44 protein-coding genes and 1 pseudogene are annotated in these 48,698 nt (G+C 61.0%); 28 read left to right on the forward strand and 17 right to left on the reverse strand.

Annotated features, from left to right (window positions below):
• Window positions 1-251 precede the first annotated feature (251 nt).
• On the reverse strand, window positions 252-1,160 hold the full coding sequence (locus ABEH28_RS26300; protein WP_346631494.1) for a LysR family transcriptional regulator: 909 nt from the start codon (window positions 1,158-1,160) through the stop codon (window positions 252-254).
• Window positions 1,161-1,265: 105 nt separating this feature from the next.
• Here ABEH28_RS26300 and ABEH28_RS26305 point away from each other — a divergent pair, with 105 nt between their 5' ends.
• From ABEH28_RS26305 to nhaA, 4 genes are all read left to right on the forward strand, one after another.
• A complete protein-coding gene (locus ABEH28_RS26305; RefSeq protein ID WP_192171557.1) occupies window positions 1,266-1,865 on the forward strand; it encodes a short chain dehydrogenase in 600 nt (199 codons plus the stop codon).
• Between the two features lie 62 nt (window positions 1,866-1,927).
• Window positions 1,928-2,608, forward strand: coding sequence for a hypothetical protein (locus tag ABEH28_RS26310; RefSeq protein WP_346631495.1), 681 nt, complete (start codon window positions 1,928-1,930; stop codon window positions 2,606-2,608).
• A 319-nt stretch (window positions 2,609-2,927) separates the two neighbouring features.
• Entirely contained in the window at window positions 2,928-4,541 is a 1,614-nt protein-coding gene (locus tag ABEH28_RS26315) for an NAD(P)/FAD-dependent oxidoreductase (protein ID WP_346631496.1), read from the forward strand.
• Between the two features lie 170 nt (window positions 4,542-4,711).
• Window positions 4,712-5,902, forward strand: a complete 1,191-nt coding sequence (gene nhaA, locus ABEH28_RS26320; RefSeq protein ID WP_346631497.1) for a Na+/H+ antiporter NhaA — start codon at window positions 4,712-4,714, stop codon at window positions 5,900-5,902.
• Between the two features lie 86 nt (window positions 5,903-5,988).
• Here nhaA and ABEH28_RS26325 read toward each other — a convergent pair whose 3' ends face one another.
• The 6 genes from ABEH28_RS26325 to dinG form a co-directional block, all read right to left on the reverse strand.
• Window positions 5,989-6,453, reverse strand: coding sequence for a glycine zipper 2TM domain-containing protein (locus ABEH28_RS26325; protein WP_037012225.1), 465 nt, complete (start codon window positions 6,451-6,453; stop codon window positions 5,989-5,991).
• A 208-nt stretch (window positions 6,454-6,661) separates the two neighbouring features.
• On the reverse strand, window positions 6,662-7,309 hold the full coding sequence (pdxH, locus tag ABEH28_RS26330; RefSeq protein ID WP_346627513.1) for a pyridoxamine 5'-phosphate oxidase: 648 nt from the start codon (window positions 7,307-7,309) through the stop codon (window positions 6,662-6,664).
• Between the two features lie 48 nt (window positions 7,310-7,357).
• Window positions 7,358-8,464, reverse strand: coding sequence for an OmpA family protein (locus ABEH28_RS26335; RefSeq protein ID WP_346631498.1), 1,107 nt, complete (start codon window positions 8,462-8,464; stop codon window positions 7,358-7,360).
• A 150-nt stretch (window positions 8,465-8,614) separates the two neighbouring features.
• Window positions 8,615-9,763 carry a serine hydrolase domain-containing protein gene (locus ABEH28_RS26340; RefSeq protein ID WP_346627599.1) on the reverse strand — a complete coding sequence of 383 codons (1,149 nt, stop codon included), beginning with the start codon at window positions 9,761-9,763 and terminating at the stop codon, window positions 8,615-8,617.
• 74 nt (window positions 9,764-9,837) lie between these two features.
• A complete protein-coding gene (locus ABEH28_RS26345) occupies window positions 9,838-12,204 on the reverse strand; it encodes a beta-galactosidase (RefSeq protein WP_346631499.1) in 2,367 nt (788 codons plus the stop codon).
• 111 nt (window positions 12,205-12,315) lie between these two features.
• On the reverse strand, window positions 12,316-14,460 hold the full coding sequence (gene dinG / locus ABEH28_RS26350; RefSeq protein ID WP_065992603.1) for an ATP-dependent DNA helicase DinG: 2,145 nt from the start codon (window positions 14,458-14,460) through the stop codon (window positions 12,316-12,318).
• 129 nt (window positions 14,461-14,589) lie between these two features.
• Here dinG and ABEH28_RS26355 point away from each other — a divergent pair, with 129 nt between their 5' ends.
• Window positions 14,590-15,054 (forward strand): CopD family protein, encoded by a 465-nt coding sequence (locus ABEH28_RS26355; RefSeq protein WP_192171564.1) that lies wholly within the window; start codon window positions 14,590-14,592, stop codon window positions 15,052-15,054.
• Window positions 15,055-15,212: 158 nt separating this feature from the next.
• On the opposite strand, the gene ABEH28_RS26360 is transcribed toward ABEH28_RS26355, so the two are convergent.
• The 3 genes from ABEH28_RS26360 to ABEH28_RS26370 all read right to left on the reverse strand — a co-directional run bounded on the left by ABEH28_RS26360 (window position 15,213) and on the right by ABEH28_RS26370 (window position 17,299).
• Entirely contained in the window at window positions 15,213-15,986 is a 774-nt protein-coding gene (locus ABEH28_RS26360) for a collagen-like protein (protein ID WP_346631500.1), read from the reverse strand.
• Window positions 15,979-16,254 (reverse strand): DUF1145 domain-containing protein, encoded by a 276-nt coding sequence (locus ABEH28_RS26365; protein WP_346631501.1) that lies wholly within the window; start codon window positions 16,252-16,254, stop codon window positions 15,979-15,981. The genes ABEH28_RS26360 and ABEH28_RS26365 overlap by 8 nt, the downstream gene beginning before the upstream one ends.
• 343 nt (window positions 16,255-16,597) lie before the next feature.
• The gene (locus tag ABEH28_RS26370; protein WP_133777092.1) at window positions 16,598-17,299 is read right to left on the reverse strand and encodes an OmpA family protein; all 702 of its coding nucleotides are present in this window, start codon (window positions 17,297-17,299) and stop codon (window positions 16,598-16,600) included.
• Between the two features lie 243 nt (window positions 17,300-17,542).
• Between ABEH28_RS26370 and ABEH28_RS26375 the strand changes: the two genes are divergently transcribed.
• Together ABEH28_RS26375 and ABEH28_RS26380 are read left to right on the forward strand one after the other, a co-directional pair.
• Window positions 17,543-18,040: a DUF6231 family protein gene (locus ABEH28_RS26375; RefSeq protein WP_346627509.1), complete on the forward strand. Its 498-nt coding sequence runs from the start codon at window positions 17,543-17,545 to the stop codon at window positions 18,038-18,040.
• A 10-nt stretch (window positions 18,041-18,050) separates the two neighbouring features.
• Window positions 18,051-18,524 (forward strand): YchJ family protein, encoded by a 474-nt coding sequence (locus ABEH28_RS26380; RefSeq protein WP_346631502.1) that lies wholly within the window; start codon window positions 18,051-18,053, stop codon window positions 18,522-18,524.
• Between the two features lie 42 nt (window positions 18,525-18,566).
• On the opposite strand, the gene ABEH28_RS26385 is transcribed toward ABEH28_RS26380, so the two are convergent.
• Complete coding sequence (locus ABEH28_RS26385; protein WP_346631503.1) at window positions 18,567-19,172, reverse strand: hypothetical protein; 606 nt, start codon at window positions 19,170-19,172, stop codon at window positions 18,567-18,569.
• 115 nt (window positions 19,173-19,287) lie between these two features.
• On the opposite strand from ABEH28_RS26385, the gene ABEH28_RS26390 reads away from it, so the two are divergent.
• The 13 genes from ABEH28_RS26390 (at window position 19,288) to pdeM (ending at window position 34,773) form a co-directional block, all read left to right on the forward strand.
• Entirely contained in the window at window positions 19,288-19,773 is a 486-nt protein-coding gene (locus tag ABEH28_RS26390) for an LEA type 2 family protein (protein WP_346631504.1), read from the forward strand.
• A gap of 4 nt (window positions 19,774-19,777) precedes the next feature.
• Entirely contained in the window at window positions 19,778-19,984 is a 207-nt protein-coding gene (locus tag ABEH28_RS26395; protein ID WP_065992586.1) for an SEC-C metal-binding domain-containing protein, read from the forward strand.
• Window positions 19,985-20,105: 121 nt separating this feature from the next.
• Window positions 20,106-20,750 (forward strand): glutathione binding-like protein, encoded by a 645-nt coding sequence (locus ABEH28_RS26400; protein ID WP_346631505.1) that lies wholly within the window; start codon window positions 20,106-20,108, stop codon window positions 20,748-20,750.
• A 142-nt stretch (window positions 20,751-20,892) separates the two neighbouring features.
• On the forward strand, window positions 20,893-23,376 hold the full coding sequence (locus tag ABEH28_RS26405) for a penicillin acylase family protein (protein ID WP_346631506.1): 2,484 nt from the start codon (window positions 20,893-20,895) through the stop codon (window positions 23,374-23,376).
• 633 nt (window positions 23,377-24,009) lie between these two features.
• Window positions 24,010-25,062, forward strand: coding sequence for a ligase-associated DNA damage response exonuclease (locus ABEH28_RS26410; protein WP_192171573.1), 1,053 nt, complete (start codon window positions 24,010-24,012; stop codon window positions 25,060-25,062).
• Window positions 25,059-26,774, forward strand: a complete 1,716-nt coding sequence (locus ABEH28_RS26415) for an ATP-dependent DNA ligase (RefSeq protein WP_346631507.1) — start codon at window positions 25,059-25,061, stop codon at window positions 26,772-26,774. Before ABEH28_RS26410 ends, ABEH28_RS26415 begins: the two co-directional genes overlap by 4 nt.
• Window positions 26,775-27,154: 380 nt before the next feature.
• On the forward strand, window positions 27,155-27,937 hold the full coding sequence (locus tag ABEH28_RS26420) for a transporter substrate-binding domain-containing protein (RefSeq protein WP_346627501.1): 783 nt from the start codon (window positions 27,155-27,157) through the stop codon (window positions 27,935-27,937).
• A 79-nt stretch (window positions 27,938-28,016) separates the two neighbouring features.
• Complete coding sequence (locus ABEH28_RS26425) at window positions 28,017-28,745, forward strand: ABC transporter permease (RefSeq protein WP_172609418.1); 729 nt, start codon at window positions 28,017-28,019, stop codon at window positions 28,743-28,745.
• A complete protein-coding gene (locus ABEH28_RS26430) occupies window positions 28,742-29,452 on the forward strand; it encodes an ABC transporter permease (protein WP_108122169.1) in 711 nt (236 codons plus the stop codon). Before ABEH28_RS26425 ends, ABEH28_RS26430 begins: the two co-directional genes overlap by 4 nt.
• A 9-nt stretch (window positions 29,453-29,461) precedes the next feature.
• On the forward strand, window positions 29,462-30,580 hold the full coding sequence (locus tag ABEH28_RS26435; RefSeq protein ID WP_346631508.1) for a succinylglutamate desuccinylase/aspartoacylase family protein: 1,119 nt from the start codon (window positions 29,462-29,464) through the stop codon (window positions 30,578-30,580).
• A gap of 12 nt (window positions 30,581-30,592) precedes the next feature.
• The gene (locus ABEH28_RS26440) at window positions 30,593-31,357 is read left to right on the forward strand and encodes an ATP-binding cassette domain-containing protein (protein ID WP_346631509.1); all 765 of its coding nucleotides are present in this window, start codon (window positions 30,593-30,595) and stop codon (window positions 31,355-31,357) included.
• Between the two features lie 270 nt (window positions 31,358-31,627).
• A complete protein-coding gene (locus tag ABEH28_RS26445) occupies window positions 31,628-34,120 on the forward strand; it encodes a ligase-associated DNA damage response DEXH box helicase (protein WP_346631510.1) in 2,493 nt (830 codons plus the stop codon).
• Window positions 34,117-34,773: a ligase-associated DNA damage response endonuclease PdeM gene (gene pdeM, locus ABEH28_RS26450; protein ID WP_346627499.1), complete on the forward strand. Its 657-nt coding sequence runs from the start codon at window positions 34,117-34,119 to the stop codon at window positions 34,771-34,773. Before ABEH28_RS26445 ends, pdeM begins: the two co-directional genes overlap by 4 nt.
• A 120-nt stretch (window positions 34,774-34,893) precedes the next feature.
• Here the strand turns inward: pdeM and ABEH28_RS26455 are convergent, their stop codons facing one another.
• On the reverse strand, window positions 34,894-35,115 hold the full coding sequence (locus tag ABEH28_RS26455) for a hypothetical protein (RefSeq protein WP_074889014.1): 222 nt from the start codon (window positions 35,113-35,115) through the stop codon (window positions 34,894-34,896).
• Window positions 35,116-35,224: 109 nt separating this feature from the next.
• Complete coding sequence (dcd, locus tag ABEH28_RS26460; protein WP_002554836.1) at window positions 35,225-35,791, reverse strand: dCTP deaminase; 567 nt, start codon at window positions 35,789-35,791, stop codon at window positions 35,225-35,227.
• A gap of 310 nt (window positions 35,792-36,101) precedes the next feature.
• Here dcd and ABEH28_RS26465 point away from each other — a divergent pair, with 310 nt between their 5' ends.
• Window positions 36,102-36,311 carry a cold-shock protein gene (locus ABEH28_RS26465; protein ID WP_002554837.1) on the forward strand — a complete coding sequence of 70 codons (210 nt, stop codon included), beginning with the start codon at window positions 36,102-36,104 and terminating at the stop codon, window positions 36,309-36,311.
• A gap of 165 nt (window positions 36,312-36,476) precedes the next feature.
• Here the strand turns inward: ABEH28_RS26465 and apbC are convergent, their stop codons facing one another.
• Complete coding sequence (apbC, locus tag ABEH28_RS26470) at window positions 36,477-37,571, reverse strand: iron-sulfur cluster carrier protein ApbC (RefSeq protein WP_346631511.1); 1,095 nt, start codon at window positions 37,569-37,571, stop codon at window positions 36,477-36,479.
• Between the two features lie 182 nt (window positions 37,572-37,753).
• On the opposite strand from apbC, the gene metG reads away from it, so the two are divergent.
• The 4 genes and pseudogenes from metG to ABEH28_RS26490 all read left to right on the forward strand — a co-directional run bounded on the left by metG (window position 37,754) and on the right by ABEH28_RS26490 (window position 41,653).
• Window positions 37,754-39,802 (forward strand): methionine--tRNA ligase, encoded by a 2,049-nt coding sequence (gene metG / locus ABEH28_RS26475; RefSeq protein ID WP_282366885.1) that lies wholly within the window; start codon window positions 37,754-37,756, stop codon window positions 39,800-39,802.
• Window positions 39,765-40,697: pseudogene (gene rsxB / locus ABEH28_RS26480) on the forward strand (electron transport complex subunit RsxB); the annotation flags it as partial. The gene metG and the pseudogene rsxB, both read left to right, overlap by 38 nt.
• 23 nt (window positions 40,698-40,720) lie before the next feature.
• The gene (gene nth, locus ABEH28_RS26485; RefSeq protein WP_346631512.1) at window positions 40,721-41,359 is read left to right on the forward strand and encodes an endonuclease III; all 639 of its coding nucleotides are present in this window, start codon (window positions 40,721-40,723) and stop codon (window positions 41,357-41,359) included.
• A 105-nt stretch (window positions 41,360-41,464) separates the two neighbouring features.
• Window positions 41,465-41,653 (forward strand): hypothetical protein, encoded by a 189-nt coding sequence (locus tag ABEH28_RS26490; protein ID WP_192171584.1) that lies wholly within the window; start codon window positions 41,465-41,467, stop codon window positions 41,651-41,653.
• A 100-nt stretch (window positions 41,654-41,753) separates the two neighbouring features.
• Here ABEH28_RS26490 and ABEH28_RS26495 read toward each other — a convergent pair whose 3' ends face one another.
• On the reverse strand, window positions 41,754-42,380 hold the full coding sequence (locus ABEH28_RS26495; RefSeq protein ID WP_037012286.1) for a response regulator transcription factor: 627 nt from the start codon (window positions 42,378-42,380) through the stop codon (window positions 41,754-41,756).
• 1,150 nt (window positions 42,381-43,530) lie between these two features.
• On the opposite strand from ABEH28_RS26495, the gene ABEH28_RS26500 reads away from it, so the two are divergent.
• Window positions 43,531-44,085, forward strand: coding sequence for a hypothetical protein (locus ABEH28_RS26500; RefSeq protein WP_244655866.1), 555 nt, complete (start codon window positions 43,531-43,533; stop codon window positions 44,083-44,085).
• 170 nt (window positions 44,086-44,255) lie between these two features.
• Here ABEH28_RS26500 and ABEH28_RS26505 read toward each other — a convergent pair whose 3' ends face one another.
• Together ABEH28_RS26505 and ABEH28_RS26510 are read right to left on the reverse strand one after the other, a co-directional pair.
• Window positions 44,256-45,473, reverse strand: coding sequence for an argininosuccinate synthase (locus ABEH28_RS26505; RefSeq protein ID WP_007938916.1), 1,218 nt, complete (start codon window positions 45,471-45,473; stop codon window positions 44,256-44,258).
• Window positions 45,474-45,603: 130 nt separating this feature from the next.
• Window positions 45,604-46,590, reverse strand: coding sequence for an OmpA family protein (locus ABEH28_RS26510; protein ID WP_192171585.1), 987 nt, complete (start codon window positions 46,588-46,590; stop codon window positions 45,604-45,606).
• A gap of 144 nt (window positions 46,591-46,734) precedes the next feature.
• Between ABEH28_RS26510 and pyrC the strand changes: the two genes are divergently transcribed.
• Window positions 46,735-47,781, forward strand: coding sequence for a dihydroorotase (gene pyrC, locus ABEH28_RS26515; protein WP_346631513.1), 1,047 nt, complete (start codon window positions 46,735-46,737; stop codon window positions 47,779-47,781).
• Window positions 47,778-48,455, forward strand: coding sequence for a ribonuclease T (gene rnt, locus ABEH28_RS26520; RefSeq protein ID WP_122536107.1), 678 nt, complete (start codon window positions 47,778-47,780; stop codon window positions 48,453-48,455). The genes pyrC and rnt overlap by 4 nt, the downstream gene beginning before the upstream one ends.
• The last annotated feature ends 243 nt before the right edge of the window (window positions 48,456-48,698 follow it).

Consider the following 48,698-nt stretch of genomic DNA (forward strand, 5'->3'; position numbering starts at 1 on the left):
ATTGGCGGTGTTTGGGCTTTTTGCGTTTGAAGATCAAAAGCAGGTCAAAGGCTTCCCGGCTGAAGCCGGTCCTACAGGAGTCGCCGTCGGTGCCACTGGCTGCACGCGTTGCTTTTTGTAGGACCGGCTTTAGCCGGGAATAGGCCAGTGGCTGCGACATCAATTTTGATTTCTGTTTACAAGGGACTGATTTATTTACAGCGCTTCACCGTAAATTAATCTGTCCCCGCTCGATTTGATAACCCCAGAAGTCAGAGCTGTTCCAGCGCCGCAGTGCTGCGCTCGAACCATTCACTCAAATAATCCGCCATGACTTGCACCCGCCTCGGCAGCCGTCCTTCAAAGGGGTGGACCAGGTAAAGGGACGAAACCGGCGTCTGGTAATCACGCAGCAACCAGTGCAACCGTCCTTCTTTCAGTTCCTCATGGACCATGTACGACGGCAGGCGGGCGATGCCGGCGTCGACGAGGGCGGCTTTTTTCAGGAGGCCGTAGTGGTTGCTGGCGAAGGTGCCGCGGACGTTGACGCGGGTCAGTTCGTGTTTCTGGTGGTAGCCCCAGGATTCGCGGCCGGCGTGATGGCTGTTGAGCAGGCATCGATGAACCCGCAGTTCTTCCGGGGTTTGCGGGGTGCCGTGTCTGGCGAGGTAATCCGGACTGGCGCAGGTCAGTTCCTGTAGCGACAGCAAGGGCTTGGCCACCAGGCGTTCGTCGATCCCCACGCTGGAACGTATGCCCAGGTCGAAGCCATCACGGCGCATGTCGCGGAAGTGGTTGTTAAGGTCCAGTTCCACCTGCACGTCGGGGTAGGTGTGGGCGAATTCGGTGAGCAGGCCTTCGAAGAAGGTTTCGCCCAATGACACCGGCACGGTCAGGCGAACGGTGCCAATCAGGCTTTCGCTCAGGTAGGCCATGGCGTCGCGAACGCGGTCGCGTTGGGCCAGTAGCGCGCGGGCTTCGGGCAGGAGAATGGCGCCCGCCGAGGTCAGCGTCAGGCTGCGGGTGGTGCGATGGAGCAGCGTAACGCCGAAATTCTTTTCCAGTTTGCTGATGCGCTTGGACAGTTGGCTGGTACTGGTGTCCAGCCATTGCGCGGCCAGGGTGAAGCTATTGGCCTCCACCAGCATCGCGAACGCGGCCAGGTCGTCCATTTCGCTCATGATTGTTTCCTTTCTGACAAACCGGGATTGCCGTTTAGCCCCTGTTTCGGTGGGAAAAGGCGACTCACACTGAGCGCCTGATCCATACCAGGGGAAAATCGCATCATGAAAATTCTATTGATTGGCGCCAGTGGCACCATTGGCTCGGCGATCGAGAAAGAGTTGGCGCCACGCCACGAGATCGTTCGCATCGGCAGAACCGGCGCAGACGAGCACGTCGATATTAGTGACAGCGACTCGATCCGCAAACTATTCGAACGGACAGGCCCTTTCGACGCATTGATTTGCGCGGCCGGCAATGTCACCTTCGCGCCGCTGGGCGAGATGACCGCCGACTCTTTCGCCCTGGGCCTTCGGGACAAGCTGATGGGTCAGGTCAATCTGCTGCTGATCGGTCGGGAATTCGCCAACGACGGTGCGTCCTTCACCTTCACCACCGGCATTACCAGCGTCGATCCGATTCGCACCGGAGCGTCAGCCAGTTTGGTCAACGGCGCCATCGACGCCTTCGTGCGCGCCGCCGCCATCGAGATGCCGCGGGGCATGCGGGTCAATTCGGTCAGCCCCAACGTGCTGGTCGAAGCCATGGGCAGCTACGCGCCGTACTTTCGTGGCTTCAAGCCGGTTCCCGCAGCGGATGTAGCCTTGGCGTACGCAAAAAGTGTCGAAGGGCTACAAACCGGACAGACGTATCGCGTCGGCTAATCGCCCCTTGTGATGAGCGAGCAGGCTGAGTAACGTGGCGGCACTTGTCTGGAGACCGCCCCATGTCCGCTGCTCGTTCCGCTCTGATGTTCGCCTTGTTGCCCCTGTTTGCCGGCTGCCAGTTGCTGCCCATGTCGTCCAGTGACAGCAAGGTGTCGACCGCTGGCATGATCCGCATGCAGGGCACCCTCAGCGGTGACGGCGGCAAGCTGTTCTTCGCCCCGTGCAACGAACAGCGCCGCTATGCAGTGACCGACAAGGGCAACACCGGCGTCCTGCAGGAAGCCGCTTCGGTGGTGGACAAGAACGGCAAGGCGTTCGCCGATGTACGTGGCAACTTCGTCGCGAGCAAGGCCCAGGGCAGTGACGGTCAGGCTGACATTTACCAGCTCTACCGCGTCGAGCGCCCAAGCGGTGCCTGCGAGGACCCCAATTTCAAGCGCCTGACGATTCATGCCAGCGGCAACGGCCCGAAATGGAACCTCAACGCCAGCGGCAAGGGTCTGGTGCTTGAGCGCGAAGGCCAGGAGCCGTTCGCCGTGCCGTACATGGAAGAGCAGATGCCCGAGGGCCGCTTCAACCTGATCACCGACGCCAACAATCAACACGTCGAGCTCTACGTCGCGCCGTTGCGCTGTGTGGACCCGTCGAACGGCTCGGTGCAGCACCTGACCGCCGAACTCCGGGTCAACGGCCAGGTTCAGCGCGGTTGCGCGTACTTCGGGGCGATGCGTAACGATTGATAGCCTTTCGCTGAACCTGAAACCTCAAACCTGAATCTGTACAGGCGCAACACTGGTGGGAGTGAGCTTGCTCGCGAATGCCGTAGGTCAGGCGCTCACAGCGCTGACTGACAAGACGCTTTCGCGAGCAAGCTCGCTCCCACATATTCCCCATTAGCCTTGAGATCAAGTTTTCCCAGCTGACTCGGTGCAAAGCTAAACGGCGGCTGCGTGGCGGATGTCGTCGCTCGGGCCACCGCTCCCTGCTCAATGTGGCTTATAATCGCGCGCTCTTGTAGTGCTGCCGGGCCGATCCTGCGGCCCGAAACCGGATCTTTCAATGTTACGAATCACCGAATTCAAACTGCCGCTGGACCACGCGGACGACGAACTGCGCCCTGCACTTCTGCAACGCCTGGCCATCGGCAGCGACGAGCTTCTGGATTTCACCCTGTTCAAGCGCAGCTATGATGCGCGCAAGAAATCCACCGAGCTGCAGTTCATTTACACCATCGACTTCCAGGTGCGCGACGAAGCCGCCCTGCTCCAGCGCCTGAGCCACGACAAACACATCGGCCCGGCGCCAGACGTCAGTTACAAAGTGGTCGGCCACGCCCCTGCCGATCTGAGCCAGCGTCCGTTGGTAGTCGGCTTCGGTCCGTGCGGGATTTTCGCCGGCCTGTTGCTGGCGCAGATGGGCTTCAAGCCAATCATCCTCGAACGCGGCACCGAAGTCCGTCAGCGCACCAAGGACACCTGGGGGCTGTGGCGCAAGAACGTGCTCAACCCGGAGTCCAACGTGCAGTTCGGCGAGGGCGGCGCGGGGACGTTCTCCGACGGCAAGCTCTACAGTCAGATCAAAGACCCGAAATTCATCGGTCGCAAGGTCTTGCACGAGTTCGTCAAAGCCGGCGCGCCGGAAGAGATTCTCTACGTCAGCAAGCCACACATCGGCACCTTCCGGTTGACCGGCGTGGTCGAGAACATGCGTCATCAGATCGAAGCGCTGGGCGGCGAAGTGCGTTTCCAGCAGCGGGTCACCGATGTACTGATCGAAGACGGCCAGATGCAAGGCGTTGTGCTCGACAGCGGCGAGCGCATCAACTCGCGGCACGTCATTCTGGCGCTGGGCCACAGCGCCCGGGACACCTTCCGCATGCTCCACGGGCGCGGCGTGTTCATGGAGGCCAAGCCGTTTTCGGTCGGCTTCCGCATCGAACACCCGCAAGGTCTGATCGACCGCGCGCGCCTGGGCAAGTACGCCGGTCACCCGAAGCTTGGCGCTGCCGATTACAAGCTGGTACACCACGCCAAGAACGGCCGTTCGGTGTATAGCTTCTGCATGTGCCCCGGCGGCACCGTGGTGGCGGCAACCTCTGAGCCCAACCGCGTGGTCACCAACGGCATGAGCCAGTACTCGCGCAACGAGCGCAACGCCAACTCCGGCATCGTCGTCGGCATCACCCCCGAGCAGGATTATCCGGGCAGCCCGCTGGCCGGCATCGAACTGCAGGAGCGACTGGAGTCCCACGCCTACATCATGGGCGGCGAAACCTACGAGGCACCGGCGCAACTGGTAGGCGATTTCATCGCGGGCAAAGCGTCAACGGCGTTGGGCGGCGTAGAACCTTCCTACAAGCCGGGCGTCAAGCTGACCGACCTTGCCGACGCATTACCCGCCTTTGCCATCGAAGCCATTCGTGAGGCGCTGCCGGCGTTCGAGAAACAGATCAGAGGATTTTCGCAGCACGACGCGATTCTCACCGGCATCGAAACGCGCACCTCCTCGCCCCTGCGCATCACCCGTGGCGAGGACCTGCAGAGCCTCAACGTCAAAGGCCTGTTCCCGGCAGGCGAAGGCGCAGGCTATGCCGGCGGCATCCTGTCGGCCGGCGTCGACGGGATCCGCATCGCCGAAGCGTTGGCCCGAAATATCCTGGGCATCACTGAATAAGCCACTCAAAGGCATCGCCCTACAGCACTCGGAAACGAATCCCTAGGATTCGTGAGCGGTGTCTGTAGGGCGTTATTTTTGATTACAAATTCGGCTTCAGATCCTGTTTTCAGACACCAGAACGCGCGTTAGGGTGGCGCTCCTTTTTAGGCTGCCCTTGGAGCGTGACCTTGCCCGTACGCAATACATTCAGACGTTTCTTCCAGCTGGAAGCCGCCGGTGGCTTGCTGCTGATCGCCGCCGCGGCCCTCGCCCTTATCATCAACAATTCTCCCCTGTCCTGGCTCTATAACGGCTGGCTCGAAACGCCGGTCGTTGCCCAGATCGGCGCGTTGCAAATCGCCAAACCGTTGCTGCTGTGGATCAACGACGGCCTGATGGCGTTGTTCTTCCTGCTGATCGGGCTGGAGGTCAAGCGCGAGGTGCTGCAAGGGCACCTCTCGCGGCCCTCGCAAATTGTCCTGCCGGGCGCGGCGGCCATCGGCGGCATGGTTATCCCTGCCCTGCTCTTCTGGGCGCTTAACTCAGACAATCCCGCCGCCCTGAGTGGCTGGGCGATTCCCATGGCCACCGATATCGCCTTCGCCCTCGGCGTGCTGGCGTTGCTGGGCAAACGGGTGCCGGTGTCGCTCAAGCTGTTTCTCATGACCCTGGCGATCATCGATGATCTGGGCGCGATCATTGTCATCGCGCTGTTCTACTCCGGCGAACTGTCCAGCCTGGCATTGGCGCTGGCAGCCGCGTCGATTGCCGGACTGATCACCATGAACCGCCTGGGCGTGACCAGACTCGCGCCCTACTTGCTGATCGGCACCGTCTTGTGGGTCTGCGTGCTGAAGAGCGGCGTCCACGCCACGCTGGCCGGCGTTGTGCTGGCATTCTGCATTCCGCTGCGGACGCCCAAAGACGTCGCCTCCCCCCTGCAGCAACTCGAACACGCCCTGCATCCCTGGGTGGCGTATTTCATTCTGCCGCTGTTCGCGTTCGCCAACGCCGGCGTCCCTTTGGCCGGCGTTACGCTGGAGAGCTTTACCCATCCCGTACCACTCGGCATCGCACTGGGTCTGCTGCTGGGCAAAGTCATCGGTGTGTTTGGCCTGACGTGGCTGGCAATCAAGACAGGGCTCGCATCACTGCCGACCGGCGCAAACTGGGGGCTGGTGCTGGGGGTTTCGATGCTGTGCGGGATCGGCTTCACCATGAGCCTGTTTGTCGGCTCACTGGCGTTCGTGCCGGGACAAAGCGAGTTTGCCGGGATGGATCGAATGGGGATTTTGACGGGGTCTGTTCTTGCCGCGCTGATCGGCTACGGCATCACCGCAATGGCCAGTCGCAGCACGCGCTCAGCAGCGTTGAAATGAAACGCTGAAATGCAAAACGCCCCGAATGATCGGGGCGTTTTCGCAAGCGGACATTTTACGCCCAGCTTCGAGACATGCAGCGCGGTTTAGTGGCTGACGCGGCTGGTGCCGTTGACGGTCATGATGCGAACGCGCTCACCCACACGGAAGATCTCGTTTTCCTGAACTTCCTGCACATAAGCACGCATGGTGCCATCGTCTTCACGCACGGTGATCTCGACGCCTTGAGCACGGGTCAGGCCGCCTTCCGCTGCCGAACCCAGCAGACCACCGGCGACTGCACCGATCACGGCCGTCACGATGCTGCCGCGACCGCCACCGATGGCGCTGCCACCCACACCACCGACAATGGCACCGGCGCCTGCGCCGATCGGGGTTTTGGTGCCTTCAATCTTCACCGGACGCAACGATTCGATCGTGCCCAGCCGTACGGTCTGCACCTGACGAGCTTCGTCGCGCGAGTACGAGTCACCGGTGAGGCTTGAAGTACAGCCGCCCAGCGTCAGCGCCATGGCGGTGAACGAAGCAACCAACAGAACAGACTTACGCATAACAGTTATCTCCAGAGGTACAGGTAGCCATTAGACTCTGCGACGCCAATCGATGTCACGGTCCTGTACCGATAATTTACGTTTATTCAGGCGTGATACAGCAACCCGCCGACGTCTACTTCAGTGGACGACGGCGCCGGAAATTGATTCAAAGAAAAGTGTGACAGAGACCCTGGTGCTGGCATCACGGAGGTCCGGAGACCCGCACTCAGGGCGCGAGGCGCTCGCGCTGCCACTCATCTTCCAGCAGACGATAGTTCAGGCGGTCATGCAGACGGCTTGGACGCCCCTGCCAGAATTCGATGCGATCCGGCACCAGACGATAGCCGCCCCAGTGATCGGGACAGTCAGGCTGGGCGTCCATGAAACGCGACTCGGTGGCTTTGAGCAAACCTTCGAGCTCTTCACGGTCGGCAATCACCCGGCTTTGCGGGGATGCCCAGGCACCCAGGCGGCTGCCGAGGGGGCGCACCTGAAAATAGGCGTCGGATTCTTCGTGGCTGACCCTGGACACGCGGCCTTCGATGCGCACCTGACGTTCCAGCGAGGGCCAGAAAAACGTCATGGCGGCAAAAGGACGGGCGCTCAGCTGCTGGCCTTTGGCGCTCTCGTAGTTGGAAAAAAACGTGAAGCCCTGAGCGTCCAGGCCTTTGAGCAGCAGGACGCGGCAGTGGGGGCGACCGTCGGCGTCGACGGTCGCCAGCGTCATGGCGTTGGCCTCGACCGGCGCTTGCTCGGTTTCGACCGCTTCGTTGAACCAGCGATGGAACAGTGCGAAGGGCTCTTCCGGAGCCTGGGCTTCGGTCAACCCTTCGCGGGCATAGTTGCGACGCATATCGGCCAGACGCTGGCTCATCACTGCCTTCCTTAATCGAGATTCGTGAACAGAATCCCGATCTTAACCTCAGTTGCTGGCTTGAGCATCCGGGGCAGGTTTTTTGGCCGCTGCTTTCGCAGGCGCTGCCTTGGCTTTCACCGGCGCTGCTTTCTTCACAGGTGCTTTCTTGGCCGCAGGCGCTTTGGCGGCGGAAGCCTTGGTAGCAACGGCTTTCTTGGCCGGTGCAGCGGATTTGGCAGGCGCAGCAGCCTTGGTCGGCGCAGCAACCGGTGCCGGCGCCGGCGCGTTGGCGGTTTGCACGGCCAGCAGGGTCGGCGCTGGCGGCAGGTTGTACTTGGCCATTTCGGCAACCATTGTGTCCTGCGGCGTCAGGATGATTTCCACGCGACGGTTGAGTGCGCGACCCGGCGCGCTGTCACCGGCCGCACGGGGCATGTCGGCGCCCATGCCACGCAGGTTCAGACGGTTACGCTGCAGGCCGCTGAGGCGGAAGATCGCCGCAACTGATTGGGCGCGCTGCTGACTGATCTTGAGATCGGCATCGCTGGCCACGTCGCTGTGGCCCAACACCAGAACGGCGGCGCGCTGGTCGACTTCAACGATCTTGGCCATGCGGCTGATCGGGCCGAGGTTGGTCGGCAGGAGCATTTCCGGACGCTTCGGGTTGAAGGTGCTGTCGACCGGCGCGGTGACCACGAGGATGTCGTCACGGCGCTCAAGCTGGAACTGGCTGTCCTTGATCGCTTCGCGAATTTTTGGCTCGTTCAGATCCAGCCAGGCCTGGGTCACCTTCGGGTCGACTTTGGGAACAGCCGGGGCGGCATCTTTTTTGGCGTCGGTTGCGCCGAACGGCCACCACCACTTGTTGGCGTCGCCGGCCTGGGCAACCGCCGGCGCAGCAGCCGGCTGGGTGGCGGCTACTTCTGGTTTCTTCTCGGTATCGCCGTGGTCAGAGCCAAACGGCCAGTACCATCGTGTACCGGTCTCGGCCTGGGCTTTAGCGACTTGCGCAGCCGCCGGGTTTGGCGCTGGGGCTGCAGGCGCTGCATCGGCGCCCTTGCTCGAACCGAACGACCACCAGTGGTCATTGCTGGCCGACTGATCCTGAGGGGTTTGCGCACAGCCGGTGACGGCGATGCAGATGGCGAATGCGAGGCTTTTGTTAGCTGACATGGGTGACCCACATGAATAATTGATCAGAAAATGAACGAAGCAGCGCTCATATAACACGCATAAAGACCGTTTTGGAAAAAGAAACCGCCCTACGGCTCGGTTATCCAGATTTAACTGACAGTCGGTAGAACAAGCACTTAACGGCGATAGTTATTGCAAACACTCACCAAGCACGCGCACTAGACCCTGAGCGCGCGGATCCATCAGCACGTAAGGACCAAGGGTGTTCGTCACGAACCCAAACGCCACATCGCGCTCGGGATCGGCGAAGCCAACCGAGCCACCTGCGCCGGGATGGCCAAATGACTTGGCACCCAGCCCGAACGTCGCGTTAGGCACCGCGGGTTGATCGAGCATGCAACCCAGCCCGAAGCGGGTCTGGGTCAGCAGTGTCTTGTCCTGGCCGATGCTGTGCTCGCGCGTGAGCTCGTTGAGCAAGTCGCCGTCCAGCAGGCTGCCGTCGAGCAAGCCGCTATAGAAGCCGGCCAGACTGCGCGCGTTGCCATGGCCATTGGCGGCAGGTTGCTGCATGCGCCGCCATTCCGGCTTGTTGGTGCTGGTCATGATCGACGGCGGGTTGGTGAACGCCCTCGCCGTCATGGACGCAGGTTCGCGCATCGTGGTCTGCAGCAGTCGCTGCGCGGCCTCATCACCGGCATTGCCCTTGCCTCTGGCAATGTGGGCGACGCGGTGAAACTCCTCGTCGGCAAGACCGACGTGGAAGTCCAGGCCCAGCGGACGTGAAATACGCGCAGCGATGGACTCACCCGGCCCGCGGCCGTCGGCGCGACGAATCATCTCGCCCACCAGCCAGCCGTAAGTGATCGCGGCATACCCGTGGCCCTGACCCGGTGTCCACCAGGGTTCCTCGGCAGCCAATACGCGGGTCATGGCCTGCCAGTCGTAAAGCGCTTCGGCCGGCAATATTTCACGGATCGCCGGGAGCCCGGCCTGATGACACAGCAACTGGCGCAGCGTGACGGACTGTTTGCCGTTGGCCGCAAACTCAGGCCAGAGACGGGCGACAGCCTCATCCAGATTCAGCTTGCCCTCGCCCACCAATTGCAAGGCCGTGACCGCCGTAAAAGTCTTGGTGCAGGAGAAGAGATTGGCGATGGTGTCGCTGTGCCAGACCTCGCCGCCGTCCTTGTCTGCCGTGCCCGCCCACAGATCCAGCACCGTCTCGCCGCCAATCTGCACGCACAGCGCAGCGCCACGCTCCTGCGGGTCGTCGAACAGCGCGGCGAACGCTTCGCGTACGGCCTCAAACTGAAGCTCGAAATGGCCTTGAATCTGCACGGTCTGGCTCTCCGGTCGGGCTGCAAAAATGGCGAACATTGTTCCAGCGATTGAATGCTTTGGGAACCGCCCGGTTAAGGGCGTTTGCCGATCACATCCACGACCTGTCCATTGGCCTTGCGCACTGCCTCAACGAAGCCCTGGTACGGCACGTCGGTGATGCCCACCAGCCCGAGATGGCCGTTTTCGCCGTCGAGCAAGCGGCCGGTGACAGGCTGATCCAGATACTGGAACCAGTGCACGCCGACGATGGAGGGCTCGGCCAGCGCGCTTTTCAGGAAATTGGCGTACGCCGGGCCGCGATCTTCCTCACGGGGCACTTCGAGCACTCCGCCCCAGAATGGCCCGCGATCACGGGAGCCGAAATGAAACTCGGTGACCATCACAGGCTTGTCGAGCACGCGCAGTTTCGCGAAGTCCACGCCGTCCTGGGGTTTGAGGGTGTAGACGTTGAAGCTCAGCACGTCGCAGAACTTGGCGCAGGCTTCAACCGCCTCGGGACTGGTGACGCCAAAGCGGCCACCGAGCAGCAGATGGTTCGGCGCATGCCACTTGAGCGCGTCGGAAATGGTTTTGAAATAGGTCTCGGCGAACACGCGCTGGAAATACCGGAAGTCGATTTCGATCTCCGGGTGCTCTGCGCTGGGCAGCGGCGGCTCGAAACCCGGGTCTTCCATCAACTCCCACGCGGCGAGATGGATGCCCCACGCCTTGGACAGCCCTTCTTCGTTGCGGTACTTGTCGCGCAACTGCTTGAGAAACGCGCGCTTGGCCGGCACATCGGTGGTCAACTTCAGCGTGCCGTAGGCCAATGCGTAGCGATCCTTCGGATCGTTGCCCGGCGCCGCCCAGGCCAATTCGTTATCCGCGAAGTAACCGATCAGGTACGGATCATCGCGATGGTCGCGTGCAGCGATGGCAACGGCCCGCTCGGTGGCCATGGCGAAGCGCGGATCGAACGGGTCAGGCATGCCGCCCCACCAATCCAGACCGGTGCTGATGCTCACGTAGTCGCCCACGATGGACAGCGGCAGCGTGTAGGGCACGCGGTCTTTTTTGCTGCTTTCCAGGTTCTGCAGCGACGAATCGCTCCAGTTGCCAACGGTGTTGAAGCCCCAGGCCTGCAAGCGTTGCAGGGTGTGATCAACCCAGCGTTTGCTGTCCACGATCACCGGCTTGCATTCGATGGCAGGCGCAGGCGTAGCGGGCTTCTCCGGCTGAGGCGCCGGCGCGCTCTGCTCGGCAGAGCTGTCGCCAGTGGAGACGGTCGTTGCAGGAGCGGCAGCCGGGTTTTCGTCTTCGTCGTCAGCCGGCTCGACCGGCTTTGAGACTTCCACGCACTTCGGCACGCCGTACGTGCGTTGCAGGTTGGCGCCATAGAAATCGAACCAGCGGCCCTGATCGAACTGGCGGTTGCGATTGGCCCCCGTCTCGCGGTTGTCATCGCCCTTGCCGTAGAACACGGCGAGCGGATCGTCACTGCCGGGCAGGCCGGTGAACATGGCTTCGCGGCCTTCGACGTAGGTCTGGCTGTCGTCAGCGGAGACGGCGTTTACCCCCAGCGAGTAGAACGGATGGCCTTCCGGCGTCACCAGATACCAGCGATCGTCGCGCTTCTCGGTGCGGAAAAAGCCCTTCGCTTCGAAGGACGGGCCGCTGGTCAAACCACCGTATTTGTCGTGGGCCGGACGGTCTTTCAGCCAGGTTTGCAGCTGTTGCTGTTCCTTGGCCGCCAATGTCTTGAGCTGGTCGTCGCTGGTGACCTTCTCCGGCCACTTGCCCCGGGTGAACTGACCGTAGCCGTCGACCAGGTTGCCGTAGGCCGCGGTTTGCAGCGCGTAGCCCTCTTGCACGCCGAACTTCTCGATCAAGACGGACTGGGCAACGTTGGGTTGAGACATCGACACGGTGACCGATGAAACTTCAGCGCTGTTCAGCTCACCTTCGGTGTTGGCCAGCAACACGCGCTGCCCTTCGTACATCCATGGCATCGGTGGGCCGGCGCGCATGCCCTGGGTCATCGGCGAACTGGCCTTGAGCGGCAGCACCAGGGTTTGCGCCGGGCCGGCCGGCAGGTCGATGCGGCTGGTGAGGATTTTGCCGTCGCGGCTTTCGATCTGCACGTACACCGTCAACGCCCAATCCATCGCGCTTTGCAGGCGCAAGGTCATGGCGCTGTCGTGGCTCCAGTCCCAGACGCCGGTCTGCGGGGTCAGTTGCAGGCTGGGTTTCGCGACCGGATTGAAAACCACACGACGCAGCACTTCGCCTTCGGCGGTCTGTTCGGCGTTCGCCTGGGGAAACCCGGCATCCTGGGTCGTGACCTTTACCACGTCGGCGGGCCGCACGAAATTGAACAGCGTCTGCTGCACGTCAGGCGCGGCGTGGGCCATGCCGGCGCACAGCGTGGCAATGATGGCGGACAGTGAACGGCGAATCATGTGATCGGAAGCTCCTTGATCATCTGAGGCCCGGAGCACGACAGAGGTCGCGCGCATCCGGAAGGACCAGGAATAAGACCCGGTCAACCGTGTTTCATTTGCAACACGGGTTCAGGAAATTTCGCGCCGGAATGGCGGCAGTGCATTGAGGATGGCTTTGCCATAGCGCTGGGTTACGACCCGGCGATCCAGCAGCGTGATGATGCCGCGGTCCTGTTCGGTGCGCAGCAGACGACCGCAGGCCTGGATCAGCCGCAACGAAGCGTCTGGAACGGCGATTTCCATGAACGGATTGCCGCCTCGCGCTTCGATCCACTCCGCCAGTGCGGCTTCGACCGGATCATCCGGCACGGCGAAAGGAATCTTGGCGATCACCACGTGCTCGCAGTAAGCGCCGGGAAGGTCGACCCCCTCAGCGAAGCTGGCCAGCCCGAACAGAACGCTTTCATCGCCGCCGTCGACGCGCGCCTTGTGCTTGTTCAGGGTTTCCTGCTTGGACAGGTTGCCCTGGATGAACACCCGCTTGCGCCAGTCCCGCTCCAGCCCGTCGAACACTTCCTGCATCTGTTTGCGCGAGGAGAACAGCACCAGCGTGCCTTTGGAGCCTTCGACGAGATTCGGCAGTTCACGGATGATGGCGGCCGTATGTTCGGCCGCGTTGCGGGGGTCGGCCTTGAGGTCCGGCACGCGCAACACGCCGGCGTCGGCATGGTGAAACGGACTCGGCACCACGGCAGTAACGGCGTCTTTTGGCAACCCGGCACGCATGCGGAAACGGTCGAACTTGCCCAGCGCGGTCAGGGTGGCCGAGGTCACCAGCGCGCCGTAGGCCACATTCCACAGGTTGCGGCGCAGCATTTCGGCGGCAAGGATCGGGCTGGCGTTGACCTCGATGTCGAACAGCGAGCCGCTGTCGGCCAGGGTCAGCCAACGCGCCATAGGCGGGCTGTTTTCCGGGTCTTCAGCGGTGAAGGCGGTCCACAATTCCCAGTTGCCATGGGCGCGGGCCAGCAAGCTGCCGAACAACGGATACCACTCTTCCGCCTGATGGCTGGCGATGCCAATGTTGACCTCGCCGTCCATGCCTTCTTTCAGCAGCTCGGTCAGGCGCGTGAACAGGTCGTCGAGTCGGGCAAAGCCTTTTTTCAGCTCGATGCCCATCTCGCGCATGTGTTCGGGGACCACGCCGCCGACGAAGCGATGGCGCGGACGCTCGCGGCCTTCCATGTCTTCGCCTTGCTTGAAGTCGGCCAGTTGCTCGCAGGCGGTGAACATGAATTGCTGCTGGGTCTTGATCTCCCGGGCCAGCTCGGGGACCTGTTCGATCAGTTTGCCCAGGTCGCCCGGCAGCGGGTGCTGGGCGAGCAATTTGGTGAGGTTCTTGGCGGTTTGCTCCAGCCAGTCAGCGGTGGAGCGCAGGCGACTGAAATGGGCGAAGTGGCCGATCGCCTTGTCTGGCAGGTGATGGCCTTCGTCGAAGACATACAGAGTGTCGCGAGGATCGGGCAGGACCGCACCGCCGCCCAGCGCCAGGTCGGCCAGGACCATGTCGTGGTTGGTGACGATGACGTCGACTTTGCCCATGCCCTCGCGGGCTTTGTAAAAGGCGCACTGCTGGAAGTTCGGGCAGTGGCGGTTGGTGCACTGGCTGTGATCGGTGGTCAGGCGCGCCCAGTCCTGGTCCGCCAGTTCCTGAGGCCAGCTGTCGCGGTCGCCGTCCCATTTGTTGCCGGCGAGCTTTTCGATCATGGTGGTGAAGAGCTTCTGGCTGGCCTCATCCACTTCGATCTTGAAGCCTTCTTCTTCGAAAAGCTGCGCGGTCGCGCTCTGGGCGTCGCCTTCCTGCAGCAGCATGTCGAGCTTGGACAGGCACATGTAGCGGCCACGGCCCTTGGCCAGCGCGAACGTGAAGTTCAAGCCGCTGTTGCGCATCAGGTCGGGCAGGTCTTTGTAGACAATCTGTTCTTGCAGCGCGACGGTCGCGGTGGCGATGACCAGGCGCTTGCCAGCGGCCTTGGCGGTCGGAATGGCCGCGATGGCGTAGGCAACGGTTTTGCCGGTGCCTGTCCCTGCCTCGACCGCCACGACGGCGGGATCACCCGAACGGCGGCCTTCTTCGTCGGTATCGACATCGCCCAGCACCTTCGCCACTTCAGCGATCATCAGGCGCTGGCCGTACCGAGGCTTGAGGCTCTTGGCTTCGAGGAAACGCGAGTAGGCGCCCTGAATCTGGGATTTGAGTTCGGTGCTGATCATGGGCTGGGTCGTTGGCTCGGCGTCACGGGTGCTGAATGAAAACACGAAAACCGCTGGATATATCTTCAGTAGTCGCAGCGGGCGGCTATCATACCGCGCTAATTCTTTCTGCGCAGATCGGAGTTCTCGATGTCACCTGTAGCCTTTGTCTACGCCTTGCATGTGCTGGCAGCGATTGTGTGGGTAGGAGGCATGTTTTTCGCCTGGATGATTCTTCGACCGGCGGTCATCGCGGCCCTTGAAGGCCCGGCCCGGTTGAAGCTGTGGCTGCAGGTGCTGCCGCGATTCTTCGTATGGGTCTGGTGCGCGGTGATCATGCTTGCGGTGACCGGCATTGGCATGATCAACGTCAACTTCAGCGGCTTTCAGACCGCGCCACGCTATGTGCAGGTGATGATGGGTCTGTATGTGGTGATGGTGGCGCTGTTTCTGCGCGTGTCGACGCTGAACCTGCCGCAGTTGCGCAAGGCTGTGCTCGCCGAGCAATGGGCTGAGGGTGCCGCTGCGCTGGGCGGGATGCGGCGTCTGATGGGGATCAATCTGATGGTGGGGGTGGCCGTTGTGGCGATCGCTGCCATCAGGCCAATGCTTTGAGAGTTGGGGAAGCGCTGCTCGCGAAAAGGCGGTCCACCCGCTGGATATCCGGCGGCTGAAAGGCTGTCTTCGTGAGCAAGCTCACTCCCACATGAACCGTGTCGGCTCCACGAAAGAGAGCCGTCTGGACGGTATATAACGCCTGTGGGCTATCGGGCTTATAAGTTACGAACCACGATAGCGCCCGTTGGCCCTGCTGCGCCGGACTGGCCCTTGTCGCCGTTCTTGCCGGACTTGGCGCCGTCAGCGCGGTAGACCACGCAGCCTTTGGACGCGCCGCCTTTGCCGCCGCGACCGCCGTCTCCGCCGATACCACCCGCACCGCCCTGGACATTGACTTTGATGCGGTCATTGCCGAAGGTCGCTGGCAGTTCTAGACGAACGAGCGCACCCGGCGCGCCGTCACGGCCGTTGCCGCCATTGTCGCCGTCGATCCCGCGACTGGCAGAACCCCATGTGCAGCCCGGATCGATGCCGTTGCCGCCGTCAAGGCCGACGTAACCGGGCGAGCCCGCACCACCGCGTGCGTCGACAAAGAGCTGGTCAGCGTTGAGTTGTTCGATCCGCAGGTTGAGGTTGCGGCCTGGGGTCGGCGGTTTTTCGAAGGTGCCCGGGGCGCCCCGCGCGGTGATTTCGGCGCCGCTGCCGAGGTCGGCCTGTTTGACCTGCAGGCTGAATGCCTCGCCACTCGGGACGATGGCGATGCGTGATTCATGGCCCATGACAAGTTGGCCGACTTTGACTTCGGTGAGGCCGGCCGGGATCAGCAGGGTGCCGTAGTCGGCGACTTCGAGTCGGTCCAGTTGCAATACGCTGGTTTTGGACGGCAGGCGCATGAGCGAGTGGGTTTCGACGGAGATGGTCTGGGCCATGATCCAGGGGCTGGTCAGGGCGGACAGCAGGCCTGCCGTTATCAGCATCGCGTTACGCATGGTGTACCTCCGCCTGTGGGCGTTTGAATGTGTTCAGGTGAAATAGGCCGAAGAGCAGAATCTGAAGGCGATCCCGCCAGGGATGGGGGCGGCCGCGCAGGCTGACGTTGTAGCTGATCAGTTCGATGATGTGGGTGAGCAGCAACAGGCCGCCAGCCAGTTTGAACAGCAGGTCGAAGGGGTGTGGCATGGCGATGGTGAGGCTGGTGATTATCAGTAGCCAGAATGCTGTTGTCAGTACTTTCCCTGTTCCCCAAATCACACTCATGTGGTGCCTCTGCTGTTTTTGGTTTTGTGCGGTGAAAACGGTTTGCGCACAGTACGGTGAGGCGGGGGACTATGCCAGAGGCAGGTTTCAAAAGTTGCTCGCGTTCAGCCTGCACCCAAGTCGCGTTCTGCGGTGTTTGAACCTTTTGCGCACGAAGATCAACAGCAAGGGCTTCCCGGCTGAAGCCGGTCCCACTGAATGCACACGCGGCTGTTAGTGGGACCGGCTTTAGCCGGGAAGGGGCCGGTGTGGACAAAGGTTTTGTTGAACATGAAACCGAATTCAAGAAATACCAAAGCCCCGGCTTTCACACCGGGGCTTCCTTTGAAGCATCAACCTTGTCTCAACGGTTGATTTTGATCTCGACGCGGCGGTTCAGCGCTCGGCCGTCGGCGGTTTTGTTGTCGGCCACAGGCCGCGCTTCGCCATCACCTTCAACGGACACGAACGAGGCACGCGGGATGCCGGCGCTGACGAGGTAGTCAGTCACTGATTGCGCGCGTTTTTGCGACAGTTTCTGGTTGTACGCATCGCTGCCTACGCTGTCGGTGTGGCCGCTGACGTGGAGTTGCACGTTCGGAGCTTCGGTTTTGAGTTTGGTCGCAACCATGTCCAGTTGCTGTTTGTCACCCGGTGTCAGCGTGGCTTTGTTGAACTCGAAGTGCACGTCACGAATGGTGATGATTTCTTCTTTCGGCAGCACCACCGGAGCAGCAACTGGCTCAGGCGCAGGAGTCACGATCGGGCAACCGGTCGCATCGACCGGGGTGCCTTTCGGCGTGTTCGGGCATTTGTCCTTGCTGTTGAGGACGCCGTCGCCGTCATCATCACCGTCCCCGTGGGCCCAGCAATACGCGCCGGCCATCACGCCCACCGCACCACCGAAGCCTGCCGCCACCGAGGCGGTCTGGAAGGCGCCGATCGCGGCGCCAGTCAGCGCGCCACCGGCCGCACACAGTGGCCAGTCGGTCTTTTGCAGGCCCGCACAGCCCGTCAATACACTGGTAACCAAAATCAGAGGTAACGCTGTCCGAATCATGCTCATACAGTTCTTCTCCTTTGGTATCGGCTAAAACCGACTGAAATGCAGTAAAGACGCGTGTGGGGCCGTTCGCCACCCCGATTTCAGGGGTTTACGGGATTTCACCGCACAATTCGGACTCTTCTTTGGGGAATAGCCTTTTGCCTTCACTCCGTACGCTTTGTCATATCGCGAAATGAAAAAGTTCAAGCACTAGGCCATCGAAGTTCAGCGCGCTACCCTTGCCCGCCTGACCGAGGAACTCCAATGACTGATCGCTTCTCCTGCCGCACGCCGCAACAGGCCCTCGCCGCCCTGCTCGACCTCTATGCGCCGAAGCGTTTGCTGCTGGTGGGCGCCGAGGAATTTCCGGCGTTGCAGGCTTTTCGCGAAGCGCATCCGCAAACCGAGCTGGCCCAGGCGGCACCGGGCCTTTTGCCCGCCGATCTGGCCGGGCAGCGTTTTGATCTGGCGCTGGTGGTGGACTGCTTGGAGCACATACCCAAGCGTGCGGGGCTGGAGCTGTTGGGCGGAATCCGCAACCTCAATGCCAGCCGGATCGCCGTGCTGGCCGACCTTGATGCCTGCGGCTGGCAATCCACTGATTTCTACTCGCTGGCACTCCAGGCCAGTGAACGGTTTTCCCGGGATGAGCAAGTGCTCACGCTGTTCACCTACGATCTGCGGGAATACAAACAGGTGCCGGACTGGCTGAACGCGAAGTTCTGGGCCAATCCGGAGAATTACGGCAAGTACTGGTGGTGAGAGACGCATCATGAGCAGCGCAATATGTCCCTGCGGCAGCGGCAATCTTCTCGACGGTTGCTGCGGTCGCTATCACGCCGGTCAGCCTGCCCCTTGCGCCGAAGCGCTAATGCGTTCGCGCTACAGCGCTTATGTGCTGGGATTGGTGGACTATCTGTTGGACACCACATTGCCGGCGCAGCAGCCCGGGCTGAACCGAGATGCCATCAGCCAGTGGAGCGCCCAGAGCACCTGGCTGGGCCTGGAAGTGGAAGGCGCCGAGTTGATCGGCGGCCAACCTGAGCACGCATTCGTGAACTTTAGCGCCCGCTGGCACGATGCCGACGGCGAGCATTGTCATCGCGAGCGCTCGGCGTTCGTGCAGCATGAGGGACGCTGGTATTTCATCGACCCGACGGTCTCGCTCAAAGCCGGTCGTAACGACGCCTGCCCCTGCGGCAGCCGGCAAAAATTCAAGAAGTGCTGTTCGGCTTATCTCGCCTGACCTGTCAGCGGCAACGCCAGTAACGTCTATGACAGGCAGTCCTCAGGCCAGGCGGATGTGGGAAACGTCCGGCACCAGCACGTGCTCAACCGGCTTGTCCTGGCCCAGATCAGCGCCCGCCGGAGCCAGGCTCAAGCCGGACAGGTCCAACTGCGGCGCACGCGTCGGCATTCTCGGATCCTGCACGTCCTCGCCCGGCTCGGAGAGCGTGTAGTCAGGCGCCTCGACGTCCACAAACGCAGCCATGTAAACATCACGCGGCTTGACACTGGCTTTGCGCGTCGGCGTGGCGTCGTTGGGCGGCGCCGTCAGGCTTGAGGGCTTGCGCGTCCAGCTCGGCTCGTCGGGCGGCGGAGCCAGTTCGACCTCTTCTACTTCAACCTGGGCCGGCGCTTCTGCAACAGGGGCCTCCACGACATGCGCCATGGGCACGACCTGGGCCATGGCTCCGGCACGTTCGAGGGTCGAGCGGTACTTTTCGGCGGCCGTCTCATCGAGGTTGTTTTTCAGGACCAGCCGACGGCCGGAGAACAATAACGCGATGCGCTGAGCGTCCGCCTGAAACAGCTTCGCCAGGTTGGCCTTGACCAGATCCGGCTGCGCGCCGGGCACCAGTTGGCCGGAAAACACGATTTCGTAGAGCTTCATGGTCAATACTCCTTCGACACATGGCGCGAGTATGGCGCAGGCTGTGGAGAACGGCGAGTCACGTGCAGTGGCGGTCAGACCGGGCCTATCAGACCGGACACAAAGGGAGCGACCCATGATGTTTGCAGCACACGTCCTCAGAATCGCAGGCCTCTTCGCGCTCCTGGCGCTGTCGGGCTGCTCAACCTGGATAACCGGGGGCTTCGAAGACCCCGACGTCAAGCTGCTCAAGGTCGAGGTGGTCAAGGCCAAGTTGCTGCGTCAGGACTTCAATCTGCGCTTTCGGGTCGACAACCCCAACGACTCCAGCCTGCTGGTCCGCGGCCTGCGCTACAAGATCCTGCTCAACGACATGTTGCTCAGCGAAGGCGTCTACAGCGACTGGTTCATCGTCAAAGCCAACAGCCACAAAAACTTCTCCGTGCCGATCCGCACCAATCTGTGGGAACACCTCAAGGACATCTCCAAGGTGCTCGGCAAAGCCAATCAGCCAGTGCATTACCGATTGGAAGGCAAGCTCAAGACCGGATTTTTATTCGGACACAGCGTGCGCATCGGGCGCAATGGCGACATAATCCCCGGCGATTTGATTCCGGAGTAACCCCATGAACCAGCAAGCCCACGTGCACGGTCCCGATTGTGACCACGATCACGACCATCACGATCACCATCATGACCATGGCCACGTGCACGGCCCGCATTGCGGCCACGCACCTCAAGAGCCGGTCCGCAACACGCTCAAGGATGTCGGCCGCAACGACCCTTGCCCGTGCGGCAGCGAGAAAAAATTCAAGAAGTGCCACGGCGCGTAACGCACCCGGCTCCTTCCACGGCCTGATCTTCAGGCCGTTTTCATTTGTGCGGTGGACGTTTGAAGGCGTAAAACAGGTGCAGCCTTAATGGCAGTCGTGATGACTTCACCTGGAGCGCGCAATGATCGATCTGCACTACTGGACCACCCCCAACGGCCACAAAGTTTCGATTTTCCTCGAAGAAGCGGGTCTGCCGTACACTATTTTCCCGGTCAATATCGGCGCGAACGAGCAGTTCGAATCCGATTTTCTGAAGATATCCCCCAACAACAAAATTCCAGCCATCGTCGACCACCAGCCTGCTGACGGCGGCGAACCGCTGAGCCTGTTCGAGTCCGGCGCGATCCTGCTGTACCTGGCCGAGAAGACCGGCCGGTTCATTGCGACAGACCTGCGCGGCCGGCAGGAAACCCTGCAATGGCTGTTCTGGCAAATGGGCGGCCTGGGCCCGATGGCCGGCCAGAATCACCATTTCAACCGGTTCGCCAAAGAGAAGATTCCCTACGCGATCAAGCGCTACGTCGACGAAACCGCGCGCTTGTATGGCGTGTTGAACGAGCGTCTGTCCGATCGCACCTTCGTTGCGGGCGAGGACTACGGCATCGCAGACATGGCGATCTACCCGTGGATCGTGCCGCACACGTTTCAGGAGCAGAACCTGGATGACTTCCCGCACCTCAAGCGCTGGTTTGACGCAGTGGCCAATCGCGATGCGGTGAAGCGGGCCTACGCACTGGTGGACAAGATCAATCCCCCGAAGCCGTAATCCCAGGGTCGAAAGGGTTCAAGGGGACGCGCTGATATCCCCTCTGAAACCCGAAAATAAACTCCCTCCCCCGGCTTGCGTGACGCGCGCCTGCTCTCTAACGTAGCGCCTTTTCTACGTCCACCCCCGCAGGAGCTCCATCATGGCCTCGCCAGCCCTTTCAACTTTGAAGACGCGCATGAGCGCGGCCGCTGCCATGATTGGACTTTTGAGCCTGGCCGGTTGCCAGCTGGGCGGTGAAGACCGCGACAGCCTGCCGCCTGCCAGCGGGGTGTTTGCCATTAAAGGGCTTGCGCAGAACGTTTCCATTCGCCGCAACAATCTGGGCATGCCGCTGATAGAAAGCAGTACGTTCCATGACGCGCTGTTTACCCTCGGATATGTCCACGCCAGCGATCGCATTACGCAAATGATGCAAATGCGCCTGCTCGCTCAGGGCCGACTGTCGGAAATCGCAGGACCGGGCGCCCTCGATCTCGACCGCATGATGCGCGCCGCCAACCTCAAGCAGACCGCCGGCCAGTTGTATGCCGCTTCGTCGCCGCGCCTGAAACGCTTCTTCGAGGTGTACGCGCGCGGCGTCAACGCCTACCTGTTCCGCTACCGCGACAAACTGCCGGCTGACCTCGCCGACTCGGGCTACAAGCCTGAATACTGGAAGCCCGAAGACTCGGCGCTGATCTTCAGCCTGCTCAACTTCAGCCTGTCGGTGAACCTGCAGGAGGAGATTTCCTCGCTGGTGCTGGCGCAGAAAGTCGGCGCGGACAAGCTGGCCTGGCTGCTGCCGACCTACCCCGACGAAGCGTTGCCCTTCGCTGAAGCCGACAAGCTCAAAGGCCTGAACCTGGGCAGCCAACTGCCGGGCCTGAGCGATCTGGACAAAGCGGCGCTGCAGCTTTCGGACCTCAACCTGCTGGGCGTTTCGGCGTCGAACAACTGGGTGATCTCGCCCCAGCGCGCCCGCGCCGGCAAGAGCCTGCTGGCCACCGACAGCCAGTTGGCGCCGACCCTGCCGTCGATGTGGAATTTCGTGCAGATCCGCTCGCCGAAATACCAGGCTGCAGGCGCGACCGTTGCGGGCTTGCCGCTGGTCTTGTCCGGCTTCAACGGCAAACTGGCCTGGGGCATGGGCCCGGCGATGGGCGACAATCAGGACCTGTTCCTGGAAAAGCTCAAGCGCGAGAACAACCGCCTGATGGTCATGGCCGACGGCAAATGGGTCGCGGCGGGCGCCCATGAGGAAACCTACTTCGTCAAAGGCCAGAGCCCGGTGCGCGAGCCTGCCTACGAAACCCGTCATGGCCCGCTGCTCAACGCGAGTTCTGCGCAACTGGCCAGCGGCCTGGGCGTTGCCCTGCAGATGCCCGACGCCAAGGACGACAAAACCCTCGACGCCCTCTTCGATCTGACCCGCGCGCAAAACGTGCAGCGAGCCTTCGACACCACTCGGGAAATTCGTGCCATCACCCTGAACATGGTGTTCGCCGATGCCTCGAACACCGGCTGGCAAGTGACCGGCAAATACCCGAACCGCCGCGACGGACTCGGCCTGATTCCTTCGCCGGGCTGGGATGGCCGGTTCGACTGGGACGGCTACGCCGACGCGATGCTGCACCCGTACGATCAGGATTCGCAGCAAGGCTGGATCGCCACTGCCAACCAGCGCACCGTGCCAAAAGGCTATGGCATGCAGCTGTCCAATTCCTGGGACTACCCGGAGCGCGCCGAACGCATCGCCGAACTGGCCAATGCCGGCAAGCAGGACACCCGCAGCACCGTCGCTATGCAATACGACCAGACCACGACCTTCGCCGCCAAACTGAAGAAAATGTTCTCCGAGCCCGGCATGTCAGCGCCGCTGAAACAGGCCATCGACGCCCTGCCCGCGCCAGAGCGCGACAAAGCCCGCGAAGCGTTGAACCGCCTGATGGCGTTCGACGGCAGACTGTCGCCGGGTTCGGCAGATGCGGCGATTTACGAACTGTTCCTGCAAGAAAGCGCTCGCCAGACCTTCCTCGACGAACTCGGCCCGGAAACTAGCCCTGCCTGGAAAGCGCTGGTGCAAAGCGCGGACCTGTCCTACTCGCCCCAGGCCGATCACCTGCTGGGCCGCGAAGACAGTCCGTATTGGGACGACGTCAAAACGCCGCAAAAAGAAGACAAACCCGCCATCCTCGCCCGCAGCCTGGCCGCCGCCATCACCGTTGGCGAAAGCCAGCTGGGCGCCGATCACAAGGCCTGGCAGTGGGGCAAGTTGCACCAGACCACCTGGACCGCCCAAAGCGCCCAACTCAGCGCTGCGCTGGGCGGCAGCAAGGCAAGCGTGACCAAAGGCCCGATCGCCACCGGCGGCGACCACACCACGCTCAACGCCTCGGGCTTCCACTGGGGCCAGGACTTCAACGCCGCTGTTGTCCCGGCCATGCGCATCATCGTCGACTTCGCCCAACAAGAACCGATGATGGCGCAAAACGCCGCGGGCCAATCCGGCAACCCCGCGAGCCCATACAACGCCAACGGCATCGACCCCTGGATGAAAGGCCTGTACATGTCCGTGCCGATGCAACCGGAAAACTTCGAAAAAGCCTACGGCAAACAGCGCTTGACGCTGACGCCCGGGAAGTAAATGGCCGAGCCATCCGGGATGACGCGGAGCGTCTCGGGATGCATTCCCACGCGGAGCGTGGGAATGATCAAAGAAGTGGCGCCTGAAATGGCCCCTTCCCGGCTAACGCCGGTCCCACTAAAAGCGATGCGTGCATCCAAGATTGATGGTGCCTGAAATGGCCTCTTCCCGTCTAAAGCCGGTCATACGAAAAGCAGCGCGTGTGGTCAGCAGGACCTGCGGCGCCGTAGGACCGGCTTCAGCCGGGAAGCTTTCGATCTGCTTTTGATCTCCAAACACAAATAGCCCAGACGACACCAATCGCGACTTTGGTGCAGGCTGAACGCAGGTCTTGCGCAGTGGGCCGAGCCGCATGGATGCGGCGAGAGCGCCGTCAGGACATGGATGTCCGTTCGGCGCGGGCCCACGGAGCAAGACCGGAGTGAAGGAACCCTGAGGAACGAAGGGCCCAACCAGGAGCAGGCACCCTTGGTTACTTGGGGTGCTTTTCCAAGTAACTCGCCGAAGGCGAAACAGTCGAGCCGTTAGGCCGACGCTCTTGATCCTGATCTTGATCTTGATCTTGCTTCAAAACCCCGAACTTCTGCGCCCCGCCACCGCTCTACCTGACAAGTCCCCAAACCCGGTCAAACCATGGATCTCGTCATTGCCCGCCCCGAAGGCCTCTACTGCCCGCCCGGTGATTTCTACATCGATCCGTGGCGCCCGGTCGAACGCTCCGTCATCACCCACGCCCACGGCGACCACGCCCGCACCGGCAATGAACACTACCTCGCCGCCGCACCCGGCGAAGGCATACTGCGCTCCCGACTCGGCCAGGACATCAACCTTCAGACCCTCGCCTACGGCGAAAGCATCACCCACCACGGCGTCAAACTCAGCTTTCACCCGGCCGGCCACGTCCTCGGCTCCGCCCAGGTCCGCCTCGAATACCAGGGCGAAATCTGGGTCGCCTCAGGCGACTACAAAGTCGAACCCGACGGCACCTGCGAACCCTTCGAACCCGTGCGCTGCCACACCTTCATCACCGAATCCACCTTCGGCCTGCCGATCTACCGCTGGCAGCCCCAATCGGAAATCTTCGCCGGCATCAACGAATGGTGGCGCGCCAACGCCGCCGCCGGCAAAGCCAGCGTCCTCTTCGCCTACTCATTCGGCAAAGCCCAACGCATCCTCCACGGCATCGACCCCAGCATCGGCCCGATCCTCGTCCACGGCGCCGTCGAACCGCTGAACCGCGTCTACCGCGAAGCCGGCGTGCGCATCCCGGAAACCCACTACGCCGGTGACTTCAAAAAAACCGACCCCGCGTTGCGCAGCGCCCTGATCGTCGCACCGCCATCCGCCGGCGGCAGCACCTGGATGCGCCGCTTTGGCGAATTCAGCGACGCCTTCGCCAGCGGCTGGATGATGCTGCGCGGCACCCGACGTCGGCGCGGCGTCGATCGCGGCTTCGCCCTTTCGGACCATGCCGACTGGCCCGGCTTGCTCTGGGCCATCGAAAACACCGGCGCTGAGCGAGTGATGGTCACCCACGGCTCGGTGGCCGTGCTGGTGCGCTACCTGCGGGAACTGGGCCTCGACGCCCAAGGCTTCTCCACCGAATACGGCGACGAAGAGGACGACGCAGCGGCCAAGACCGAACCCGCACCCGAACCTGCATCGACAGGCGAGGCCTCGTCATGAAGGCCTTCGCCGAGCTGTATTCCGACCTGGACGCCACCACCTCCAGCAACGCCAAACTGGCGGCCATGAAAGCCTATTTCAGCAAGGCCGCCCCCGAAGACGCCGCGTGGGCGGTGTACTTCCTGTCCGGCGGACGCCCACGGCAACTGGTGCCGACGCGTATGTTGCGTGAGCAGGCGCTGTTGCTGTCCGGACTGCCGGAATGGCTGTTCGAGGAGAGTTACCAGGCGGTAGGCGATCTGGCGGAAACCCTGTCGCTGTTGCTCCCTAAAGCCGAGCACAGCTCAGAGGAAGGCCTGGCCAGCTGGATGGAAAACCATCTGCTGCCTCTACGAGGCCTGCCTCCGGAAGAATTGCTCGAGCGCCTGCCGACGTTCTGGTCGCAACTGGACCCGCAAAGCCTGATGGTCTGCCTGAAGCTGATCACCGGCAGTTTCCGCGTCGGTGTTTCGAAGCTGCTGGTGACCCGCGCCCTCGCCGCGCTGGCCGATATCGACAGCAAGCGCGTTGCCCAGCGGCTGGTGGGTTACACCGATCTTTCCCACCGCCCCAGCGCCGAGGGCTATCTAAAGCTTATCGCCGAAGAGTCGGCCGACGAACACGCGCAGCGGGGTGGCCAGCCCTACCCCTTCTTCCTCGCCCACACGCTGCAGCAACCGGTCGATCAGTTCGAGAACCTGCTGGGCGCCGCCGAAAACTGGCAGGTGGAATGGAAGTGGGACGGCATCCGCGCCCAGGTGGTCAAGCGCGAAGGTCGCCTGTGGATCTGGTCGCGAGGCGAAGAACTGGTCACGGATCGCTTCCCCGAACTGCACAGTCTGACCCAATGCCTGCCCGACGGCACGGTGATCGACGGCGAGATCGTGGTCTGGAAAGCCGCGGCTCCGGAGAAGGCCGAGGAAGGCGAATTCGCTCTGGACACCCCTGCCCCAGGCACGCCCGGCGAAGCGACGCCGTCGGTGCAGCCCTTCGCCCTGCTGCAACAGCGGATCGGCCGCAAAACCCTCGGCAAGAAGATTCTGGAAGACGTGCCGGTCGTCGTGCTGGCTTACGACCTGCTGGAATGGGAAGGCCACGATTGGCGCAGCCGCCCGCAACATGAGCGGCGCACGCAGCTGGAAAAGGTCATCGCCAACGCCCAGAGCCCGGTGCTGATGCCGTCTCCCGTCCTGACCGGCACCGACTGGCTCGACCTCGGCCGGCAACGCGAGGCCTCCCGCAGTCTCGGCGTGGAAGGCATGATGCTCAAGGCGCGGGACTCGCTGTACGGCGTCGGGCGCACCAAGGACATGGGCGTGTGGTGGAAGTGGAAAATGGACCCGTTCAGCGTCGATGCGGTTTTGATCTACGCCCAGCGTGGGCACGGCCGCCGCGCCAGTCTGTATAGCGACTACACGTTCGCGGTCTGGGACGGCCCGCCGGAATCCAGCGAACGGACATTGGTGCCCTTCGCCAAAGCGTATTCAGGCCTGACCGACGAAGAGATGCGCAAAGTCGATGCGATCATCCGCAAGACCACCGTCGACAAGTTCGGCCCGGTCCGAAGTGTTACCCCGACCCTGGTGTTCGAGTTGGGATTCGAGGGCATTGCGCTATCAAAACGGCACAAGAGCGGCATCGCCGTCAGGTTCCCGAGGATGCTGCGGTGGCGCCTCGACAAACCCGTTGCCGAAGCCGACAGCTTGGCGACGCTTCAGGACCTGCTGGCCTGAGCACCGTAGCGGTGCGCGAGGCTGGCTCGCGCCCGTGTCGAATGCGCTGAAATGGGGCGCACTACAAGCCCCAGTCTTTCAACGGCACGCCCCACAAGGCGTTTCGAATCTCCCCTCAGCTGTTAAAAGCACCGCTGCAGACCTTTGAGGCTGCAACTTTTTCGCCCACTCTCAACGGGATGCGGCTACTCTGCCGGTGCCTGCGGGGCCTCAAAAAAAGACAAAAGATGGCTCTAAGTCATCATTGCGACAACTCCGTACATTTAAAACGCGCGTTCGTTTGTTTGGTTCGGAAATTGCTGTCTATTTGCGGTCTGGCTTTTGCCGGTAGCAAGCCTTCGCGTGTTCCCAACGCTCAATTTGGTTTTAAGGACTGAACGATGAAAAAAGCATGGCTGACCCTTTCCGCACTCGCCATCTGTCTGGCCGCCGGTAACGCAATGGCCAAGGAATACAAGGAGCTGCGTTTCGGCGTCGATCCTTCCTACGCGCCATTCGAATCCAAAGCCGCCGATGGCAGCCTGGTGGGCTTCGATATCGATCTGGGCAACGCGATCTGTGCTGAACTGAAGGTCAAGTGCAAGTGGGTCGAAAGCGATTTCGACGGCATGATCCCGGGCCTGAAAGCCAACAAGTTCGACGGCGTGATCTCCTCCATGACCGTGACCCCGGCCCGCGAGAAAGTCATCGACTTCTCCAGCGAACTGTTCTCCGGCCCTACCTCGCTGGTCTACAAAAAAGGCTCCGGCCTGAGCGCTGACACTGCGTCGCTCAAAGGCAAAACCGTGGGTTACGAGCAAGGCACCATCCAGGAAGCCTACGCCAAGGCCGTTCTGGACAAGGCGGGCGTGAAAACCCAGGCCTATGCCAACCAGGATCAGGTGTATGCCGACCTCGTTTCGGGTCGTCTGGATGCCTCGGTTCAAGACATGCTGCAAGCCGAGCTGGGCTTCCTGAAGTCGCCACAAGGCGCAGACTATGAAGTCAGCAAGCCAATCGACGATCCCCTGCTGCCAGCCAAAACGGCCGTCGGCATCTCGAAAGGTAACAAGGACCTGAAAGCGCTTTTGGACAAAGGTATCAAAGCGTTACACGATGACGGCAAGTACGCCGAGATCCAGAAGAAGCACTTCGGCGATCTGAATCTGTACAGCGGTAAATAAGCAAACAGACGCCCGTTGATTTCAGCCAGAATCCGCTGCTGAAGTTAACGGGCGTTTTTATTGACTGTATAGGTTGCACATGTTCGAAACTCTCCTGCAAAACCTGGGACTGTCAGCATTCAGCCTGAAAGGCTTCGGCCCGCTGTTGCTGCAAGGCACCTGGATGACCGTCAAATTATCGGTAATGTCGCTGCTGCTGGCCATTGTGCTCGGCCTGCTGGGCGCCAGTGCCAAACTGTCAAAAGCCGCCGTGCTGCGGGTTCCGGCCCAGATCTACACCACGCTGATCCGGGGTATACCGGACCTGGTGCTGATGCTGCTGATCTTCTACAGCCTGCAAACCTGGCTGACCACGCTTACTGAAGCGATGGAATGGGATTACATCGAGATCGACCCTTTCTCTGCCGGCGTCATCACGCTGGGCTTCATCTATGGCGCGTATTTCACCGAGACCTTCCGCGGCGCGATCCTTGCCGTACCGCGCGGTCAGGTCGAAGCCGCCACGGCCTACGGGCTCAGCCGTTCGCAACGGTTTCGCATGGTGGTGTTTCCGCAGATGATGCGCTTCGCCCTGCCCGGCATCGGCAACAACTGGCAAGTGGTGCTCAAGGCCACGGCGCTGGTGTCGATCATCGGTCTGGCCGACCTGGTCAAGGCCGCCCAGGACGCGGGTAAAAGCACGTATCAGCTGTTTTACTTCCTGGTACTCGCCGCGCTGATTTATCTGGTCATCACCAGCGTGTCCAACTTCGCCCTGCGCTGGGCCGAACGGCGTTATGCCGCTGGCAGCCGGGAGGCTCAACGATGATCGAGTTGCTGCAGGAATACTGGCGCGCCTTCCTTTATACGGACGGCCAGAACATCACCGGCCTGGCCATGACGATGTGGCTGCTCAGTGCCTCCATCGCCATCGGCTTTATCGTTTCGATTCCGCTGTCCATCGCCCGCGTGTCGCGCAATCCGCTGGTGCGCTGGCCGGTGCAGTTCTACACCTACCTGTTCCGCGGAACGCCGCTGTATATCCAGTTGCTGATTTGCTACACCGGCATCTACAGCATCGCCGCCGTACGGGAGCAGCCGATGCTGGGCGCGTTCTTCCGGGACGCCATGAACTGCACCATCCTCGCCTTCGCGCTGAACACCTGCGCCTACACCACCGAAATCTTCGCTGGTGCCATTCGCAGCATGAACCACGGTGAAGTCGAGGCGGCCAAGGCTTACGGCCTGACCGGCTGGCGCTTGTACGCCTACGTGATCATGCCGTCGGCGCTGCGCCGTTCGCTGCCTTATTACAGCAACGAAGTGATCCTGATGCTGCACTCGACCACCGTGGCTTTCACCGCCACCGTGCCGGACATCCTCAAGGTCGCGCGCGACGCCAACTCGGCCACCTTCCTGACGTTCCAGTCGTTTGGCATCGCGGCGCTGATATACCTCACGGTCACGTTCATTCTGGTGGGCCTGTTCAGACTGGCTGAACGCCGCTGGCTGGCCTTCCTCGGCCCGACTCACTAGGAACCCTGCATGCGACACCAGACCCATGATCTGCTGGCCCCGGTGCCCGGCACCGCGCGGCAGATCCACAGCTTTCACTACGGCCCGGAAAACGGCGCCTGCAAGGTTTATATCCAGTCGTCCCTGCACGCCGACGAACTGCCGGGCATGCTGGTGTCCTGGTACTTGAAGCAGCGACTGGCCGAGCTTGAAAACGCGGGCCAGTTGCTCGGCGAAGTGGTGGTCGTTCCGGTGGCCAACCCGGTCGGCCTGGAACAGGTCCTGATGGACATGCCGCTGGGCCGTTACGAGCTTGAGAGCGGGCAGAATTTCAATCGCCGCTTCGTCGACCTCGGCCAGCAAGTGGGGGATGAAGTCGAAGCGCTGCTGACCGATGACCCCAAGGGCAACGTCACGCTGATTCGCAAAACCCTGCTGGCCGCACTGAATAACTGCGTCGGCAGCACCCAGCTGGAGTCCCAGCGCCTGACGTTGCAGCGGCTGGCCTGTGACGCCGATGTGGTGCTGGACCTGCATTGTGATTTCGAATCCGTCGAGCACCTGTACACCACGCCCGAGGCCTGGCCGCAGGTCGAGGCGCTGTCGCGCTATCTCGGCGCCCAGGCGAGCCTGCTGGCGACCGACTCTGGCGGGCAGTCATTCGACGAATGCTTCACGCTGGTCTGGTGGCAACTGCAGCAGCGGTTTGCCAAGCGCTTCCCGATCCCGCTGGGCAGTTTTTCCGTGACCCTGGAGTTGCGCGGCCAGGGGGATGTCAATCACGCTCTCGCCAGCCGCGATTGCCAGGCGATCATCAGCTACCTGATGCACCAGGGCGCCATTGCCGGCGAGCCGGTTGCGCCCCCTGAACTGATTTACCCGGCGACTCCGCTGGCGGGCGTCGAACCTGTTGCCACGCCGGTCGGCGGTCTGCTGGTGTTCTGCACACTGCCCGGCGAATACGTCGAGGCGGGGCAACTGATCGCTGAGGTCATCGACCCGATCAGCGACACGGTGACCCCGATCCACACGGCCAACGCTGGCCTTATGTACGCCCGCTCATTGCGACGCATGACGACCGCCGGCATGGTCATCGCCCATGTCGCCGGCACCGAAGCCTACCGCAGCGGCTACTTACTTTCTCCTTGAGGACTGCCCTTCATGTACAAACTCACCATCGATGGCCTGCACAAAAGCTACGGTGACCACGAGGTGCTCAAAGGGGTGTCGCTCAAGGCAAGCGTTGGCGACGTGATTTGCCTGATCGGCGCCAGCGGCTCGGGCAAGAGCACCTTCCTGCGCTGCATCAATTTTCTCGAACAACCCAATGACGGCGCCATGAGCCTGGACGGCCAGGCCGTGCGCATGGTCAGCGACGCCGGCGGTATGCGCGTTGCCGATCCAGCCGAGCTGCAGCGGATTCGCACGCGGCTGGCGATGGTGTTCCAGCATTTCAACCTGTGGAGCCACATGACGGTGCTGGAAAACATCACCATGGCCCCGCGCCGGGTGCTGGGCGTGTCGAAAGCCGAGGCCGAGGCCCGCGCGCATAAATACCTGGACAAGGTCGGGCTGCCCGCGCGCGTCGCCGATCAATACCCGGCGTTTCTGTCCGGCGGCCAGCAGCAGCGCGTGGCCATCGCCCGCGCCCTGGCGATGGAACCGGAAATCATGCTGTTCGACGAACCCACTTCAGCGCTCGACCCTGAATTGGTCGGCGAAGTGTTGAAGGTGATTCAGGGCCTGGCAGAAGAAGGCCGGACCATGATTCTGGTGACCCACGAAATGGGCTTCGCCCGCAAGGTCGCCAATCAGGTGGTGTTCCTGCACCAGGGCCAGATCGAAGAAATGGGCCACCCGGACGATGTGCTGGGCAGCCCGAAGAGCGAGCGTTTGCAGCAGTTTTTGAGTGGGAATTTGAAGTAACCGCCTGCTGCCGGCCTGACACCCCGCCTCAGTGCGGGATACGCATCACTTGTGGGAGCGACCGGGGTGGCGTTCCACCTTGCTCGCGAAGGCATTCTGTCAGTCAGCCTACCTGTTGCTGACCCGCCGAATTCGCGAGCAAGCTCGCTCCCACAATGCCCGATACAGCCGGTACATCTCTGCTCGACAACAATCGATCCAAACGGATATTCCATCAAACTATTGCACCCTCCCGACGGTCTCTGACTTAACCCCTCCCAGAGCCTGCGCATGCCAAAAGCCGTCAATTTCGCCAAGCGCTGGTTTGCCGAGCGCGGCTGGAAACCCTTCCCCTTCCAGAAGGAAGTCTGGGCCGCCGTTGCTCGCGGCGAGTCGGGGCTGCTGCACGCCAGCACCGGCGCGGGCAAGACCTACTCTGTGTGGTTTGCCGCACTCAACCAGTTCGCCAGACCTGCGCCCGAACCGACCGAGCAGAAGCCGCGCAAGCGCAAGCCCGTTGCCGCTCCCCTGAGCGTGCTGTGGATTACGCCCATGCGCGCCCTCGCTGCCGACACCGCACGGGCGCTGGAAGGTCCGCTGCAGGATTTGCAGATTCCCTGGAGCGTCGGCCTGCGCACGGGCGACACCAGCAGCAGCGAACGCGCCAAACAGGGTCGGCGCCTGCCCTCCGCGCTGATCACTACGCCGGAGAGCCTGACACTGCTGCTGACCCGCGCCGATGCCCAGGCGACGATGTCGACGCTGAAGATGGTCGTTGTCGATGAATGGCACGAGCTGATCGGCAACAAGCGCGGCATCCAGTTGCAACTGGCGCTGGCCAGGCTGCGCCAGTGGAATCCCGAGCTGGTCATCTGGGGCCTTTCCGCAACCCTCGGCAATCAAGATCATGCGCAACAGGTGCTGGTGGGCGACCACGGCACCACCGTTCACGGCAAAGTGGTCAAGGAACTGATCGTCGACACGCTCTTGCCGCCCTCCATCGAGCGCTTCCCCTGGGCCGGGCACATGGGCTTGCGCATGCTGCCCCAGGTGCTGGCCGAAGTGGACAGCAGTTCCAGTTGCCTGCTGTTCACCAATACCCGGGCGCAGTCGGAAGTCTGGTATCAGGCGCTGCTGGAAGCCCGTCCTGACTGGGCCGGGCTGATCGCGCTGCACCACGGCTCGCTGTCCCGCGAGGTCCGTGACTGGGTTGAACGGGCGTTGAAAGAAGGCCACCTGAAAGCCGTGGTCTGCACCTCCAGCCTCGATTTGGGCGTGGACTTTCTGCCAGTCGAGCGAGTGCTGCAGATCGGCTCGGCCAAGGGTGTCGCGCGGCTGATGCAGCGTGCGGGACGCTCGGGCCACGCGCCAGGCCGCCCGTCACGGGTCACACTGGTGCCGACTCATAGCCTGGAGCTGGTGGAGGCCGCCGCTGCCCGCGCCGCCGTCGACGCCCGCCTGATCGAACCCCGCGAATCACCCCACAAACCGCTGGATGTCCTCGTACAACATTTAGTAAGCATGGCCCTCGGTGGCGGCTTTACCCCCGACGCATTATTGGCCGAAGTTCGCACTGCCTGGGCGTACCGCGACCTGACCGACGAAGAATGGGAATGGGCGCTGGCGTTCGTGCGCTACGGCGGCTTGTCGCTGACGGCCTACCCTGATTATCGACGCGTCGAGCCGGACGAAGACGGCATCTGGCGCGTCCCCGATGCGCGCCTTGCCCGCCGCCACCGCATGAGCGTGGGCACCATCGTCAGCGACGCCAGCATCAATGTGAAGTATTGGAGCAAGGGCGGCGGAGGCGGATCCCTAGGGAGCGTCGAAGAAGGCTTCATCGCCCGATTGAAACCCGGAGACGGCTTTTTGTTCAGCGGTCGCCTGCTGGAACTGGTGCGCGTTGAGAACATGACCGCGTACGTGAAAAAGGCGACGAGCAAAAAAGCCGCCGTCCCACGCTGGAATGGCGGACGGATGCCGCTCTCAAACGAATTAGCCGATGCCGTTGTCGAGAAATTCGATGCGGCTGCCCGGGGTGATTTCAGCGGTCCCGAGATGCACATCGTCAGCCCGTTGCTCGAGGTGCAGCGGCAATGGTCAGCGTTGCCGCGCAAGGACACGCTGCTCGCGGAAGTCCTGAAGTCCCGGGAAGGCTGGCATTTGTTTCTGTATCCCTTCGCCGGACGGCATGTTCACCTGGGACTGGCAAGCTTGCTGGCGTGGCGGCTGAGCCGGGACACGCCACTGACTTTTTCCATCGCCGTGAATGACTATGGCTTCGAGCTGCTCAGCGCCACCCCGATCGACTGGAACGAGCGTCTGACGACTCAGCTGTTTTCCGAAGACGAGCTTCTCGCCGATATCATTGCCAGCCTGAACGCCGGTGAACTGGCCTTGCGCCGCTTTCGCGAGATTGCCCGCATCGCCGGTCTGGTGTTCTCCGGCTACCCCGGCGCCCCCAAAAGCAACCGACAACTGCAGGCCTCCAGCGGCTTGTTTTTCGAAGTGTTCAAACAGTACGACGCCAGCAACCTGCTGCTGACCCAAGCGCAGGAGGAAGTACTGCGACAGGAGCTGGACGTGGCCCGTCTCGAACAAACCCTCAGCCGCATCAATAACCGGACCCTGGATTTGCACGTGATCAAACGCCCCACCCCGATGGCCTTTCCGCTGCTGGTCGAACGCATGCGCGAAAGCCTCAGCACCGAAAAACTCTCCGACCGCATCGCACGCATGGTCAGCGATCTGGAAAAAGCCGCCGGACCTGAGGTTATGACGTGAGGCCGTATCTTTCGATTCAACTGGCAGGTGCGGAGTTGTGGTTACTGGCGGACAAAGCCATTTATTACCCGGCGGAGCGCGCGCTATTGATCGCCGACGCCCACTTTGGCAAGGCCGCTGCCTACCGAAGGCTGGGCCAGCCAGTGCCCCATGGCACCACCGACGATAACCTTCAGCGCCTGGATGCACTGCTGGCGAGCTACGACTGCGATCGGTTGATCTTTCTGGGGGATTTTCTTCATGCTCCGGAATCCCATGCGGCGCGCACACTGTCGGCCATTCAGGCTTGGCGTGACAAACACCACGATCTGGCAATCACCCTCATTCGGGGGAACCATGACAAGCGAGCAGGGGACCCGCCACCGGCGTTGCGCATGGACGTCGTCGAGGAGCCGATGTTTCTGGGGCCGTATGCCCTGCAGCATGAACCTGCCCCACACCCTGACTTTCACGTACTGGCGGGCCATGTTCACCCGGCGTACAGGCTATATGGACGTGGACGCCAGCGATTGCGGCTGCCGTGCTTCTACGTGCTGCCACGGGTGAGCCTGCTGCCAGCATTCGGCGCGTTCACGGGGGGAATGAATATTGATCGGGCTGAGAACAGCAAAATCTATGTCGTGGGGGATGGGGCGGTGTGGGAGGCGGTTTGAGAAAAGCGGGCAGTTTGAGATCGCGGGTCGACGTGCGCCGAGGCACCGCTGGTCATTAGCTGACGACCAAACCGGGGACAGATTATGCCCGCCGATGCCGCGGCACCGACGGGACATGAATCAGGCGACCGGCGCGGGTGGCGGCTCGTCCGGGATTGTCGGCACGCCGCCTTCGTCAGGCTGGGGGTACTCGTTTGGACTGTCCGGGTCTGGCTGCCCGGGAATGCCCCCGGCGACCATATTATTGAGGTGTGGATGCGCTAACAGCGACCAAGCCAGCAAACCAACCTGATTGGCACTCGGGTCGGGTTCCTTGCTGCTGGTGTTGATGTGTCTCTTCATAGGGCACTCCTGAGCGTTGGCCCCATTCGCATGGTGCGGATGGGAACAGTTCAGTCAATAGAGTGCGAATTCCGAGACAAATTCAGTGACTGGCTGACAAATGGCGCTATCAGGTACGCGGCAGCGTCACACCGCGCTGGCCCTGGTACTTGCCGCCACGGTCTTTGTAAGAGACTTCACACTCTTCGTCGGATTCCAGGAAAAGCATCTGTGCGACGCCTTCATTGGCGTAAATCTTCGCCGGCAGCGTGGTGGTGTTGGAGAACTCCAGCGTCACGTGGCCTTCCCATTCAGGCTCAAGGGGGGTCACGTTGACGATGATGCCGCAGCGCGCGTAAGTGCTTTTGCCCAGACAGATGGTCAGCACGTTACGCGGAATGCGGAAATATTCGACGGTGCGCGCCAGTGCAAACGAGTTCGGCGGGATAATGCAGACATCGCTTTTAATATCGACAAAACTTTTTTCATCGAAATTTTTCGGGTCCACCGTCGCCGAATTGATGTTGGTGAACACCTTGAATTCGTCGGCGCAACGCACGTCGTAGCCGTAGCTGGAGACACCGAAAGAGATCACTCGATCAGCGCCTTCGCCGCGCACCTGACGCTCCACAAACGGCTCGATCATGCCGTGTTCCTGCGCCATGCGGCGAATCCACTTGTCCGATTTGATGCTCATGGCGGTGTCCTGAATAGCGAGGTGAAAAAGATGTCCGGCATCTTACCGGTCGAACGCTCCGGGTTCAAAGATTGCGCGCCGTGTGCATTAAGGGCGTTGAGCCACCTCAAGAAAAAATCGCAGACAGCCCCTTTGCACATCTGAAAAAGTGGGGTAAGGTGGCTCCACTGTGTTGCTTGTGTCACTGAGAATATCTACACGATGTTGAATTTCGATCCAACCATCTCCAAGAATTTTTCCTGCTCTTTGCACTCAGTCTCGGCCAGGGCATTTCCTGAGTCGCAGTTAACTTTGTCCAAGGAGATACACCATGTCTAATCGCCAAACTGGTACCGTTAAGTGGTTCAACGATGAAAAAGGCTTCGGCTTCATCACTCCACAATCCGGTGACGACCTGTTCGTTCACTTCAAAGCTATCCAATCCGACGGCTTCAAAAGCCTGAAAGAAGGCCAACAGGTCTCTTTCATCGCTACCCGCGGTCAGAAAGGCATGCAAGCTGAAGAAGTTCAAGTTATCTAACTTGTACTGATTCGCTTAAAAAACCCCGCCCTCAAAAGCGGGGTTTTTTTATGCCTGTCAAAAAAACACTTCTGCACATCCCGCCTGCAACCTCCACCTGAAACCCCATCACCGCGACATGCCGAGCATCCGGCACATCGGGTATCTCGCCTTCTGGCTTAGGCCTCAATCGTCGCTGACAGAAATGCTCGGCATCTCCGCCATGGCAGCTTCCTGCAGCACGATCCGCGCGCCCACATGACGCGCCAGCTCCTGATACACCATTGCGATCTGACTCTCAGGCTCGGCAATCGCCGTGGGCTTGCCGCCATCGGCCTGCTCTCGAATCAACATGGACAGTGGCAGCGAGGCCAGCAGCTCGACGCCATACTGGGTCGCCAGCTTCTCCCCTCCGCCTTCGCCGAACAGATGCTCGGCATGGCCGCAGTTTGAACAGATGTGAACGGCCATGTTTTCAACGACACCCAGCACCGGAATGTTGACCTTGCGGAACATCTCCACGCCTTTCTTGGCGTCCAGCAATGCAAGGTCCTGCGGGGTCGTGACGATGACGGCGCCAGCGACCGGCACCTTCTGCGCGAGGGTCAGCTGGATATCGCCGGTGCCAGGCGGCATGTCGATGACCAGATAATCCAGGTCATTCCAGGCGGTCTGGGTCACCAGCTGCAGCAGCGCTCCCGAAACCATCGGCCCTCTCCAGACCATCGGTGTGTTGTCATCGGTCAGAAACGCCATGGACATCACTTCAATGCCGTGGGCCTCAATGGGCACGAACCACTTCTGATCCTTGATCTTCGGACGGGTGCCTTCGGCAATGCCAAACATGACGCCCTGGCTCGGGCCGTAAATATCGGCATCAAGAATGCCCACACGCGCACCTTCCCGGGACAGCGCCAACGCCAGGTTGGCCGCGGTCGTGGATTTACCGACGCCGCCTTTGCCCGACGCAACCGCCACGATGTTTTTTACGTTGGCCAGGCCGGGGATCTGGCCGAGGGCTTTGTGAGGGTGAATCACCGACGTGATCTGGACACTCGCCGATGCGACGCCATCCAGCCCCTCAATCGCCATCTGCAGCATCTGCGCCCAGCCGTTCTTGAACAGCGCGGCCGCGTATCCCAACTCCAGCTGGACGCTCACGCGACTCCCGTCGATCTCGATGGCGCGGACACACCCGGCACTGACCGGGTCCTGATTCAAGTACGGATCGATGTACTGGCGAAGGACGGCTTCCACCGTTGCGCGATTGACAGCGCTCATGGGTGACTCCTTAAAGACTGAGTAAAACAGGCGGCCATCCTACCTTGTATGCCCGATAAAGAGCGCAGCGACGTTTTTCTTTCAAGCACATCGGCAGATTCCGACATGCAGCGCGGGATGAAAAAAAACGCTCAGGCCTTTATAGTGGCCGACCTCCGTTTCACTTCAAGTAGCCGAGCCCAATGTCCGAGCCACGCAAGATTCTCGTCACCAGCGCCCTGCCCTATGCCAATGGTTCCATTCACCTTGGCCACATGCTCGAGTACATCCAGACCGACATGTGGGTGCGCTTTCAAAAGCACCGCGGCAACCAGTGCATTTATGTGTGCGCGGACGACGCCCATGGTTCGGCCATCATGCTGCGCGCCGAAAAAGAAGGCATCACGCCCGAGCAACTGATCGCCAACGTGCAGGCCGAGCACAGCGCCGACTTCGCTGACTTTCTGGTGGATTTCGACAACTTCCACTCGACCCACGCCGAAGAAAACCGCGAGCTGTCGAGCGAGATCTACAAACGTCTTCGCGACGCCGGCCACATTGCCACGCGCTCCGTGACGCAGTATTTCGACCCGGAAAAGAAAATGTTCCTGGCCGACCGCTTCATTAAAGGCACCTGCCCGAAATGCGGCACCGAAGACCAGTACGGTGACAACTGCGAGAAGTGCGGTGCCACCTACGCCCCGACTGACCTGAAAGACCCCAAGTCCGCGATTTCCGGTGCAACCCCGGTGCTCCGAGACTCCAAGCATTTCTTCTTCGACCTGCCTGCGTTCGATGCCATGCTCAAGAGCTGGACGCGAAGTGGCACACTGCAGGACGCCGTGGCGAACAAGATCGCCGAGTGGCTGGATTCCGGCCTGCAGCAGTGGGACATCTCCCGCGATGCGCCGTATTTCGGTTTCGAGATCCCCGACGAGCCGGGCAAATATTTCTACGTATGGCTGGATGCGCCGATCGGCTACATGGCGAGCTTCAAGAATCTGTGCGCGCGCCGTCCGGAGCTGGACTTCGACGCGTTCTGGCGCAAGGATTCGACCACCGAGCTTTACCACTTCATCGGCAAAGACATCGTCAACTTCCACGCGCTGTTCTGGCCAGCAATGCTCGAGGGTTCGGGATTCCGCAAGCCTACCGGCATCAACGTCCACGGCTACCTGACCGTCAATGGCCAGAAGATGTCGAAATCCCGCGGTACCTTCATCAAGGCACGCACCTACCTTGAGCACCTGTCGCCGGAATACCTGCGTTACTACTACGCGGCCAAGCTGGGCCGTGGCGTCGATGATCTCGACCTGAACCTTGAAGACTTCGTGCAGAAGGTCAACTCTGACCTGATCGGCAAGGTGGTGAACATTGCCAGCCGTTGCGCGGGATTCATTCAGAAAGGCAACGCAGGTCTGCTGGTGGCCGGCAATGCCGAGCCGGAGTTGACCGACGCTTTCCGCACCGCAGCGCCGAGCATTGCCGACGCCTACGAGGCGCGTGACTTTGCCCGTGCGATGCGCGAAATCATGGCGCTGGCCGACCGCGCCAACGCCTGGATCGCCGAAAAGGCGCCGTGGTCGCTGGCCAAGCAGGAAGGCAAACAGGACGAGGTTCAGGCGATCTGCGCCCTGGGCATCAATCTGTTCCGTCAGTTGGTGATCTTCCTCAAGCCTGTGCTGCCGAATCTGGCCGCAGACGCCGAGCAGTTCCTCAACGTCGCGCCACTGACCTGGAACGACCACCAGACGCTGCTGAGCAATCATCAGCTCAACCCGTTCCAGCCGCTGATGACCCGCATCGACCCCGTAAAAGTGGAAGCCATGACCGACGCATCGAAAGAAGACCTAGCCGCCAGCGCCACCGACACAGGTGCGGCACCGCAGGGCAATGGCGAGCTGACGAAAGACCCGCTCTCTCCGGAGATCGACTTCGACGCCTTTGCGGCGATTGACCTTCGCGTCGCGCTCATCGAGAAAGCCGAGCACGTCGAAGGCGCCGACAAGCTGCTGCGCCTGACGCTGGATATCGGCGACGAGAAGCGCAACGTCTTCTCCGGCATCAAGAGTGCCTACCCGAACCCGGCGGAGCTGGAGGGTCGGTTGACCATGATGATCGCCAACCTGAAGCCGCGGAAAATGCGCTTTGGTATCTCGGAAGGGATGGTGATGGCAGCGGGTCCTGGCGGTGAAGAGATTTACCTGCTGAGCCCTGACAGCGGCGCCAAGCCCGGTCAGCGCATCAAGTAACCCGACCCGAACCGTAACATTCTGCACGTTATCGACGGCCCGCTCGGGTCGTCGATCTGGTCCAAGCATGAGCCTGATTCAGCGCATCGACGCCTTGCTGCCGCAAACCCAGTGTGGGAAGTGCGGCCATCCAGGCTGCCAGCCCTACGCCGAAGGCATTGCGAGCGGCGAAGCCATCAACAAGTGTCCACCCGGCGGCGACGAGACCATCGCAGCACTGGCTCGACTGCTGAAAGTGCCGGTGCTGCAACTGGACATCGAACGAGGCCGCGCGCCGGCGCAAGTCGCGTTCATTCGCGAGGCCGAATGCATCGGTTGCACCAAATGCATTCAAGCCTGCCCCGTAGACGCCATCGTTGGCGCCGCCAAGCTGATGCACACCGTCATCGTTCAGGAATGCACCGGCTGTGATCTGTGCGTTGCGCCCTGCCCGGTCGACTGCATCGACATGCTGCCGTTGCCAGTGACCTCCGTGCCGTTCATTGGTGATTGCCCGATGGATGAAGAGCAGCGATCCGTCAGGGCCGTCAAACGCAGTCGTGCGCGGCAACGCTTTGATGCGCGCTCGGCCCGCCTGCAGCGCGATGAGCAGCGACGCCAGGCCGAACGCCAGGCTCGCCCGTTACGGACCGTCACGCCGGCCGTTCTCCAGCCAGATCCGGCGCAAGCCGCCCTGGCGCGGATTCGCTCAAAACCGTCGACAGGCAGTGACGCGGCGTTGAAACAGGCACGCGCCCAGGTCGCCATGAGCAGAGCTCAACTGCTGAAGTCGTTGAAAGCCTTTGGTCACCCGCCGATTGCCGAACAAGCTGCGCAACTCGTGCAACTGCAGCGTGGCCTCGACGAGGCAGAGCATGCGCTGGCCCAATTGCAGAACCCGGCGCCCGCAGCACCGTCTTTTCAGGAAAAGCCCACCCCATGAACGCCGCCAAACGCCTTGAGATCTTTCGTCGCTTGCACGAAGACAATCCCGATCCCAAAACCGAACTGGCCTACACCACGCCGTTCGAGCTGCTGATCGCCGTGATTCTCTCGGCACAGGCCACCGATGTCAGCGTCAACAAGGCCACGGCGCGTCTCTACCCGGTCGCCAATACGCCTGAGGCGATTTACGCGCTGGGTGTCGAGGGTTTGTCTGCCTATATCAGGACCATTGGCCTGTACAACAGCAAGGCCCGAAACGTGATCGAAACGTGCCGTTTGCTGATGGAATTGCACGGCGGCGAGGTGCCGCAGACCCGAGAGGCACTCGAAGCCCTTCCCGGCGTGGGCCGCAAGACCGCGAATGTGGTCCTGAACACCGCGTTCCGCCAGTTGGCGATGGCAGTCGACACGCACATCTTCCGCGTCAGCAACCGTACCGGCATCGCGCCAGGCAAGAACGTGGTGGAAGTTGAAAACAAGCTGATGAAATTCGTGCCAAGGGATTACCTCATGGATGCGCACCATTGGCTGATCCTTCACGGGCGTTACGTGTGTATTGCGCGCAAGCCCCGGTGTGGCAGTTGTCGGATCGAAGACCTGTGCGAGTACAAGGCCAAGACCTCTGACGATTGAACGATAGCGTCTCAAGGCTTTGATCGATTAAAAAAATCTTTTTTACCCGCGCAGGGTTTGTCGTTATAAGGAGCGCCAACGACCGTTCACGCCTGAGGCTGAATCATGAGCGATGAAAAAGACACCATCGAAGTCGAAGTTGACGACGACTTCGTGATCGAGGACCCGGACGAAGTCCCGCCCGCGCCGGTAGAAACCGCCAAGACCAACCTCAGCAAGCGCCGCACGATCGACAACCTTCTGGAAGAGCGTCGCCTGCAACGTCAGCTTGCGGATTACGACTTCGATTTCTGAGCCGGCCTGGACGGCACTCGAGCAGCAGGCCTCTCCCGACAGAGAGGCTTGGCGGCATCAGCTGATGACGCCGCCCTCAGACACCGTCCTCTCACGGCCATCAGACCAACCCGTTTCGTTGCGCGAGCTCGATCAAGTCGACCAGCGAATGCGCATTGAGCTTGAGCAGCAGGCGCGTCTTGTACGTGCTGACGGTTTTGTTGCTCAGGAACATGCCGTCGGCGATTTCCTTGTTGGTCTTGCCACGGGCCAACTGCTGCAACACCATCATTTCCCTTCCCGACAGACGATCCACCATCTCCGCCTCACTGGCATTGCCGAGACTGGAGCGCACTGTGTGCAACGCCTGGTTGGGGAAATAACTGTAGCCGGACAACACCGCCTTGATGGCGCTGAGCAACTCGGTCAGATCCTGCTGCTTGCAGACATAACCTGCAGCACCCGCCTGCATGCAGCGCATTGAAAAATGCCCCGGCGCCTGGGAAGTCAGGATCAGCACCTTGAAGGCCAGCGTCATCGCCGACAATCGGGCGATGACCTCAAGGCCATCGAGCTTGGGGATACCGATGTCCAGAATGACAATGTCCGGCAAGTGCTCGCGCGCCAGTTGTAACGCATCCACGCCGTTATCCGTCTCGGCAATGACTTCGTAGCCATGGCGTTCCATCAACATGCGTACGGCGAGCCTGATGACAGGGTGATCATCCACGATCAACACTTTATTCATGAGCAGTCCATTCTTCGCTGTTCGAATTTTCAGAGCCCGCACAATAGCTTAGTCGTTTAGTGCTTTGCATGGCGCTCCTCCCTGCAGATCAGCAGGCAAAGACCTTTCTCACTCAACCAACAGAAAAATCCTACAAAACCTGCCCTATCCGCTCTATTTTTTACGATGTTCAATCCCCTCTCAGTACGTGACCGCATAATGTCCGAGACCGCAAGTGGTAATTTTTGAATCCTGAATACGCTGAGCATTTCTCACTATATGAATGCGGGTTGATAGCGCGATTTGTCCTAAGGCAGGTCGGCGAACCGCCTGCTCCGCCGACGGGTTTGAATACGCGGAAATCCAGGGCTTTCCTGGACGCTCGGGAAAAATGGTTATCTCTGTGAGGACTGGCTCAGGCCAATGGGTTTAAGCCCATTCACCTTGGGCGTATGGCTTCAGCATATGCCCATATTGCCGGGCCGCCAGCAAACAAAAATCATAAAATATTGCGGGCCATGGGAACCGTATGCGACCGCACACATTTGGTTAAATGACACAGGCAAACTCGAAGAGTTTGATTACATCTTAAATACTCGAAAGGACCTACAGCGTGTTCAGAAATTTCTGAACAGTCCGGATTAACTTTCAACTGGTCCCGCCTTGATACGGGGTACCGGGAGGGGGCCAGATAGTTACGTCACTTACCCCCCCTCGAACCGGGTTACCCAACTTATAACGACCGCCTCACATCACCCCCTATTAAAACGAGGGGCTGGCCCGCCTCTCACGTAATACCATTCAGACGATAACATCCAGCACCCTCAGGCCATTCCAGAAAAATACTACATAACTAACGGATTATTATTACCGCAAAGAACTTCACCGAAAGGAATTAAAAAACAAACCCCCTATTTTTTGGCTTTTTACTTGCCAAACCTATTACCAGTCGTTACTTTTTGATGAGCGAATGGTTCACCCCACTAATAGTTAGTGGCTCTTATCACAATATAAGATTATTGCACACATAAATACTGGCGCTTCTTTATGACAGTAATCCGTGCGCAGGCCGCTCTTCGGCTTGAATAAGCCATTCAGTGTTTAAACGCTCTTAAGCGTGAGCGTCCCGGCAGTGAAGGCTGTTTAGTTGATATGTTCAAAGGAACCTACCATGACCAAGAAAATAAAATACTCCATTGGCGCAAGCAGTGACCCTATCAAACTGGCGGAGGCGGTAGAGCGCTATGTTTCCCAGGGCGGCGTCATTAACGTCATTGCAGAAGGAGAGTCGCGGGAGACGGAAGCGTCGAGGCAAACCCGAGAGGCCGATCCAGAAGCCGAGCTGTGCACCAAGGTCGACCTGCTTAAGGGCCTTGTGGCCAAGGGAGCTGGTGTCGCCGCGCTGCAATACTCGCTGCGCATGAACCAAAAGGACATCAAGCGTTTGGCCAGCGAGAACGGCCTGAAAATCCGCTACTGCCAGCCTGTTCGCCGGTCACGCGCATCCCGGCAACGAGAGCCGGTTACCCTGGACGACGCCATTGCCGGGCATGCCATGCATTACTCGGCGCTGGGTTACACCGTTCCGGAGATCGCTCAACTACTGGGTGTCGGCGTACGCGATATCTGGGACATCGGCAAAGCCTATCGTTTTGAGTTTCGTACAACTTCGCAGGGGGGTACGGCTGAGAAAGCCGCTGGCGGAGAGACAGATTTGCCAGATTGAGGCAGGAGATAACGCACAGCGCAAGAGCGTCTATTACTGCTCTTGAACGACGGCAACAACCGGCCGGTGTCGGATCAGTAACGGTTGCAGGTGAAGCGGCAGTGGCATACGGAGGACAGGTGTAATGAGTGCAGCCCTGAACAAGGGCTGCACATCAATCACAACAACGATCAGAACAACTTGCGGCCTTTGTTCGCTGCAATCCGCATGCGCAATGCATTGAGCTTGATAAAGCCCGCAGCGTCTGCCTGGTTGTAGGCGCCGCCGTCTTCTTCGAACGTCGCGATGTTGGCATCGAACAGCGACTCGTCGGACTTGCGACCGGTCACGATGACGTTGCCTTTATACAGCTTCAGGCGCACGACACCATTCACGTGGGCCTGCGACGCATCGATCATCTGCTGCAGCATAAGACGCTCAGGGCTCCACCAGTAGCCGGTGTAGATCAGGCTGGCGTACTTCGGCATCAGCTCGTCTTTAAGGTGAGCGACTTCGCGGTCCAGGGTGATCGACTCGATCGCACGGTGAGCGCGCAGCATGATGGTGCCGCCCGGGGTCTCGTAGCAGCCGCGGGACTTCATGCCGACATAGCGGTTTTCGACGATGTCCAGACGACCGATGCCGTGCTCGCCGCCAATGCGGTTCAAGGTGGCAAGGACGGTGGCCGGAGTCATTTCAACGCCGTCCAATGCCACGATGTCGCCATTGCGGTAGGTCAGCTCCAGGTACTGCGGCTTGTCCGGCGCGTTTTCCGGGGAAACTGTCCACCGCCACATGTCTTCTTCGTGCTCGGTCCAGGTGTCTTCCAGCACGCCGCCTTCATAGGAGATGTGCAACAGGTTGGCGTCCATCGAGTACGGGGATTTTTTCTTGCCGTGGCGCTCGATGGGGATCGCGTGCTTCTCGGCATAGTCCATGAGCTTCTCGCGGGACAGCAGGTCCCACTCGCGCCATGGCGCAATGACTTTTACACCAGGCTTGAGCGCATAGGCGCCCAGTTCAAAGCGGACCTGGTCGTTGCCTTTACCGGTAGCGCCGTGGGAAATGGCGTCGGCGCCGGTTTCGTTGGCGATTTCGATGAGGCGCTTGGCGATCAGGGGGCGCGCGATGGAAGTACCCAGCAGGTACTCGCCTTCGTAGACGGTGTTGGCGCGGAACATCGGGAACACGAAATCACGCACGAATTCTTCGCGCAGGTCGTCGATGTAGATTTCTTTTACGCCCATGGCTTGTGCCTTGGCGCGTGCCGGCTCGACTTCTTCGCCCTGACCCAGGTCAGCGGTAAAGGTCACCACTTCGCAGTTGTACGTATCTTGCAGCCACTTGAGGATTACCGAAGTATCCAGGCCACCGGAATACGCGAGAACTACCTTGTTTACGTCCGCCATGCCATCACTCCAACGCGTTGTACGGAAAACCGACGAGTTTACCGATCACGCGCGGGAATTTACAGTGTCGCGACAGCTTCTGACGACAAAGCGACAGATTCTGTCAGTCAGACGACCTGGCCGCGCAGCATCAAGACGCCTTGGCGGGGGTCGCACTGGCTGCTGTCACAGGCGCAGCGCCGGGGGTTGGCGTTGCGGCAGGCCCAGGCAATGGGGCCGGCGCCGGAGCGGGTGCAGCAGCGGGCGGTATGGCCGGAGTCTGCTGCGCCACACGCTCCAGGTGAATGTTGACCCGGCGGTTGCGCGCGCGATTGGCGTTGTTGGTGTTTGGCGCCAGTGGGTACTGTTCGCCGTGGAAGCGCAGGGTTATCTGCTCTTCCGGGATGCCTTGGGCCTTGAGGTAGTCCATGACCGACAGCGCACGACGCCGCGACAGATCGCGGTTCGTCAATCGGTTACCACTGTTGTCAGAGTGACCATCGAGTTCGACGTGATTGACCGTCGGATCAGCCTTCATATAAGCCAGCACGGTGTCCAGCTGGCGTTTGGCCTTGGCGTCCAGCTCGATGCCGCCGCCAGGGAAGCCGATCTCGGACTGACGCACTTGCTCGAAATTCATCGGCAACAGCTTCGCCGTACACTCTTGAAACTCGCCGTAGGCCTTGCTGAATTTGACTGGCAACAGACGGACTTCCATCGCGCCGCCGCCATCGCGCAGAGAATGACGAAACACCGGGCTGCGCCCTTCCATCAGGCCCGCGATCAGGCGTGTGGCCTGGGCCTGGTTGGTATTGAAAGGAATCTCGCCGCCGCTGACTCTCACCGCGCCAAGATTGAGGTCACTGCGACCCGGCTGCCACGGCGCCGCGGCGGCAATCAACATGGCCGAACCGGACGCCAGACTGTAGCCATTGGCTTTCAAGCGAAAGGTCGGCTGCTCACCCGCGCGACGCACGAACTCTCCGGCACCGAAATCGGTGATCGGCTGCGTCAGCCTGCACTCGAACTGGTCGCCTTCCACCTTCCACTCAATATTCTCCAGACGGGTCTGGAATGTGAGCGCCATGGCCGGCAGGCTGGCAAACGCGCTGAGCAGAGCTAGATATCGCTGGCGCACGGGAGGCTCCACTGAATTTACGTGTAACAGGATTTATGACTTACACGTGGCTATCGGTAACTTCCCGCAAAACTTGATAGCGAGTGCCTGGAGGAGTCTTTTCCGGTAGCATTCCCAGCGAGTTTGACCCGCCTGGAATCCCCAATGTCCGAACGCCTGACCCTCCTGCGCCCCGACGACTGGCACATCCATCTTCGAGATGGCGCTGTTTTGCCCCACACCGTCGCCGACGTAGCGCGCACTTTTGGCCGCGCGATCATCATGCCGAACCTCGTGCCGCCGGTACGCAACGCCGAGCAAGCGGACGCTTATCGTCAGCGCATCCTCGCTGCGCGCCCGCAAGGCAGTCGCTTCGAGCCGCTGATGGTGCTTTACCTGACCGACCTGACGCAGCCCGAAGAGATTCGCGCCGCGAAGGCCAGTGGTTTCGTCTACGCCGCCAAGTTGTACCCGGCAGGCGCCACCACCAACTCCGATTCGGGCGTGACCAGCGTCGACAAGATCTTCCCGGTGCTCGAGGCGATGGCCGAAGTGGGACTGCCGCTGTTGATCCACGGCGAGGTGACCCGCGGCGACATCGACGTGTTCGACCGCGAGAAAATTTTCATCGATGAACATATGCGCCGTGTCGTCGAGCGTTTCCCGACGTTGAAAGTGGTGTTCGAACACATCACCACCACCGACGCCGTGCAGTTCGTCACTGAAGCGTCAGCCAATGTCGGCGCGACCATCACTGCGCACCATTTGCTGTACAACCGCAATCACATGCTGGTGGGCGGCATCCGTCCCCACTTCTATTGCCTGCCGATCCTCAAGCGCAACACCCACCAGGTCGTCCTGCTCGATGCGGCCACCAGCGGCAGCAGCAAGTTCTTCCTCGGAACGGACTCCGCGCCCCACGCGCAGCACGCCAAAGAAGCGGCATGCGGTTGTGCCGGCTGCTACACCGCGTTCGCCGCCATCGAGCTTTATGCCGAGGCATTCGAGTCACGCAATGCGCTGGACAAGCTGGAAGGTTTCGCCAGTCTCCACGGCCCGGCCTTTTATGGCCTGCCGGCCAACACCGACACCATTACCCTGGTTCGTGACGAGTGGACGGCCCCCGCCAGCCTGCCGTTTGGCGAGCTTTCTGTTATCCCGCTGCGCGCCGGTGAAAAACTGCGCTGGCGCCTGCTGGAGGAACACGCGTGAGTGAAGAACATTACGAAGACGAGCAAGAAGGCTCCGGTGGCGGTACAGGGTCCCGGCACCCGATGGCTGCCCGTTTTCGCGGTTACCTGCCCGTTGTCGTTGACGTAGAAACTGGCGGTTTCAATTGCGCCACCGATGCATTGCTGGAAATCGCCGCCACGACGATTGGCATGGACGAGAAAGGCTTTGTCTTTCCGGACCACACCTATTTCTTCCGCGTCGAACCCTTCGAAGGTGCCAACGTTGAAGCCGCGGCGCTGGAGTTCACCGGCATCAAACTGGATCACCCGCTGCGCATGGCCGTGAGCGAAGAAACGGCGCTGACCGACATCTTCCGCGGCATCCGCAAAGCGCTAAAGGCCAATGGCTGCAAGCGCGCGATTCTGGTGGGCCACAATGCCAGCTTCGACCTGGGCTTTCTCAACGCAGCGGTTGCGCGGCTCGACATGAAGCGTAATCCGTTCCACCCGTTCTCCAGCTTTGACACCGCGACCCTGGCGGGCCTGGCGTACGGTCAGACTGTCCTGGCGAAAGCCTGCCAGTCGGCGGACATCGATTTCGATGGCCGCGAAGCCCATTCGGCCCGTTACGACACCGAGAAGACTGCCGAGCTGTTCTGCGGCATCGTCAACCGCTGGAAAGAAATGGGCGGCTGGCACGACTTCAACGACTAAGTCGATGCTGCTGCGCGATTGAAGAACCGGCCCAAGTGGCCGGTTCTTTATGGGGTGGGGATCGAGAGGCAGTGATCGGCTCACACTCCGTCAGCACCCGGACTGGCCTCTTCCCGGCTAAAGCCGGTCCCACTAAAAAGCACGCCGCGTACAACCCGTGGGACCGGCTTCAGCCGGGAAGCTCTTGTACTGCTTCTGATCTGCTCTTGATCTTCTTACGCAAAAGGCTCAGTCATCGCAGAA

Origin of the sequence: Pseudomonas sp. Ps21-P2, from assembly GCF_039672565.1 — a bacterium.
Classification (GTDB): Bacteria; Pseudomonadota; Gammaproteobacteria; order Pseudomonadales; family Pseudomonadaceae; genus Aquipseudomonas.

Excerpts from the sequence above, each read along its gene's own strand:
- ABEH28_RS26420 (WP_346627501.1), top strand. The coding sequence starts at position 27,155 with ATGAAAAAAGCATGGCTGACCCTTTCCGCACTCGCCATCTGTCTGGCC.
- dinG (WP_065992603.1), bottom strand. The coding sequence starts at position 14,460 with ATGATCAGCACCGAACTCAAATCCCAGATTCAGGGCGCCTACTCGCGT.
- ABEH28_RS26415 (WP_346631507.1), top strand. The coding sequence starts at position 25,059 with ATGAAGGCCTTCGCCGAGCTGTATTCCGACCTGGACGCCACCACCTCC.
- ABEH28_RS26400 (WP_346631505.1), top strand. The coding sequence starts at position 20,106 with ATGATCGATCTGCACTACTGGACCACCCCCAACGGCCACAAAGTTTCG.
- ABEH28_RS26355 (WP_192171564.1), top strand. The coding sequence starts at position 14,590 with ATGTCACCTGTAGCCTTTGTCTACGCCTTGCATGTGCTGGCAGCGATT.
- pdxH (WP_346627513.1), bottom strand. The coding sequence starts at position 7,309 with ATGAGCCAGCGTCTGGCCGATATGCGTCGCAACTATGCCCGCGAAGGG.
- ABEH28_RS26500 (WP_244655866.1), top strand. The coding sequence starts at position 43,531 with ATGACCAAGAAAATAAAATACTCCATTGGCGCAAGCAGTGACCCTATC.
- ABEH28_RS26430 (WP_108122169.1), top strand. The coding sequence starts at position 28,742 with ATGATCGAGTTGCTGCAGGAATACTGGCGCGCCTTCCTTTATACGGAC.
- ABEH28_RS26310 (WP_346631495.1), top strand. The coding sequence starts at position 1,928 with ATGTCCGCTGCTCGTTCCGCTCTGATGTTCGCCTTGTTGCCCCTGTTT.
- ABEH28_RS26365 (WP_346631501.1), bottom strand. The coding sequence starts at position 16,254 with ATGAGTGTGATTTGGGGAACAGGGAAAGTACTGACAACAGCATTCTGG.
- ABEH28_RS26465 (WP_002554837.1), top strand. The coding sequence starts at position 36,102 with ATGTCTAATCGCCAAACTGGTACCGTTAAGTGGTTCAACGATGAAAAA.
- ABEH28_RS26335 (WP_346631498.1), bottom strand. The coding sequence starts at position 8,464 with ATGTCAGCTAACAAAAGCCTCGCATTCGCCATCTGCATCGCCGTCACC.
- ABEH28_RS26425 (WP_172609418.1), top strand. The coding sequence starts at position 28,017 with ATGTTCGAAACTCTCCTGCAAAACCTGGGACTGTCAGCATTCAGCCTG.
- dcd (WP_002554836.1), bottom strand. The coding sequence starts at position 35,791 with ATGAGCATCAAATCGGACAAGTGGATTCGCCGCATGGCGCAGGAACAC.
- ABEH28_RS26455 (WP_074889014.1), bottom strand. The coding sequence starts at position 35,115 with ATGAAGAGACACATCAACACCAGCAGCAAGGAACCCGACCCGAGTGCC.
- ABEH28_RS26345 (WP_346631499.1), bottom strand. The coding sequence starts at position 12,204 with ATGATTCGCCGTTCACTGTCCGCCATCATTGCCACGCTGTGCGCCGGC.
- ABEH28_RS26360 (WP_346631500.1), bottom strand. The coding sequence starts at position 15,986 with ATGCGTAACGCGATGCTGATAACGGCAGGCCTGCTGTCCGCCCTGACC.
- ABEH28_RS26315 (WP_346631496.1), top strand. The coding sequence starts at position 2,928 with ATGTTACGAATCACCGAATTCAAACTGCCGCTGGACCACGCGGACGAC.
- ABEH28_RS26490 (WP_192171584.1), top strand. The coding sequence starts at position 41,465 with ATGAGCGATGAAAAAGACACCATCGAAGTCGAAGTTGACGACGACTTC.
- nth (WP_346631512.1), top strand. The coding sequence starts at position 40,721 with ATGAACGCCGCCAAACGCCTTGAGATCTTTCGTCGCTTGCACGAAGAC.
- ABEH28_RS26385 (WP_346631503.1), bottom strand. The coding sequence starts at position 19,172 with ATGAAGCTCTACGAAATCGTGTTTTCCGGCCAACTGGTGCCCGGCGCG.
- ABEH28_RS26325 (WP_037012225.1), bottom strand. The coding sequence starts at position 6,453 with ATGCGTAAGTCTGTTCTGTTGGTTGCTTCGTTCACCGCCATGGCGCTG.
- ABEH28_RS26495 (WP_037012286.1), bottom strand. The coding sequence starts at position 42,380 with ATGAATAAAGTGTTGATCGTGGATGATCACCCTGTCATCAGGCTCGCC.
- ABEH28_RS26410 (WP_192171573.1), top strand. The coding sequence starts at position 24,010 with ATGGATCTCGTCATTGCCCGCCCCGAAGGCCTCTACTGCCCGCCCGGT.
- pyrC (WP_346631513.1), top strand. The coding sequence starts at position 46,735 with ATGTCCGAACGCCTGACCCTCCTGCGCCCCGACGACTGGCACATCCAT.
- metG (WP_282366885.1), top strand. The coding sequence starts at position 37,754 with ATGTCCGAGCCACGCAAGATTCTCGTCACCAGCGCCCTGCCCTATGCC.
- ABEH28_RS26445 (WP_346631510.1), top strand. The coding sequence starts at position 31,628 with ATGCCAAAAGCCGTCAATTTCGCCAAGCGCTGGTTTGCCGAGCGCGGC.
- ABEH28_RS26405 (WP_346631506.1), top strand. The coding sequence starts at position 20,893 with ATGGCCTCGCCAGCCCTTTCAACTTTGAAGACGCGCATGAGCGCGGCC.
- ABEH28_RS26375 (WP_346627509.1), top strand. The coding sequence starts at position 17,543 with ATGACTGATCGCTTCTCCTGCCGCACGCCGCAACAGGCCCTCGCCGCC.
- ABEH28_RS26440 (WP_346631509.1), top strand. The coding sequence starts at position 30,593 with ATGTACAAACTCACCATCGATGGCCTGCACAAAAGCTACGGTGACCAC.
- apbC (WP_346631511.1), bottom strand. The coding sequence starts at position 37,571 with ATGAGCGCTGTCAATCGCGCAACGGTGGAAGCCGTCCTTCGCCAGTAC.
- ABEH28_RS26300 (WP_346631494.1), bottom strand. The coding sequence starts at position 1,160 with ATGAGCGAAATGGACGACCTGGCCGCGTTCGCGATGCTGGTGGAGGCC.
- ABEH28_RS26435 (WP_346631508.1), top strand. The coding sequence starts at position 29,462 with ATGCGACACCAGACCCATGATCTGCTGGCCCCGGTGCCCGGCACCGCG.
- ABEH28_RS26395 (WP_065992586.1), top strand. The coding sequence starts at position 19,778 with ATGAACCAGCAAGCCCACGTGCACGGTCCCGATTGTGACCACGATCAC.
- ABEH28_RS26390 (WP_346631504.1), top strand. The coding sequence starts at position 19,288 with ATGATGTTTGCAGCACACGTCCTCAGAATCGCAGGCCTCTTCGCGCTC.
- ABEH28_RS26370 (WP_133777092.1), bottom strand. The coding sequence starts at position 17,299 with ATGAGCATGATTCGGACAGCGTTACCTCTGATTTTGGTTACCAGTGTA.
- ABEH28_RS26305 (WP_192171557.1), top strand. The coding sequence starts at position 1,266 with ATGAAAATTCTATTGATTGGCGCCAGTGGCACCATTGGCTCGGCGATC.
- ABEH28_RS26380 (WP_346631502.1), top strand. The coding sequence starts at position 18,051 with ATGAGCAGCGCAATATGTCCCTGCGGCAGCGGCAATCTTCTCGACGGT.
- ABEH28_RS26505 (WP_007938916.1), bottom strand. The coding sequence starts at position 45,473 with ATGGCGGACGTAAACAAGGTAGTTCTCGCGTATTCCGGTGGCCTGGAT.